Source organism: Marinomonas algarum, assembly GCF_020532605.1.
Lineage (GTDB): Bacteria > Pseudomonadota > Gammaproteobacteria > Pseudomonadales > Marinomonadaceae > Marinomonas > Marinomonas algarum.
Map to the genome: position 1 here is coordinate 1 of NZ_JAJATW010000018.1, position 57,671 is coordinate 57,671.

Sequence of the window (57,671 nt, forward strand, 5' to 3'; positions counted from 1 at the left end):
GGGAACGTGCGATTAAGTCAGCTAGTTAGTACGAAATCACTACTGACTTGATTTGCTTTTCAATTTGCTCAAAACCTCAGTTTTTAGTGTGTCTTATCCTCTAGTTGAAGCCTTTAAAGCTCCAACTACCGTCATCCAGACGGATTAACTCCGTGCAGATCTTATCATCTGATCCACTCGCAGTATGTTTCCCAGTGCAAATAACACGGCGAGCTTATTGTCATTTTTTGATAAGCCTTTATAGACTACTTTGCGGAAGCCAAACTGGCACTTAAGTATTCGAAACGGGTGCTCTACTTTTGCTCTGATGCTCGCTTTTATGTACTCAGTGTTAATGGGCTTTTTATTAATACGGGGATGCTTCTTCCATTCCCGAACCTTGCTTGGCATCTCCGCAATTAACCAGTCCAACTTCTTATCTTTGGTTTCCTCACGTTTTTCCACGCCACGGTAGCCTGAGTCGGCAGAGACAAACGTCTCATCGCCATGAATGAGTTCAGTGATTTGGTTTAGGTCATGTTCATTGGCGGAAGTGGTGGTGAAACTGTGCACCAAGCCACGTTTAGCATCGACTCCAATATGTGCCTTCAACCCAAAGAACCATTGGTTTCCCTTCTTAGTTTGATGCATTTCGGGATCGCGTGCTTTCGCTTTATTTTTGGTCGAGCTAGCGGCTTCAATAATAGTCGCGTCAACGATGGTGCCTTCTTTAAAGTAAATCCCCGAATCTGATAGCCATTTGTGGACTTCTTTAAAGAGCTTACGTCCAAGCTTATGCTTTTCCAGTAAATGCCTAAAATTCATAATAGTGGTGTGATCAGGTATTGCGCCTTCTAAAGATAACCCAGCAAACAGCCGCATAGAGGTAATCTCGTAAAGTGCGTCCTCCATGGCTGGATCCCCCATGCTGTACCAGTTCTGCATAAAGTGAATACGCAACATGGTAGACAAAGGATAGGGACGACGGCCGTTACCTGCTTTTGGATAGAAGGGTTCAATTTGGTCTTCAAGCTGTTGCCAGGGAATCAACTCATCCATTCGACTGAGGAAGAGTTCTTTGCGAGTTTTGCGGCGTTTGCTGGTAAATTCGGTGTCGGCGAAAGAGAGTTGGTTCATGATCGGCTGGAGTCGTAGTCAGATTAAGTCGGCAAGATTGTCTCATATTACCGACTTAATCGCATGTTCCCTAGAGAAAGTGTCACTACAGGATATTGCGCAAATTCCAGTGTCACATCAGCACATTGTTGTTGAAAAAATTGAAAGCCTGCAGGATGAGTTGAAGCAGCTAATGGTGAATCAAACAGGGGTGATACACTGATGGGTGCACTGATCAGGCCAATGAAGCTAATACTCTGTATTTCCCAGCATGGATGCGGCTTCGTCTTTTGACACGTAATTTTCTACGATCTCTTGGAAGCGCCCGTCTAAGCGAATTTGTTCAATAATACGGAGCCAGTTTGTACTTTGTGAACTGGAAAACCTGTGTTTTGCGAGCATAAAAGAAACAGTCACCGGCTTTGTTGGAGAAACATCTGTAATGCGAATCGAAGAGGGTTCCTCGCCTTGTGTAAAGAAAGAACGATAAACTTGCGGCAAACTCAAGGTAGCATCGACTTCGTCATTCAGGAGAGCCGCGACGCTTGCTTCATAATCAGGGTAAAGTTTAATCATGCCAAGGGACGCCATCTCTGACAGGTAATAGTTAAAATAATACCCGTAACCACCGCCTTGCGCCCTTGCGACAGTAACATTTTTTAGACTCTTTAGTTGTTGCAAGCTGGTGATGACAGGTAACCGGTCTGTATTGGCCAATAATAAGAATCGAATGTCGTAATATGGAATAAACCAAGCAAACAATTCTCTACTTGGTTCACGGCCTACACTGGGCACCCAGTCAATTTTCCCTTGTTCTAATAAATCGAATGCTTCATTACGCATAATAGGTGTCAAAGTGAATTGACAGCCTGTTATATCACTCAGTAAATTAAGTAAGTCTGGGTCAATGCCTTGCCCCTTGTTATACATCACTCCCGAGTTGGTTATACCAACAGAGATCGCGCTGTTGCCACACCCAAAGGCATCTGGTTTAGAGGCGGCGGCCTGTGAAACAGAAAGTAACAGTGTGATAAAGGTGGCAAAGATTGGGCGCATGATAAGTCTCCGCTCTGGTGGGAAAAAGAGCCAAATTGACAAAAATATTTAGTAGATAAAGATCAAATAAACCTCTACTTTTTTGTCTATATTAAGTGAGAAACTGCTTTAATACTGTAAGTTAAGTAAAGAACTTGCAAAAACCATACTGGGTGCAATAGATCAAGGAACTGACGGCTTATGCCACATCGAAAACCCAAAAAACGGCTTATCTCTGTCCAATCATTGCTTATTATTTCCAGTGTGACACTGGCGCTTATTGTCGCAGGCACCATGCTGACATTAGGGCAGCATGGTGTGAATAATGCCTTAAAAGCCGCATTAGAGGAGCAGTTTAATACCATCGGTATGATGGTTCGTGAGCGGGCTCGACGCTTAACGGAGCCGGTTCAGTCGCAGTTAAGTATCCTTATCCATGACCAAATTACAACGGCGCCAGACTTGAGTACGCGCTTGTCTCGGCTTCCGGTATTTTCAGAAGTCTTAAAAAGTAACTCAACGATCCGTAATGTCTATGTCGGCTATCCCAATGGTGAATTCTTTCTTATTCGGAAAACAGATACCGATTTAATTCGTTCTAGTTTCGATTTAAAGCGTACTACTGCTTACCTGGTGCAGACCATTACACAGGATGTCGATGGCAGTAAAGTGGGTGAGTATCGCCTGTATGATGCCGATCTTCATTTACAAGAAGTGCGTCAAAAACCAGATTATATTTATGACCCTCGTGAGCGTCCTTGGTACAAAGCCAGTGAAAAAACCGCACGATCAGTGACCAGCTCGCCATACACGTTTTTCACGTCTCAAAAAGTGGGTGTCACCATTTCTCAGCGTTCAATAAGTGCTTCTTCGATTGTGGGCTTTGATGCCACCATTGAGCAGCTGACTTCTGAAGTGAAAAGTCTGCAGATGATACCGGGCTCTGAGATTGCCATTACAGAGATGGATGGAACGCTGGTGGCGTATTCAGACCTTTCTGAACTGCTGACGAGAAACGCAGAAGGGGAATTAGTCCGTCAAAATATATTGAGTCTGCCTTCTCCTATTCTTAGCACCGCAGCTCGTAAAATGGGGATGTCCAGCGACTACCAACATGATGTTATTGACGTTATGGGAGAAGAGTGGGTTGTGTCCAGCCGACCTTTAGAGTTTGGCACAGTAACCGGTGCACGACTTTTACTGGCCGTCCCAGCAGATAAGTTGTTTGCTTCCACACGCAAAATTATTCGCGATCAAAGTATTGTGATCATTGTCATCTTAGCTCTCTTTATTCCCTTTGGCATTTTAGTGATTCGTCAAATTACTAAGCCATTGAGATTGCTCTCAAAAGATGTGCAAAAGCTGGCTTCGTTTGACTTTAATCATCCTATTTCTGTGTCATCGAGGGTGAGAGAAGCCTCAGAGTTAGCAGACACGGTTGAGCGCTTGCGTATCACTATTTTTCGCTTTTTAGAAATCAACCGCACCATCGCGGCTGAAGAAGATTTTAATACGCTACTGGTAAAAACCCTTGATGAGATCATTGCCACAACCGAGACACAAGCGGGTGTGTTGTATTTAACCGACAACGAAGGCAAGGCATTGGTTCCTTTTGCATCACGTGTTCAAAATGGCCATCCTATGGAGATGGATATTCCATCTGTGCCATTAAGTCAGCAGGACTCACTGCTTGTGCGTGCCATTACTAAGAAAGGCGCCGAAAATGTGAGTGCGTCGTGGCAAGAACTTGAGCAAATGGGGCTAGAAAACGTAAAAGAAGCCTTAGATGAGCCCGCTTCACATATATTAGCCACGCCCCTGTTTAACCGGAGCAATGACCTGGTTGGCATCATATTATTGTTTGAAACAGAAAGCATTGATCCAACCTTGATGCGGTTTGCGGAAGCGCTGTCAGGGTCTGCAGCCGTATCGGTCGAAGCCCGTCGACTTATCGCTGCGCAGCGTGAACTATTTGAAAGCTTTATTCAACTGATCGCAGGGGCTATCGATGCGAAAAGCCCCTATACTGGTGGCCATTGTGCGAGGGTACCAGAACTAACCAAGTTACTGGCAAAAGCCGCTGCAGAAGCGGAAAGTGGTCCTTTCGAAGACTTTAGTTTGTCTCGAGATGATTGGGAATCCATTCATGTTGCTTCTTGGTTGCATGACTGCGGGAAAATCACTACGCCGGAGTTTGTTATTGATAAGGCGACTAAGCTGGAAACCATTTATGACCGAATACACGAAATACGAATGCGCGTAGAAGTGATGAAGCGTGAAGCGGAAATTTGTAGCTTGCGCAATGTACTTAAAAAAGAAGATATCGCATTTGATGAAACGACGCTTCAAGCAGAGCTGGCTCAGCTAGACGAAGATTTTGCTTTTATTGCTCGTTTCAATCAGGGAGGTGAATATTTAGACGAGTCCAAACAAGACCGTATGAATGCCATTGCCCAAAAAACATGGACACGAACTCTGGATGATCGTCTTGGCATTTCTCACGAAGAATGGCACCGAAAAAATCGAACGGCTCCCGCTGTGCTGCCGGTGACTGAGCCGCTATTGGCTGATAAGCCAGAACACCTTTTTGAGCGACCAGAGTCGGAGGCATTACCGGAAGGCAACCCTTGGGGGTTCAAGATGGAAGTGCCTGAATACCTTTATCATCGTGGTGAGATGCATAATCTCTCCATACAGCGAGGGACCTTGACGCCAGAAGATCGCTATAAAATCAATGAGCATATTGTACAGACAATAAAAATGCTCGATAAGTTACCCTTCCCTAAACATTTACGAAATGTGCCAGAGCTAGCAGGTGGGCATCATGAAAAAATGGATGGTACGGGTTATCCAAAACGTCTGACACAACATGAAATGTCCCCCGTCGCCCGTATGATGGCGGTGGCTGACATTTTTGAAGCGTTGACTGCGGTCGATCGACCTTATAAGAAAGGTAAGATGTTATCCGAAGCAATAAAAATCATGTCTTTTATGGTGGAAAATCAACATATAGATCCTGATGTCTTCCGGCTTTTCTTAGAGTCTAAGGCTTATCTAATATATGCCCATGAATATATGAATCCGGATCAAATAGACACAGTGCACATAGCGGATTTCTTGTCCTCTAGAAACAGCGAAATTAGATAGCGGGCAGCAATAGGTGTTTCTTTTGGAATAGAATGTTAAGTACATTTACTTAGGCGTACTCATTGTTCATTGAGCGGGGTCATACAAAGCCTGTAAAAAATTGCGCGAATCAGATACATAAATGTTATTCTGATAAAACCCTTTTGAAGGACATAACGAGGATTTATGCCAGCTCAAGAATTGCTGTCGGATTTGTTTGTTGAAACATTAGAACAAGCCATGGATGGTGTCGTAGTGATCGACGCTAACAATCTCGTTGTGTTCTACAATCGCGCCGCAGAGGCTCTCTGGGGACACGCAAAGTCAGATGTTATCGGGCAGAATGTAAAAGTTCTTGTCCCCGATCAGCTCAAACCCCATCATGATCAATATGTGAATGCTAATCGAGTCACAGGCGAAGACAAAATAGTTGGCACACACCGTGAAGTAGAAATTGTCTGCAAAGATGGCACGACTAAATGGGGATCGATGTCGATCTCTAAAGTGTGTGTGGACGGCGAAAATTTATATACGGCGTTTGTCAAAGATGTAACAGACGCCGTCAAAGAACGCCAACGCATTGAAATGTTGTCTTTGGTGACAGACAAAACCAATAACGCTATTTTTATTACCGATGCTTCTTGGAACGTTGTGTATATTAATGAGGGTTTTACCTCGATTTTAGGCTACTGCGACGAGGATATTTTAGGGCGCACGCCCATTTCAGTCATTGCACCTAACTTTAGTAAAATAGAGCTCACCAAAGCACGCAGAACCTTTATCAGTGGTATCCCCGTTAAAGTGGATGAGTTGTTACAGGCAAAAAGCGGTCAGAAGTTGTGGTGTTCCGTTATGAGCAACCCCGTTTTTAATGATGCGGGTGAGTTGACTCATGTAGTAACCATCTTGTCTGAAATTACCAAGACAAAACTTCATGAAGTCTTGCATTCAAGAATGTTAGGCGCCATTGCACGAGATCAACCCTTGTCCATCATCATGGAGTCGGCTTGCCATGAAATCATCCGCATCATGACCGATGTAACGCCTGCGATTATGCAAGTTGATGATCATAATCGGTTACAACTGCTCTCTGCTCCACAATTACCCAGTCGATTTCGTAAAACGTTGAATAATGTGCCGATAGGGGCCTCTGTGGCGTCTGCCGGTACGGCGGCGCACCGACGTAAACCGGTACTCGTCACAGACATTTCTACCGACCCTTTATGGCAAGACTATCGTGAAGCCATTATGCCGTTTGGTTATAAAGGCTCTTGGGCAACACCGGTTCTAGGGAACCAAGGGGAGACGATCGGCGTCATCGTCTTCTATCGAAAAGACCACCACGTGCCTTCTCTATTGGAGCACCAGTTGGTCAACGCATTGGCGCCTTTGTGTGCCCTTGCCATTGAACGAGAAGAACAGCGTAAAAATATTCGTCACCTTGCTTACTACGACAGCCTGACAAAATTGCCGAATAGAAGCATGTTGCATGCGAAGGCTGAACAAGCGTTAAGAGAAGTACAACAGATAAAAAATGATTTGGCGGTGCTCTATGTGGATTTAGACCGTTTTAAGCAAATCAATGAAAGTTATGGCCAAGCAGTGGGTGACAAGCTGCTGATTGAAATCGCTGAGCGTTTGAAGCGTAAATGCCTACACCTGGATATTTGTGGGCGATTGTCAGGCGATGAGTTTCTGCTGGTCGTCACAGGTAAGAGAGCCAAAGCACTGAATTATTTTATTGAAGAGTTACGCCTGTCGATTGCCTGCCCGCTTGAGATTGATGGTGATATCCTGACGCCCTCGGCCAGCATCGGGATCAGTATTTTTCCGGAAGACGGCAATGATATTGGCACCTTGATGCACCGTGCTGATATGGCGATGTATCAGGCTAAAACAGCGGGTAAAGGACGCTTCGCTTTCTTTAGTCATGAGCTAAATCAGCTTGCGCTTGAGCGACAAGAGATGGAAGTTGAACTGCAAAAATCCATCGTAAACAACGAACTAGCGCTTCATTATCAGCCTCAAATGTGTATGAAAACGGGTCGTTTGTATGGTCTTGAAGCCTTAGCTAGGTGGTCGCACCCTAAATTTGGAGCGGTTTCTCCGGGGCGTTTTATCCCTCTGGCAGAAGAGTGTGGTTTGATTGGTGACCTAAGTCGCTGGGCCTTGAAGGCAGCGTGTCAGCAAATGGCAATATGGCGCAATAAAGGCATTGATATCCCCGCTGTATCAGTCAATTTATCACCGTTAAACTTTCATGATACCGACTTATGTCGCTTGATAAAGGCGCAATTGGAAGAGAATAACTTGCAACCTTCTGATATCACGTTGGAGCTGACAGAGAGTGTGCTGCTAGATGCGACACCAAGCACGATGCAAACTCTTCATGACATACACAGCATGGGAGTGCGTTTTTCCATTGACGATTTTGGAACCGGTTATTCTAGCCTAAGTTACCTGCGAAAAATTCCAATCAAAGAGCTTAAATTAGACAGCAGTTTTGTTTTTGAGTTAGAGCACGATGGTACCAGTCAATCATTGAGCAAAGCGGTATTACAAATTGGCGAAAGCCTGAATTTAGATGTTGTGGCTGAAGGTATTGAGCGTCAAGAGCAATATGCCATTCTTAAAAAGCAAGGTTATCATGTTGCGCAAGGTTACTTATTCTCGAAGCCATTGAATGCAGTGGAAATTGAGAGGTGGGTCATTGATGCGCAAACCAAAATGGTGCCGTCTTCTACTTGATGGACATAACAGGAACAAATAATCGTGGGGTGAAGCATCTACCGGAAAAAGAGCTGATTGCCCTATGTGCTTTGATGATGTCTCTGACGGCATTGAGTATGGACGCCATGTTGCCGGCGTTCTCTCAAATCGCAGAAGCGCTTTCTATTGTGGATTACCAGCAAACCCAGTGGTTCGTATCCGCTATGATTTTGGGTATGGTGTTTGGTGAGCTGTTTTTTGGCCCTTTATCGGATGCTATTGGTCGTAAAAAAAGCATTTTATCTGGTATTGGTGTCTACTTAATCGGTTCCATCATTGCTGTTTCAGCCTCTTCAATTGAAGCCTTCTTGCTCGGTCGAATGATTCAAGGGTTTGGTGTAGCGGGTCCAAAAATTGCCACCCGAGCGCTTATTCGAGACCTCTACAAGGGCGCAGCAATGGCGCGCATCATGTCTTTTGTCATGATGGTGTTTCTCTTAGTGCCTATGTTGGCGCCTTCTCTTGGTCAGCTTGTTATGAAAATAGCAGACTGGCGTTGGATTTTTACTTTGCTTATTGTGCAAGCGGCTCTGGCAGGAAGCTGGCTACTGATCCGTCAACCAGAGACGCTGGCAAAAGAGAATCGTATACCCTTGAGCCGAAAGCGTTTAACGGCAGATGTAAAAATGGTATTACAACATAGGGATGTGGTGGCCTTCACTGTCTTACTTGGGTGCATTTTTGGTGCCTTGATGATGTACATCAGTACCGCTCAGTCCTTGTTTCAGGATGTTTATCAAACGGGCGATCGTTTCCCACTGTATTTTGCTGTGATGGCCATTGGCTCGTCTTTCATCAATTTTTTCAATGCGAAAATCGTTCAGCGTGTGGGAATGCAGCGTTGTGTTATGGCGGCGTTGAGTGTTTTGTTAGCGGCGTCTTTCGTTTTATTGTCGTTAACTCTGGCATTTGATGGTGTTCCACCTTTCAGTGTCTTTATGGGATTGGGGCTGATCATGTTCTCTTGTTTTGGCATGATCTTTGGCAATGTTAACGCCATGGCGATGGAGCCATTAGGCAAGGTGGCGGGTCTTGCTTCGTCTTTAATTTCTTCTTTTTCCAGTCTGTTGGCCATTGTATTGGCGACAATCGTTGGGCAGTTCTATTACGCCAGCGTGACGCCACTGGCGAGTGGTTTTGTACTCTTCTCTCTTTTAGCGCTACTGATGCTGATATACGGTAATCGAATGCGAATAAGGTAGAATACTCACCTAATTTATTTTGTGAGTGTGTTTATGCCTTCTACCACCGCTTCTTCCTCTTTAGGTAAGCAGCTTTTTTCCATGACTTGGCCCATGTTGTTTGGGGTCTTATCCCTGATGAGTTTTCAACTGGTCGACAGCGCTTTTATTGGTCAGTTAGGTGTTTTGCCTCTGGCGGTACAGGGTTTTACGTTGCCTATGCAAATGCTTGTAATCGGTTTGCAAGTTGGCTTAGGAATAGCGACCACCGCGTTGATTTCACGTGCTTTGGGTGCAGGTCAGAGTATTTATGCAAAGCAGTTAGGAGGCCTTGTTTTGACAATAGGCAGCTTAGGCGTCGCTGCGTTTTGTGTTCTGCTTTGGTGTTTTCGTCATCCTATTTTATGGCTGTTAGGTGCACCTGACACTGTCCCTCCCATCATTGATGAGTATTGGCCTCATTGGCTTTTGAGCGCATGGGTGGGTGCGTTTGTGTATTTCTACTACAGTATTTGTCGAGCCAATGGCAATACCTTGCTGCCCGGTATCATGATGGTGGTGACCAGTGTGCTGAACGTGGTGTTGGATGCATTGTTTATTTTTACATTTGAATGGGGGCTCAATGGCGCGGCGATGGCAACGACACTCTCTTTTGTCTTGGGAGCGGTGGTTCTTGTGCCGCGGGTTGCTCGTCAGCATTGGCTGACTTTTCACTGGCATGATTTGGACTTTAGCAAAAGTATGGCATCTATCGGCCATATTATGGGGCCGGCGATGGTCAGTCAGCTCTTACCCCCAGTATCTTCTATATTAGCTACCAAGCTGATAGCCGGGTTTGGTACCGCTGCGGTTGCTTCTTGGGCGTTAGGATCACGGTTTGAGTTCTTTGCCATTGTGGCTGCATTGGCGATGACGATGTCTTTGCCCCCGATGATAGGGCGTCTGTTAGGAGCGAAAAAAGTGGACGATATTCGCTATCTTGTCTCTTTAGCGTGCCGCTTTGTTATCGGGTTTCAGTTACTGGTGGCTGTGATGACATTTTTTGCCTCCGACTTTTTAGCCAGTTTAATGGCCAGTGATCAAAGTGTGTCGACGATACTCAACTGGCATCTTATGACAGTGCCTTTTAGCCTTGGCTCATTGGGCGTGTGTATGATCATGGTGTCGGTGTCGAATGCATTAGGTAAGTCCTATGTTGGCCTTACGATTTCTGCCTTACGTTTGTTTGTTTTCTTTTTACCTTGTTTGTGGATTGGCGCTGAGTTAGCAGGGTTAAAAGGCGTTTTCGTGGGCGTGCTCATCGGTAATTTGCTGGCTGGCTGGTGTGCCTGGCGCTTGTATGTGAAAACCTTGGGCAAAGTCGCCCAAGCTGTGGGCTTAGAGAAGTAAAAAACACCATGTATAAGCGTCATCTATAGTTACAGTTGTCCTAATTAAGAAAATCATAGGTTGAAAATTTAAGTGAGAATGAATACTATTCATGAATTATTACACTCATTGGAGAACTATTGTGAATGCGCAAGTACAACAGAAAATAATCGACTTCTTAGAAGTTGGCGGGCCAGTGGTATGGATACTCATGGGTTTTTCTGTCGTGGCGCTGACCATTGTATTGCTTAAATTATGGCAATTGGCTGTACTGCGTGCAGAAAGCCTAAAAACCGCTAACCTCGCTTTAGGTCAATGGCGTGCCGGTGCCGGTGAGAAGTCATTGGGCTTATTAAACGAAAAGCGCCCTATTGATGATCTAGTGGCTTACACGATACGTGCCCTTCTTAAAGTGAACGCCAATGCAGACGTTATTCGTGAAGAAGTGGAACGACGCGCCATGAACCGTTTGAGCCAGCTGCGTGCTTACTTACGACCGTTAGAAATCATTGCGACACTCAGCCCACTGCTTGGTCTGTTGGGTACGGTATTAGGGATGATTACAGCGTTTCAGCAAATGGAAGGAGCCGGCAATCAAGTGGACCCCTCCGTATTATCAGGGGGTATTTGGCAAGCATTACTCACCACCGCAGTTGGTTTGGCGGTAGCGATTCCAGTGGTTACCTTGCACAGCTGGCTAGAGCGTAAAGTTGAGCGTATTGCTCACAACATGAACGACGCAGTGACGCAGGTATTTACGAGCAAGGCGGCGAATGTTTCGGCTAACCCAACGACCGAAGCGGTAACCTCTGAGCAAGAGTCTGGACAAGAAAAGGACAGTACAGAAAAGGACAATACAAACAAGGACAACGCTTTGCATGTCGCTTAATCTTTCTCAAACCAAACGTAAGAACGCCATTAGTTTAACGCCACTTATCGATGTGGTGTTTATTTTACTGCTGTTTTTTATGCTAACTTCCAGCTTTGTCCCTTGGCGTATCGTTGATACGCCTTTGTCTGTACCAACAGAAGCGGAAGCGACGCCAGAAGAAAGTGAAAATATCATACTCACGCTTAAGGCAAACGATGAGCAGGTTTGGATTGAAGAGCAGGTCGTGCGTTTTTCCGATCAGGCCGCTTTTGAAGCCTTGGTGACTGAAAATAATGCGGGTGTGTTCATTATTCAAGCGGAAGACGGTGTGACCTTGCAAACTCTGATGAGTTTAGCGGATCGCTTAAAACTCAATGGCGCAAAAACCGTATCCATTGCGAATGCCTTTGCAATGCCGGAGGCGAAATGAAAATAGGACAAAACTACGCGGCAAGGAAGGCGAACGACGATGACAACATGGTGCCATTGATTAATGTCGTCTTTCTAATGTTGGTGTTTTTCATGGTAGCAGGCCAAATTCGTAAAGCAGACCCTGTCCCCGTGATCCCTCCACAGTCGATTAACGACACTCGCGCAGCGACAGACCCAAGCATTGAGATTGTATTAGGCGCAGACAACAGTCTGTATGTGGATGATGTTCTATTTGTCATTGATGATGTTCAAGGGTATTTGGCAGATCAGTTTGCTGCCGCCATCGATAAAGACGGATTCTGGGTGCAAATTAAAGCGGATGGCGATTTATCCCTTGATGTACTGCGCCCTGTTTTTAATCAGGTACGTTTGGCGGGTCTGACAAAGGTAAGTTTAGCAACACAGTTAGAACGAGGTCAGGATGATCTTTAAACGACATTGGCTTATTGCAGGCGGTTTTGCGATATCAGTGCATGCCTTAGCATTTTATGCGGCTTTTAATTCACCGGCACCTGGCAGTCAAGCTCCGGGTTCCCAGGGTATAGAATTTGATCTTGGCATGGTTGGGGATTTAGGCGCCGCAGCGGAAACAACCTTAGCTCAAGCAGACGTTGAAATGGTAGAAGAGCCAGTCGAAGAGGTTGAGGAAGTTATTGAAGAGGTCGTCGAAGAGGAAATCGTCGAAGAAGAGATCATTGAAGAAGAAATCGTTGAGCCTGAACCTATTGTAGAACCAGAACCAGAACCAGAACCAGAACCAGAACCAGAACCAGAACCAGAACCAGAACCAGAGCCAGAACCAGAACCAGAACCAGAACCAGAACCAGAACCAGAACCTGTTGATGTAAAACAGGAGTCACCTATTGAGGTTGTGAAAGAGGAGCCAAAGCCTGAGCCTAAAGTGGCGCCTAAACCCGTTCCTAAAAAAGAGCCAAAGGTCGAGCCGGAAGAGAAACCTAAACCAAAACCTGTTCCTAAAAAAGAGCCCAAGCCGGAACCCAAAGTAGCGCCTAAAAAAGTCGTTGAAAAGGTGGCACCACCTTCTGCTGCGAACCAAAAAGCAACAACGGGTCGCTCAAATTCAGCCAGTAACGGGGGTAACCCAGGGGCTAAAGCGGATTATTTTTCTCAATTAACGGCTATATTAGCGCAAAACAAGCGTTACCCAAGGGCGTCTCGTCGCCGTAATGAAGAGGGAGTAGTGACTCTATCCTTTATTGCACATGCGGACGGTTCGGTGTCTGATGTAACCATCACGAAAAGCTCAGGGCATCGTCGTTTAGACAAGGCCGTATTGGATATGATTCAGCGTTCTGTTCCTTTGCCGCGTTTTACCAAAGGCATGGTAGAGAAACAATTGAAAGTGAATTTACCCGTCTCCTTTAAACTGAGTGACTATCGCTAGTGGCTCAGTGTAAAGGAGATATTGTTACCCAGGTAAAGCCGTTTTAATCTCACTGTGTTTTATTGTGCAATGAGCTTGGTAGACGTTGAGTGCCTGGGTAAGAGTAGCCAAACCTTACCGAAATGCTTAAGTTGTCCTGCATTTTTATGCGCTTCCTCACCGATACCCTGATACCAGTCAATATGCCCTGGTCCTTTTATTGCGCCTCCTTTATCTTGCGCCAGGAGAAGTCTAAATTCATGTCCCATTAGATTACCGTAAGCATCCAGTTTTGGTACTTGCGCTAATAAAACAGCGCCTAATGGGATGACACTAGGGTCAACCGCTGCAGAATACAGTGGTGTTAAGGGCACATTCGCCGCTCCGACAGGTTTTTCTGGTCCCTCACTGAAGAACAAATAACTAGGATTAGTCGATAATATTTCTTGTTGGCGCTCAGGGTGATCTCTTAGCCACTGTTTAATGCTTTGCGCTGAGATATCTGCTCGATCTATTTCCCCCCGCTCAATTAATTCCTTCCCTACGCTTCGATAAGCGTGACCATTCACGCCTCCCCAGGACAATAACTTACGCTCACCATTTTCATATTCAACCACGCCAGAGCCTTGTACGTGTAAAAAAAAGTTATCAACTAAACTGGATGTATAGGCAATTTCTAAGTTTTGGCCGTTGAGTGCGCCTTCAAAATCAATGGCTTCCCGTGAAGGAAAACGATCTTCTGCATTACGCAGTGAGGGCTTGCGGTATAACGGGTAGCGATACATGTCATCCGGTGTGTGGCGAACGGGTAAAATCGGTACGTAATACCCTGTGATCTGTACATTCCCTCGTTGATCTTGCCCCGACAGTTGATGAGCGACCAGTTCAGGCTGGTGGGTGGGGTCCTTCAACCATTGACTAATTTCTTGAGTGACCTGCTTCAAATCTGCCACACTGGTTTGGGTATTATCCAGTAGGTAGTCTTTCTCCTGTATTCGATTCAAATAAGAGATTTGTTGGGCTAATCCGTTTTGGAAACTGGAGTCGGGCATAGGTAAGCCTGGCGGTAAACTTTCTTGCCAGTATAAGGTGTCGCGTTTAGGCGAGGTTATGTCTCGACCATTGTTTTCAAAATCATTAGACTGGTCAATCTCAGTCAGGGTGCAACCCGCTAAGGCAAGACAGGAAACGAAACTGAGTAGGCGTGTCACAGTATTTTTTGTGGTGTTGTGTATTAAAGTGTTCAACGTCATAAGTCTTACCAATGAAACAGAGTGAGATGAAAAAATAGACAAGCAAGAAGAATGTGACCGCATCTTATAGGGGAGGTTCCGGATTAGTAAGTAAGGAGCTCATAGGCTTGGCGCAATCCGATAAAGTGTTCTTGGTTGCCGCCACGGTCAGGGTGATGTTTTTGGGCTAGCTTACGATATTGTTGTTTTATTTCTGTTTTACTAGGGTGCGAAGACGTGATCTGCAGTGTTTTGAGTGCTGCGTCCCGATCTCCTGAGAGATTGATGCCCGTATAAAAACGGTTAAGCAGATCAGAGACATCATCGGCCTCTGTTTTTTCGTATTCACTCCAGTCTAAATAATAAGCGGCTAGCTTTGCATCCACACCATCGTCAACTGCAGTGCTGCCAGTCGGTACAGCAATATTGGTCGATTCCCTTAGGTAGATACGTATTGCACTAATACTCAGTAAAAGGTTTTCCTCTTGCCAGAGGCGGCGTTGTAACTGATATAGAGCATTCATAATTAAGAAGTGCTGGCGAAAAAGTGCCAAATTAGCATCCTCTGCTAGGGCATTAAAAGCGGGCAACTGTTCTTTTAATGCTTTTAGAATATCAAACTCACTAATGCCATTTGGGTGCGTTTTTAATAAAGTGAGAATAGGGCCAACTAAGGGGTTATTCATACAAAGCTCTTTCACGTTCATGTTGTTATCAGTGTAGGCGATGAAGGGGAAGAGGGTCAAAGTGCTCCCTCAGTTTTCAATGATGAAAAGTACGACAAAGCACCATAAGAAGAGGCAGGAAGAGACACATTATGTTGTGGATTATCGTGATTATTGTCGTTTTAGCGCTGATTGTAGGGCCAAGCGCCTGGGTCAAATTTACTCTAAAGCGTTATGCAACAGACCGTAAAGATTTGCCAGGAACCGGAGGGGAATTAGCAAGTCATCTGGTAAAACGTTTTGAGTTGGATAAGGTGAAAATTGAAGCTGCACAAGAGGGTCAAGATCACTTTGATTTTGGTCAACATGTAGTACGGCTGAGTCCAAGTGTTTTAAAGGGCCGATCATTAACCGCCGTGGCGGTAGCCGCCCATGAAGTTGGTCATGCTATTGCCCATGAAAAAAAGCAGAAAATCTCTCGTTTAAGTACGCGTTATTTACCTGTGGCGCATTTTGCTCGACGTATTACGGCAGGTTTATTGCTAGGGTGGCCCGTTATCTCAGCGCTATTACATTTGCCTTATGCGGTACCGCTTCATGCCGCGGTGGTCGGTTTGTCGGGCTTACTGGCGGTTGTGGTGCAGCTGGCGATTTTACCAGAAGAATGGGATGCGAGTTTTAACAAGGCCTTGCCTATCCTTAAAGAAGGCCATTATATTTCGCAAGAAGACCTTCCCAAAGTGAAAAAAATTCTCACTGCGTGTGCGATGACTTACGTGGCGGCGGCTTTGATCCGAGTGCTTTTTGTATGGCGTTGGTTTAAACGCTAGGTTGTTTGCTTTTACAAATGTAAAACGCTGTTTGCATCTGGGCCGATTGGACTAGGAGTATGGTCATCAGCCATTTCATCATTGCACCATTCTTCACCGTCGATTAAGTAGCGGAACTGGTAGCTGGTTTGGACATCAAGATTTAATGTCGACGCGAAAAAGCCAGAGCGTTGTTTTTTCATCAAATTAGCTTGTTTGTCCCATTGATTAAAGTCCCCCACCACAGCGATGCTTTTTGCGTTTTTATACTCACTAGCGGGCAACATAAACTTCACTTTGCATTGGGGTTTTGTTTTTAAATAGGTCTTCTCAATCATGGGGACACTCCGTTTGTAAGTAGTAGGCAGTAACAGCCAATAATAGACACAAGCAAGGCTCACGCCATGATGACTAACTGATTCATTTTGCATTAAAAAAGCAAACAGCGTTTAAAGCATTGGGTACATAATGACGCGTTTTTGTTTGATTGAAGAGAAAACTGCGCTTTTATGGCACTGACAAAAATAAACACATTGTATTGGCAGAAACAGAGAAGGTGTCCTACACTGAATATCTACCATGAACCAAGACACTAATAATAAAAATGAGGTGTTTGTTATGGATATTGAAACCATTGTTTTATTAATACTTAGCACCATGTTGCTGGTAAAAGTTGTGTATCTGACCTTTTTTAAACCCTCTTCGGGGAGACATAAGTCTTCTCAAGTCGCGTATTCACGACAACGTCACGATTAACCCATATTGCAGCATTAGACCAAAGCGCCTTGCCCTCGGTAGCGTTTATTCTTAGCTTCTTTGATGGTGTTCAGGTCGACAAGGACCAAGCCATCAACACAGTACCCAAAGTCAGCATCGACACCAAAATCCAAGAAGCGAACGCCGCCGGGTTGGCATAATTCGCTGTATTGTTTAAATAGGGTAGGGACACTGGCACCAAAATGATTGAGCTGTTCTTTGAGTATTTTAAAGTCAGCATCATAGTCTTGACCGCTGAATAGTGCCTCGATAAGGTCTTTGTGCTCTTTATTGACTTGGTAAGGGGTTAAAGAGCGGGCAAGGTGTTCATGATCTGCAAAATACAGTTGATAAAAGGACACAATGAAATCTTTTGCAACTTGATGATAGCGGTTGCTTAAGCTGACAGGGCCAAATAAGTAGCGAATATCTGGGTGGCGATTTAGATAAGCACCAATACCATACCAAAGATAATCGAGGCTGCGTTTTCCCCAATATTTAGGCTGGATAAAGCTACGCCCTAGCTCGATGCCTTGTTCAAAATAGGGTGTCATATCACAGGAATAGCGGAACAGTTCTGCGCTGTAGATACGATGAGACAGATTTTCTTTTAGATAGCGTGCAACTTCACCAATCCGGTAGGCTCCGACGATTTCCAATGCTTCTTCATCCCATAAAATAAGGTGACGATAATATTGATCAAATTTGTCTAGGTCAGAGCGTTCCCCCGTTCCTTCGCCTACTTTACGAAAGGCAATTTCTCTCAGGCGACCGATTTCTTTCATGGTGATTGACACAGGGTCATAATCTACAAGGTAAATTTGTTTTCCATCTTTGGTACTACCGAGGTGTTCGGCGCGCTTTAACTCTTGTTTAATATGCTGACGATTTTGTGGGTGCTCAACGGTTTTTTCTGTTTTCAGCAGAGGTTTTTTGCCCTTGGCGATACGGTATAAGTGGCGCTTAATCAGTTTGTTTTTCTCTTTATTACTGAGTGGTAAAGTTGCTAATTCTTGAATAGGAATGGCTTGGCCTACTTGCATAGGAATTTTACAGTTGCGTTGACGAAACATTTCGTGGGCCAGTTGCAAGGTGGATAAGGGGCGGTAAAGAAGCGAGCTGGTGTAAAACAATAGGGAATTTCGTCCACCAATATGCACGGGTAACAGAGGGCTGTTGGTTTTCTGTGCCAGTTTTAGATAATTCTGGTTCCACTTTTGGTCTTTTACGCCACTTGGGGATAAGCGAGATACTTCGCCCGCGGGAAAAATGATCACGGCTTCTTCATTATGGAGGCAATTCATAATGGCTTTCAGCTGCTGGCGACCCGTTTTTCCACCCATGTTGTCTACCGGTAAGACCAGCTGTTTAAGTCCATCAAACCCCATTAACAGGTCGTTGGCGACAATTTTGACATCAGAGCGAATTTCACCAATTAAACGCAGTAATGCCAAACCGTCTAATGCCCCAAGGGGATGGTTTGCAATGATCATGGTGCGACCGCTGGCTGGAATGTTACGCCGATCTACTTGGCTTACTTGATAACTAAAGTTGAAGTGATCCAGTACGCGATCAATAAATTCGAAGCCGACACAGCCGTCGTTGGTTTCCAAGAATAGATTCACTTCATTTTCGTGGAATAAGCGTTTTAATACACTTAACGTTGGGCGAGTGATGATCGGGCTTTGATCGAAAAATCGAGGTGATTTACTGGCAATCATCTTTTCGACTTGTATCACAGTATGGCTCCACATAATTCTCAGGTAAAAGTGCTTACCAATCAGAGTAGAAGGTGAGTGTGACAAGAAAGTGACGATTAGATGGCGGAAAAGTGACGAAGAAAAAGAAAGTGACTAATAGCTTACCGCTGTTGCTTAGTCGTGGGGAGCGTCGGTGTCTGTGGCGTTCTGCTCAAAGGCATAGAAAAAATGCCACAAGCAATACAAGGTGATGCCCGCTGCGACCATTGCCCAAATAGGCTCGTTAGAGACCCACTCTAGTGCTGTCCAGCCAACACAAAACAGCGTCGCTGCGACTCGACGCCATTTAGGTCGAAAAAATCGGCGATCAGAATCCGTCAACATAAGGGGGAACCATAACAGTATAGTAAAGAATTGTTCCGCCAACCCAGATAAGGTTGGCGTACAAACAAACGTATAACGCTTACTGCGCCTTTGTTTTGCTATTTCCTAAAGAAATATGGCGCGATCCAGTGAGCTGAGATTGTCCGCTGACACCTGAATCGATTTTATCTATCTGTCCACCTTTCGCAAGAAACTCCTGCATTTGCTTTTCAATTGACTCTGATGTTTCCGAAGCGGCTGGCTGTTTTTTCTTAGTGGCCATGATAAATAGTCCTTGTTTTTAATTTGAGCAAGGACTATACCAGATTTTCACTATTTTTGCTGATTAATGACGATGGGATTGAAATGAATGCCTGTTTTCTATTGCGAAAACAGGCATTTTGGTGTTCACAACCCAGAATGAGGGTGATGGCGACGCAGGATGGGGTTCAGTAAACGTGTGAACCATCCCGTAAATTCAACGGGTGCATCCAGTACGGTTAAGCAGATACATTCAGCGTCTTTTGTCACAATAGGCTGGTGCTTGTGACTTGAATCGCGGCTAATAAAGTCTCCTTGGCGATAGACGCCGCTTTCGTCTGAGAAAGCACCCTCTAATACCAGGGTAAGCTCATCACCCGTGTGCGTATGCGTCGGCATATGTGAACCGGCTTTAATACGGGTAAGCGCGATTTGAGCACCGCCTTCTTCATTGCACAAGGTCGCCATCTTAAAAGAAGGAGAAATGCGTGACCATTTTAGATCGTCGTAACCTTTTGGAATAAATTGGCGTAGACTTTTGGGAACCTTATAGGCATCCCAATCTAGCGCTTTGCTTTCATTCGTTTGGTCTAACATTTGGCGCTTTTCTTCTTTGGCCTGTTCGGCCAAGGTAGCTGAGTGCGACTCTGTTTCCAAATGTGCAAAAAAGCTGTCTTTTAAACTGTTAAGCTGTCGATCTTCAGATTTGGTGTCTTCAAAAAATTCAGACCCCAGCATTTCCAGTTTTCGAACTTGTTGTTGGCACTCTGAGCAAAGTTCGAGGTGTGTGGAAATACACAACGAATGAGCAAGTGGCAAAGAACCGGCGGCATAGTCGGTTAATGTTTCAATCGATGGGTGGTAGTGGGTCATCGAAACTACCTCTTTATGTAAATGGTGAGTTTGTGCAGAGCAAGACGAACTCGTGACTTAATAGTCCCTAACGGCAAAGAAAGCTCTTCAGCGGCTTCTTTGTGAGTCTTACCTTCTAGATACACTTTCGCCAGTACTTGTTTTTGATCTTGTGGCAATTTCTCTAGGGCATCTTTGATGCGTTCTTGATCGCGTTTTTGTTGTGCATCCTTAAATGGATCAGCGTTTTCATCGACGACATTTTGCCAGAGATACTCTGGGTCAATATCGGACTGATGACGGCTATTTTTGCGTAAATAATCAATTCGTGCGTTTCTGGCTAGGGTGAAAACCCAAGTATTCAAAGACGCAGTATCCGGTTTGTAGGTATGCGCTTTATTCCAGATTCGGATCATGACTTCTTGTGCAATGTCGTCTGCCATTAAATTTGCACCCGGTTGGGCGGCAAGACAAAACGATCTTACTTTTGGCACATAATGATCAAACAAACGGCCTAAAGCGGCTTGGTCTCTGTGTTCAGCAATAGCGGTCATATCCGCTAATCTCTGTTCATCAGGTTGAAGTTTTGTTGCGCATTCCATGTATTGCTCCAAAAAAGGACAGCTGTCTTAAAAATCAATACGCTGGATTGCGTGAGATGGATCATTTTTGATCAAGCAGATGTTAAATAATATGGGTTAAATGCTATTTTTGATGCGTTCTGGCACCAAAAAGCAGGCTTACTTGGCATCTTGTCGGTCACGCTATCCCTTTAATATAGTGATCTGAGCAGGGTTTTGATACGTTTATTTACCTTAGTCAGCGCTGTTTCTAATGTATGCGACAGCCTATAGCAATTTATTGAAAGGGTACCACCAAGGTAAGTGATGAGTATGGCGAACGCTAAGACCGATCCAAGCTCTCTACTAGTAGAGCGTTTTAAAGCATTTTACCAAGATGTTAAGCGGCCACAATTGGACAAAATTAATGAAGTGTACGCAGAAGATGTGCTTTTCAAAGACCCTGTTCATGAATTGCGTGGTGCAGAAAAGCTACACGCCTATTTGTCTGAGATGTGTATCAATGTACACAGTGGTCGTTTTGAGTTCCTCGATCAAATCACATCGGAGAATACGGCTTACATCAAATGGAATATGCACTTCAAACACCCAAAATTGGGTAATAAGACCATTACTGTCAGGGGAATGAGTCAGGTGCAGTTCCATGATCGTATTTATTTTCATGAAGATATCTACGACCTCGGACAAATGTTATATGAACATGTGCCTTTGCTGGGGGTTGCGGTCAAAGGATTGAAAAAGCGTTTGGCAAATTAACCGTGAGGAGAAAGTGATGGAACAAGTCAAAGAGCAAAAAATTGTGTGGATTACAGGTGCTAGCTCAGGTATTGGTCTGTCGCTGACAAAACGCTATTTGGCCGCGGGTTGGCGTGTTTTCGCTAGTGCAAGAAGCCAAGGCGAGCTAACGCCTTTGTTAATTGAACATACCGATTTAACGTTTTTACCTTTTGATGTGTCTAAGCCATTGCAAGTTGAAGCATTACGAGAAACGTTGCTAGAACATACGGACCATATTGATTGCGCTGTATTAAATGCCGGTAATTGCGAGTATCTTGATATGACGGAAGATTCTCCTGACTGGAATATGATGGATCGCATTATGTCGGTAAATTTCTTTGGCTTGGTAAACAGCGTTGACGTATGTTTGCCTTTATTAAAGCGCTCTTCTCACCCCCATCTTGTTGGCGTGAGTTCACAAGCGGTGCAAGCAGCGTTTACACAAGCAGAAGCCTATGGTGCCAGCAAGGCGGCTGCACGTTATTTTTTATCATCGTTACGAGTTGATTTAAAACCTTTTAATATTGACGTAACCTGCCTATTACCAGGCTTTGTCGACACGCCACTCACCCAGAAAAATACCTTTCCAATGCCTTTTTTGATGTCTGCAGACGAAGCCGCGAAAAGAATGTTTGCGGCCATAGAGTCGCGTCCATTCGAATACGCTTTTCCTAAGCGCTTGTCCGCTGTGCTGTGGGTAGGCCGACATTTCCCTAAATTATGGCTGCGACTGATGACGCCAAAGTCAGAATAAAAAGACAACATCGATACAAGAAATACGCATAAACAATAGATCTGCATGGCGGGTTGATAACAATAGACGTTTTAAGGAGACAAATAAGTGAAAATAGCCATTATAGGGTCAGGAATTTCAGGATTAACCAGTGCGTACCTTTTACAACGTGAGCACGACGTCACTGTGTTTGAGTCGGCTGCACGTATTGGGGGGCACACGGCGACCATTGAAGTACCTGAAGGTAATGGAGCACGCAATATAGACACAGGTTTTATTGTCTTCAATGATTGGACTTACCCGAATTTCATTCGTTTAATGGACGAACTTGGGGTGAAATCCACCGCGACTGAAATGAGCTTTAGCGTCAGCTGTCAGCGAACGGGTCTGGAGTACGGTGGCAATAACCTGAACACCTTATTTGCCCAACGTCGTAATCTATTTAATTTTCCCTTTATCGGTATGTTGAAAGACATTCTGCGTTTCAATAAAGAAGCCATTCAAGACCTTGAAGGCGGCCAACTCAAAGAAGGCGTTACCTTAGGTGAATACCTTAAAGATAAGGGCTACGGTGCGCGTTTTGCTAGCCATTACCTCATTCCTATGGGCAGTGCGATTTGGTCCTCGACACTGGATGAAATGATGGCGTTTCCTCTGGTGTTTTTTGTGCGTTTTTTCAAAAATCATGGTTTATTGAGCGTGAATGATCGTCCGCAGTGGCGCGTTATCCAAGGTGGGTCGTCGGCGTATTTGCAACCTCTTGTGGCTCAGTTTGAAGATAAAATTAAACTGGATACTCATATTGCGTCGGTGGTGCGCCATGATAATCAGGTAGTACTGACGTTCGTGGATGGCTCAGAGCAAACGTTTGATCAGGTTGTATTTGCCTGTCACAGCGATGAAGCCTTGGCTTTACTGGGTGATGCATCAAACGATGAAAAAACCATATTAACAGCGATTCCCTATCGTAATAATGATGTGGTGCTGCACACAGATACGAGTATGTTACCGAAGAAAAAGCTGGCTTGGTCAAGCTGGAACTACCACCTTGGTGAAGACCGAAATAAGCCGGCGACACTGAGTTACAACATGAACATTCTTCAGCATTTTGTCAGTGATACCACCTATGTGGTGACGTTGAATCAAACCGATCTCATTGACGAGAAAAAAATTCTAGGGCGTTTTCAATATTCCCATCCGACCTTTACTCTTGCAGGAATCAAAGCACAAGATCGTTGGCAAGAGATCAATGGCGTGAATCGAACGTGGTTTTGTGGTGCGTACTGGCGTAATGGTTTTCATGAAGACGGCTGCTGGAGTGGTGTTCGTGTTGCAAACGGGCTGGGTGTGACATGGTAAAATTCGCTCCTAAGCACAGTGCCATTTATCAAGGAATGGTTCGGCATCGTCGCTTTTCACCACGTACTCACGACTTTCGTTATAACGTTTTTATGATGTACTTTGACTTGGACGAACTGGAGAGCGTCCTAGAGATGAGCCCTTGGTGGTCAACAAACACTTGGTCGCTGGCGCGCTTTGCACGCAAAGATTATTTTGGCGATAACGCGCTACCGATCAAGGAAGCCGTTTTGCAAGAGGTCAATCAACGACTTGGACTGACTCTTTCAGGCTCGGTGCGAATGTTAACGAACTGTCGGTATTTTGGTTTTATCATTAATCCGATCACCGTGTATTACTGTTTTGATGAGGAAGAGCAACTGCAAGCCATGTTGCTCGAAGTGACCAACACGCCTTGGAATGAAAAGATTGCCTATGTATTGCGCTGTGATCCAAGCCAAAAAAAGCAGCGTATTATTTTTGACAAGGACATGCACGTATCACCGTTCCATCCCATGGAGCATTTTTATGATTGGCGTAGCAATGCACCCGATGAGAAATTGGCGGTGCACATGGAAAATAAAGAATTAACAGGTGAGCAATGTGTGTTTGATGCTACCTTAACGCTGTCTCGGACACCGCTCACATCGCATTCTATGGCGAAGGTATTGTTTAACTACCCTGTGATGACGATGAAGGTGGCGTGGGGAATCTACTGGCAAGCACTCAAACTCTGGCTTAAAAAAGTCCCTTTTTATTCTCACCCCGATCAATCGTCTACTACGTCTGATAAGTAGTACACAGTAACCGTTAAGGAGACCAAGAATGATGAACTCCGCGAGTATAGGCAATCTGAAAGTGACAAAGAAACGCACAACAACATGGTTTGACAATATAGCCCGCAAAATGGTGTTCACAATGCTTGGTCGCCTGGAAATTGGCCACCTCACACTGGAAGAGAATGGGGTAACTCATACTTTTGGTGAGCCAGAAGACACAGCAAGTTACTGTGCTCATATTCATATACATGACATTCATGCATATCGAGATATTTTTTCTAACAGCAGTATTGGCGCTGGCGAAGCTTACATGAAAGGCAGTTGGTCTTCTCCTGATATTGTGGCGGTGATTCGCCTGATGACAGCTAACTTAAATGTCATTAACAAAATGGACGCAAAACGTCCTATTTGGAGTCGAGTAGGCGCTAAGCTTGTTCACAAGTTTAATGCCAATACGAAGCAGGGTTCGAAAGAAAACATTTCCGCGCATTATGATTTAGGCAATGATTTCTTCTCCTTGTTTTTAGATCCAACCATGATGTATTCCTCTGCGATTTATCCACATAAAGAAGCGTCATTAGAAGAAGCGTCTGTGCATAAGTTGGATCGCATTTGTCAAAAATTACAACTCAGTTCTGCAGACCATTTGATTGAAATTGGCACGGGTTGGGGCGGTATGGCCATTCATGCGGCGAAACATTATGGCTGTAAGGTCACTACCACAACCATTTCGCAAGAGCAGTACGACTTTGCAAAGGCCCGTGTAGAAGCGGAGGGTCTAGAAGATAAAATTACATTGCTGTTAGAAGATTACCGAGATTTAACCGGGCAGTACGACAAGCTTGTGTCGGTTGAAATGATCGAAGCAGTAGGGCATGAATATTATGATAGCTACTTCTCTAAATGCAGTAGCTTGTTGAAGCCTCATGGCGTCATGGTGATCCAAGCGATTACCATTGCGGATCAACGTTATGACTATGCTCGTCGTTCCGTAGATTTTATCCAACGTTATATTTTTCCTGGTGGTTGCTTGCCTTCGAACCAAGTCATCGCTCACAAAATCGCTGAAAAAACCGACATGCAAATCGTTGGGTTAGAAGACATTACTGAGCACTATGCAAAGACTTTGGCCGACTGGCGCGAGCGTTTTCATGCAGCACGTCATGATGTAGCTGAAATGGGCTTTGATGGTGTGTTCTGTCGAATGTGGGATTTCTATCTTGCTTATTGTGAAGGTGGCTTCAAGGAGCGTGCGATCAGTACCAGCCAGTTTATCTTTGCTAAGCCAGATCATCGTTTGTCTATTTAGTTTAGTATTTGTTTTTTTGACGTCCATGTCATTTTGCCCGTTGACCAATAAAGTTTCAGGGTAACCGTTTTAAATCACCGCTCTCGGTTAAAGCCAACAGAGCCAATGAAGGAGCCAATGGTATGATGCGCCTCGCTAATGCCATCTTGTTTCAGCTAGTCTGGTTTATCTGTTTGCTGTTCGGCAGTGCTTGGGCACTGGCGGCCACAGCGGTGTATTTATTTCTCCATGATAGATATTTTATGCGTACTCGGCGAGAGTGGCGTTTAGTGTGCGTGTTTCTCTGTCTAGGATTCATTATTGATGGTGTTTTTTTCCAGCTAGGTTTGTTTTCGATTGCCAACGCTGATCCAGATGCATTCAAGCTGCCACCCATTTGGTTGTTGTGTCTTTGGGTAAGTGTTGCCACGATGTTTGCCCACAGTTTGGACTTTTTACGTTCACGCTATGTCTTGGGTGCTGTAATGGGCATGATCGGACCACCAATGAGTTATTTTGCTGGGGCGAAACTCGCGGGCATTACCTTGGCTGAACCGACTATTTTGTCTTTGTTCGCGGTTGGGGCAATGTGGATGCTTGTCTTACCTATTGGTATTAGATTGAGTGAGAAATGGGCTTTATTTTCACTACAAGGAGCAAAGTAATGGCATCTTTTGATACTAAGTGGCTACCTGTGCAATTTAGTACTTTGGCGCTGTGTGCCGCCTTAATAAGTACCCCCCTTCATGCTGCTGAGGCGTCATTTTCTAACATTGTGGGTACGGCTTACAGCGTGAAAACAGGGGCATTACTTTACCGTGAAACTCACCAGCCCCTGACCAATGACAGATACAATGTGGAATATTCTGAGCCAGATGGCCAGATCTTTGGTCAAAAACGATTGGATTTTTCAACGTCTAAAGTCACGCCAAGCTTTACGCAGCGTAACGATCGAAATGGCGAATTTATTGAGATCAGTCAGCGTGTAGGCAACATCAATGTGGTCTACCAAGAAAACAGCGAGGCAGGGCAAGATAAGAAGGCGCTCAAACGTGAAGAGGGTATGGTCATTGATGCCGGTTTTGATGGTTTCGTAAAGCAGTATTGGGCACCGTTAACGTCTGGTAAAAAACTCGATGTGGCCTATTTAGTACCGAGTAAGCAAGCGACGTTTGATTTTCGTGTGAGTCAAGCGGATTGCGTCGATTCGACAGCAGAAGGCGCTCAGTGTTTTTCTTTAACGCCTGTGTCTTGGCTAGTAAAAATGGCCGTTGATCCCATTATTGTGGCCTATGATCCTACGAATAAGCGACTTTTGCGTTTCACCGGTCGTGCCAATATCTGTGATGCGAACGGTAAATATGAAAATGTGGACATCCAGTATCGTTATTTTTAATTGTAATTAAGGAGAATCACTGTGCGGACTTTATGGCAAAACACAATCGTAAAAATAGCGGCATTGTTGTGCGTAGTATTACTAACGGCGTGCTCGACACCTGATGTGTCTTTATACGAAAAAAATGAACCTGAGTTTAATTTGGAAACATTCTTTTCGGGTGAGCTAACGGCCCATGGTATTCTGAAAAACCGCAGTGGTGAAGTGATTCGCTATTTTAATGCCACCCTTGATGGTAGCTGGGAAGATGGTGTTGGCACATTAGCGGAAGTGTTTGTATTTGACGATGGTGAAGTACAAAATCGTACTTGGACAATGACGCCTAATGACCAAGGCACTTATACGGCAACGGCCAATGATGTTGTAGGATCAGGTGAAGTTCGATCAGCGGGTAATGCCTTGTTTATGAAGTATGTGCTGCAGGTTCCATACAATGGCGATATTTTAGAAGTCACCGTAGACGATCGCATGTACATGGTGAAAGACGGTGTTGTCATGAACGAATCTGTGATGACAAAATTTGGTTTTGAAGTGGGTTATCTGTCTATTGTGATTCAGCAGGTTAAACCCTAATACAAAACTTCGTTAACGGTTTTATTGATAGAAGGTCACTTAATTGTGGCCTTCTTCGTTTTGCGGTGCGATAAGATTGTGTTCTGCTTCGGCTTCTCTTACTCTGTGTCGCTTCTTATTTTAGGTTCAGGTTGTAGTGCAATTATGGCGACATTGGTTTTTCGGCTGAAATACGTTCCGGACGAAGAGGCGGATGATATTCGTCAATTGCTGACAGACAACGACATTGCTTTCTATGAGACCAGTGCCGGACGTTGGCAAGTATCCATGGCGGGTTTGTGGGTAAAAGACAAAGAGCAAGCCATCAAAGCGCGCGTTTTGATTCATGAGGATCAAAGGGTACGCGCTCAAACCATGCGTCCTATTTCTTTAGGGCAATGGATTTTAGGCTACCTACAACACGCCAAAGAGAACCCCGCTGAAGCGTTTTTTACGTTTATCGCGGTGACTCTTATCCTCGGCCTATCGATTTTACCTTTTACCTTATGGTTATGACGGCCCAGTTTAATAGTCTGCTCATTAAGAATTCCGTTATACTTTGAGTTTCATTTTAACAATGGCATGAACGTGGTTTTAAAAAGCAAGAATATCAAGGGCAAACGCTCAAACAAGTTGGAACTGCATCCGCGCAACCCTCATCGTGCGCGTTACGACTTTGGTTTATTGGCTGACTCTTGTCCTGAGTTATCCCAAGTTATTCAGCTTAACCAGTATGGTCACGAATCGGTCGACTTCGCTGATCCTAATGCGGTAAAAATACTCAATCGTGCGCTATTAAGTCACTTTTACGGTGTGGCGTTTTGGGATATCCCTGAAGGTTATTTGTGCCCACCTATCCCCGGGCGTGCCGACTACCTACATTACCTGGCGGATCTATTGGCCGACAGTAATAATGGAAATATTCCTCGTGGCAAGGGCGTTAAGGTTTTAGACATTGGCGTGGGCGCGAATTGCGTTTATCCCATTATTGGTCATCAGGAATATGGCTGGCAGTTTGTGGGTTCTGATGTGAACCCTGTTGCTGTGGCGACGTGTGACACCATTGTGAAGTCCAATGCCTGTTTAAAAGGAGCGATTTCAGTTCGACTGCAAACCCAAGCGTCTCAGCTGTTTGCAGGGATTTGGAAAGACCAAGAGCGTTTTGACGTTACCTTGTGTAATCCGCCTTTTCACGCCAATGAATCTACCATGGCGAGTGAATCACAACGTAAATGGCGTGGCGTCAAAGGTAAGAGTATCAATATGGCGAAGCCGCGCCTTAACTTTGGTGGAACCGCAGCCGAACTCTGGTGTGAGGGCGGTGAAGTCGGCTTTATTACACGTATGGTCAAAGAGAGCGTACATTACGCCGATCGTTGCTTTTGGTTTACGTCGCTGGTGGCGCGACAAGAGAATTTAGACGCGATTTATCGTGTGTTAAAAACAGTCGGTGCTCGACAAGTAAAAACCATTAACATGGCACAAGGCCAAAAGATGAGCCGATTTGTGGCATGGAGTTTTCTTGCAGAGGATCAAGCGGATTATTGGCAAGACCACTACTGGTCTATTTAAACACATTACTGGTCTATTTAAACAATAGTGTCGGCATCAAATACTAAGGAGTAATCTACAATATGTTGTTGTTAATACGAATGGTGCTGCTCGCCGCTTTGATTGTCGTTGTGACGCTGCTGGGTATTGTGTTTTGTTTATTGACCTTGGGGTCTAAAAACCGCGTTTATCATCTTGCTCATGTGCTTTCTAGCTTGGCACCAGTATTTGGTTTACGTGTTGAGACGCGACAGTCTGAGGCAGCGAATAAGGTTCCTCAAGCCGTCTATGTGGGCAATCACCAGAATAATTATGACTTGTTTACCTTAGCGGCGATGGTGCCGAAAGGCGTGGTGACGGTAGGCAAAAAAAGTTTGCGATGGATTCCCTTTTTTGGCGTTTTATATTGGGTCAGTGGCAATATTTTAATCAATCGAGATAACCGTAAACAAGCAATAGCGACCATTGACCAGGTGGTGGTGAGTATGCAAAAGACGGGGTTGTCTATTCTGATGTTTCCAGAAGGAACACGCAGTCGAGGTCGAGGTTGGTTACCCTTCAAGCGCGGAGCATTTTACGCGGCCATTCAAGCCGGCGTGCCGATCGTGCCGATTGTGTGCAGTGACACGCATCGTCAAGTGCATTTAAATCGCTGGAATAATGGACGAGTGATTGTCGAAACCCTCGATCCAATTGACACAGCAGGTGTTGATGCCGAAGACGTCGGCACATTATTGGCCTTATGTGAAAGCCGTATGCACGAAGCGAAACAGCGTTTAGATGCCGAATTAGCCGGCTCATCATCAGTTGTCTAATAACGTAATCAGCTCTTCTTTTAAATCGTATTTGACAGGGTGATCATCGGGCAAAGGGTCGTTTGCCCAATCCGGATGTTGTTGCGCCTGTTTCCAAAACGGCTTTATTTTTTCAATCAGTATTTTTTCCATCTGTGCTGTGTCCGTGCCTTGATCAGACAACTGAAAGGCGTGTTGCGTGGCGTGTCCCCGTTGGTGTAAATGTTGTATGGCACTTAAGCCACGTAGGCATAATAAAGTCAGTGTGGCTTGATCAAGGCAAAGGTAATAGCGCTTAGTCAGCTTACTTTTTAAGGTGTCTTTGTAATGCTGTCCTGTTTTCCAAGTGGCACCCAATAAAGCGCCAAGGGTGGTGGCCGTGCCTAAAGTGAGCCCCGCTGACATAACGTCAATACCGGCACCAATGGCCGCGCCTTTTAGGGCACTGGTACCGGTACTGATGCCCCATTCTTTCAGTGTCTCGGTGTCAAAAATGTCTTGTTCCCAGCGGTTATTTTGAATGGCCAAAGGCGTCGCCAATATGTCGTCTTGTTGAAAGTCGTAAAGACGCAATAAGTGGGTCATATAGCGCTGCTCTAAACGGCGAATAGTGTCTTCAAAAGCGTTTGACTCTGATGGATTCGGAGGGTAAACGCGACATTCTGTTCGAGTACTGGCGGCACTTAACAGTAAATCAGCCAATTGATTACCCGCTATAGTGCGTCTTAGTTTTGCTTCTTGTTGCCGTGATTCGATCAGCGTTTCTATGGTTTGGTAGTGGTCGGACATTAGGCTTTGAATACTTTGATAGAGGCGTTTTTCATCTTCAAAGTAAAAGGCAATGGTGTCGTATTTAATAACAGCGTGTAGATGTCGCTCAGCTAAAACCGTGCGCCATGCGTCCAAATGCGCACTTGGGGTCGCGCTGAAATTCAGTACGGGAATAATCGGTTTGTTGACACTGGCAAGTAATGCCAGTTCATCCAAGTATTTTCCAAGGGGGGCTTGTCGCATATCGATCACGTACAAGATCACATCCGTTTGCGTCAATTGCTTTAATATCTTTGCTTCTTGTTCAAACGCTTCGTGGGCAAAATGGCTATCACAGAAAGGCATTAGCCAGTCGGCGCCTTGGTATCCTGCAAAGTCAGTGCTATGACGAATTTCCCATAACCCAATAGAGTCTTCGAACCCCGGAGTGTCAGTGAGTGTGATGATGGCCTTGTCGTTAAGTTGAATCTCAACGCGTTCAATATGACGTGTGGTACCGGCGCGATTGTTGACCTCGCCGAAGTCATGACGGCGTAATAGGGTACGAATAAGGGACGTTTTCCCTGTGTTCGCATGGCCAACAACGAGAAGAGAAATCGACATCGTTACTCCCAGTGTGCAAGAGGGGTTGAAGAAAGCTGTAAGTCAGCGGCCAAGTGTCGCCAATCGTCGGTAAAAGGCGCGGTCTTTTCTCCAGCGATCACCAGTGTCAACGAGGGGTATGACTTGCTGGCCTCGGTAAAAAAGCGTCGCGTACCGCGATCCGGGCTTTGTGCACCATTTACCACAACATACACAGGCGCTGCATCGGCCGACGTCAGGAATTGTGCTTGTTGATCACGGCTGTTGAGAAGCGTAATGGAGGCCGCTTGAGCTAACAATTCGGGTGTGGCATCGCTCCATTCGAATAGCGCCCAATGACCGGATAAGGCGGCTGGCGAGAGTGCGCCTTGGTCGTCTGTTACAGTGGTCGCTGAATTTGATGGGGAAGACATTGGCGCATCGACAATGTGTTTGATCTGCGTTTCTTTGTGTTGATAGCGATTTTGAATGATTTCTTCCGTGCTAGAGAGTGGCAAGCGAGCCCGTTGCCATTGATAAAGCCCCCAGCAGAGCCCAGCTAAGAGCAGTCGAGGTAACACACCATACAGCATGATGCTGGCCAGTAAAAAATTGGCCCAATGCTGACGTGTACTGGCGGTTTGTGACACCAAGTCCACACGACTTGCCAAGATATCCAAATGATTAGGCAGCGCCAAACCAAACCATTGAGGAATACTACTTAACGATTGGGTCAGCGAGAGAAAAGCTTGATCGCTGAGTAAGGTGGTTTCCCAGACAAAGTCCACTTGATTGGTTAATAACAACAGTAAGGTCATCAACCACCCCGCGAATAGATAGCTTGCCCATGCGCCATGAGAGACGCCGCTGACTAGCCAGACATTGGCACGAGGAGGGCATTGCCAATGAAGAAACGCCTGACTGACATGGGGATCTACCTGAGTGAATTGACCGATTTTTCTGTTCAAGAACAGCAAAACGCTGAGTAACGCCCCTTTGTGCCCCATGGTTTTTTTTCGACTTGAGAGTACGGTTATGCTCCAAATCAGCAGATTGAGCCCATGAAAGCCTAATAGAACGAGCAACAACCAAAAGATATTGATTTGACTGGACTGATGAGTGGCGAACGCCGAGGGTACCGCCAGAAATCCCAATATAAAAGACACAACAAAGACCGCCATCAGCGTGCGTATAAAGTAACGTTTTAGTCGCCAAAACTGTTCGCTGTAGCTAATCGCTGCCGGGTAATTGTTGAGTGCATTGAGGGCGCTCGGTAAATCTTTGGCGTCGGTTGGCAGTCGAAAATCAGTGTGCGTTTCTAGCCAAGCGGCAAGGGCGAGTTTTGCCCTCGGCATCAAAGAGGTCATGATGTTGTGTTACCCTTAGTCATATTGTGATGATCGTTGTTGTGCATATACGTTACCAAGCTAGGTAAAAATGTAGGAAATTGTTAATTCAGATTGCGCTGATCGAGAAATTCACTCTACCATTATTTTTTGTCGTCAGACGATGCCTTCTATCGGGGAATAAGTCCATGCGTTTACAGTCTATTCGAGTCAAAAGTTCGTTGCCCGTTATGGTCATGGGCATCACTTTTATTGTTGCACTTGTTTCTATGGGTTACATCATTAAACAGTTAGGTGATGGACTCAATAACCAAGCAGATATCTACAGTAGAGCGTCGTCGGTAATTCTAAATGCGGATCGAGATTTGTACCAAGCCAAGTTGGCTGAGCAACGTCTGATTGTCGGTATTGGTAACCTAGACGAAGAAGAAAAAGATCGTCTTGAAAATGCCGATCAGGTCAAAGAGCGCATTCAATTGTTTCGTCAGTATTTGGCGATGGAACCCGATGTACAAAAATCATTAGGGGATATTGATGCTGCCTTTTCAACTTGGCTGAGCGCATCGGATCGCGTCGTCACACTTGACGCGCAAGCGCCTTCTTTTGCAAATGCTGAGCAACAAGCTAATGCCACCTTCCAAGCGTTAAGAGCCCGTTTAGACCAAGCCGGTGAGGCGGTCAATAAGCATGCCGCGTCCACTAAGAATACCTTGATTGAGCAAGAAGAAGCGTTCTTAAAATTTGCTGTTGCTATCGTTTCACTGGGGTTAATTATTGCGATTTGGTTTAGCTACAAAACACCCAAAACATTAACGGATCAAGTACGTTATTTAGCCCAACGTATTCGAGAAATTTCTGAAGGGGATGGCGATTTAACCCAGAAAATAGATTTTACCACGAAGGATGAACTCGGCGATTTGGCGAGTGAATTCAATGGTTTTATGGATCATTTGCGTGGCATCATCACCAGTATCCATAGGCAGTCGGATGAACTGGGTGAAATGACAGGCCAACTCACCAAGGTGTCCAGAAAGACCTCAGACATTACAACGGCCTTGTCTAATGCATCGGCCTCTATTGTTAGCGCCGGTCATGAGATGGATATGTCGAATCAGCAGATGGCAACCGTTGCGCAAGATACAGCGACTGAGGCAACCAACTCCAACCGTTTGACCCAAGGTGGTATGGCCGCTGTGAATAATTCGCAACGCGCTATTACGCAACTGGTGTCGGACATCGAAAGTGCATTGGAGCGTTCGGCAGAATTGCAGCGAAGCTCAGAAAGCATTACGTCTGTTTTAGAAGTGATTGGCAATATTGCAGAACAAACCAATCTATTGGCGCTCAATGCCGCGATTGAAGCGGCTCGTGCCGGTGAGCAAGGGCGTGGTTTTGCGGTGGTGGCCGATGAAGTACGTACTTTAGCGACGCGTACGCAGGACAGTACAAACGAAATTGAAGCCATGATTGAGAAGCTGAAACTCAATGTGGCGGAATCGTCTAAAGTGATCCAGAGTAGTCGCGATAACGCACAATCTACGGTGAGTAACTTTGGTGAAGTGATTGAGGTATTTGATCGCTTACAAGTGTCCTTTGGTAAGGTCCAAGAAATGGCCGCACAAACCGCACAGGCAACGCAGGAGCAATCCATTGTTGCCAATGAAATCAATCAAAATATGGTGTCATTGAAAGACCAAACCGACTCGGTACAATCGGTTTCTGATGTGCTGCAACAACAATCTGAAGATATTACTAGGCTGTTTAAAGCCCTGGATCAGCAGGTGGGCAGCTTTAAAGTATAGTCATCGACGCCATCTACTTTTCGCCTGGCAAAAGTGGTGGAAGAAGTGTTTTTGTCGTAGCTGTACACAAAGTATCTCGTTATCATACGCCGCTATTGAAGCGGCGTTTTTTGTTGCTTCCCCTTATCAAGCGAATACGCTTAGGATTGTCATGAAAAAGAACTTTGTTCTCTCCCACCCTAAAATGTCTTACCAGCGCATTATCGAAACGGCCAAAAATGAGGTAAAACAATACATCAAAAAAGAGCGTACTAAGGCTCTGCCTGAAGGCGCTGATTTTTGGGGGTTTAACTGTAAGTTTGGGCAAGTTGCCGATAAAGCGCATTCTATCCATGAAGGGGATATCAACGCCAATATCAGTGCGGCACAAAAGCAGCATTGGAAATCCTTTTATTTAGAAGTCGTGCCAACACCAAAAACGCGGGCAAAACGTTCAGCAGACTGAGCATTGGGTTTACTCTGACATCTGGCAATGAATACGGTATCCTTTTGGTTTGTTTTTCTCGCACTGTGTCATCTTGATACAGTGTGTCATTTTGATATTTCGTCAAGCTGACCCTAAAAGGACGATTCGTTGAAGGAATTTGAGTTAATTCAGCACATATTTCAAGCGTCTATCATGGCAGACACCCGTGGTCGCGACGATATCTTGTTAGGTATTGGTGATGATTGTGCGCAGATTGCGGTGCCGTCAGACCAAAGTTTGGTGTTCTCAATGGACACCTTGGTGGAAGGGCGACACTTTCCTTTCGACGCCGATCCGGTTGATATCGGCTATCGTGCGGTGGCGTCCTGTGTCAGTGACTTGGCTGCCATGGGCGCCAAGCCAGCGTTTTTTACTTTGGGCTTAACCTTGCCAGATTCCGATCCTCAATGGTTAGCGGGTTTGGCACAAGGCATGGCGGAACTGGCAGAACCCATTGGCTTGGCCTTGGTCGGTGGTGACACCACAAAAGGGCCTTTGACCATCACGTTACAAGTGCATGGCTATGTTGAAAAAACGCTCGCGGTGAAGCGCAGCACGGCGCAATTGGGTGATGATATTTATGTTACTGGGCTGCTTGGTGATGCGGCGGCCGCAGTGCCAATTGTGACGGGCGAGTGGCAGGTATCGAGTGAGCGTTTTGACTATTTTTACGAACGTTACTGGCGACCCCAGCATCGACTGATTTTTGCCATGGCGATGAAACGCGTTGCTCACGCCATGATGGATATTTCTGACGGCTTGGCGCAAGACGTACAGCATATTCTGAAGGCGTCTCATAAAGGTGCGGTTTTGCAGGCCAGTGCCTTGCCGATATCCGTGCCGTTACGAGAATGGCAACCCGACTCCGCCGTTGCGTTGGCGCTGACAGGAGGCGATGATTACGAATTGTGTTTTACCGCAGCAAAAACGCAAGCCGACGAGGTGGCGTTAATTGCTCAGACCCTTGGTTTGGAATGCACCAAAGTGGGCGAAGTGGTTGAAACAGGCTTTGTCGTACAAGGCTATGAGGGGGAACTCTCTGGCTGGCAGCACTTCTAATCATGTTTATTATGGCACCCTGTTTTTTTCATCATGCACACATTTATTAATAGATAGGTAATTATTCATGGCGAACTCTGCCCCTGCGTCTGTATGGCGTAATCCCATTCATTTTCTGGCATTTGGCTTAGGCTCTGGCGCAGCACCTAAAGCACCGGGCACCTTTGGAACATTAGCGGCGGTACCGATTTTTATCTGGTTGCTGCAAGGTTTAAGCACGACCGAGTATCTCGTTATGCTGGTGGCCACCTCACTGGTGGGGATTTATTTATGTGGCAAAACCTCGAAAGACATGGGCGTACATGACCATTCTGGCATCGTCTGGGATGAATTTGTCGGCTATTGGATTACCATGTTTCTTGCGCCCGCGGGTTGGGTCTACATTGTCTTAGGTTTTGTTTTATTTCGTTTATTCGATATTTTAAAACCTTGGCCTATTTCTTGGGTCGACAAACACGTACACGGTGGATTCGGTATCATGTTTGACGACATCTTGGCGGGTTTAATGTCATTCGTGGTGCTGCAAGCATTAGTGCATTTTGTTTTTTAGCCCGAAGCCCTAATAAACCAAAGCCCCTATCAATAGAATGGCAAGGTTCTCTCACTGATTTTACAACACAGCCTCTAGCCCTTTTTTATCAATAAGATAAAGTAAGCGCGCTGCTGCACCGTTGGGTTGAGATTTGCCTTGCTCCCATTTTTGTATGCTTTCAGTGCTCATTGCTAATACACTGGCGAGAACACCTTGGCTGATATGTTCCTTGTGCCTGATCGCTTTGATTCGTGTCGCCGTCATTTTCTCTTGTTTATCATTTAACGCTAGGGCGTCTATTTTTCGCATAGTAATCTGGCTGATGGCATCTTCTTGATGAAACCGTTTTGCCATTTTTTGTATACGTTCAATGCGTGTATCATTCATAAGCCACCTCTTTGAGTAAGCCAATCTCGACCATTTTCGTCAGTTTCTGATCTGGTATGTTAAGCAAATCTTCAGCGAACAGTTTGTAAGCCTCAAGCAGTTTATTTGGAATCTCTTTCCCTTTCTTAGGCACATCCGCCTTACGCCAACCTGCAATGAAGAACATTCTCTTAGGCAGCAGTTCACCATCATGCAAACCAAGAGAGAGCTCTTTAGCGACTTCTGCTATTTTAGAATCGACTATATTGACCGTTTGCATAAAATCTAAAAAGTCATCCGTAACATACACTTTCATTTTTCTGCTTCCATGCTAAAACTATAGTAATTATTACTATAGTTTTGAATCATGTCAAATTAGAATGATTGCTCTATTTTATCCAAAGGCAGGAAAAGGAAGAAGACTGTCACCAGCATGGTATATTAAAATGCGTTTAACAATGCAGGGGCATCATGAGTCTGTTTTAGGGTCGTAACCATTGATTTTCACGGAGGCTAGGGGTTGGATATTTTTCTCTATACGGTAACAGGTTTGCTTGTTACCACGACGTTATTACCCATATTGCGTCATTCACATTGGTTAGTGCGAGGCATGGATTTTCCAAGAATGCAGCTCGCTGGTATGGCCACTTTCGTGATGATGCTGCAGTTATTCGTGCTCAATCTCACGGAGCCTCTAACATGGGCTCTTATCGCCGTAACAGCGCTGTGTTTGGCCTGGCAACTCTGGTGGATTTTACCTTACACCAGGCTGTGGAAAACAGAAGTTCGAAGCAGTACCGACACTGACACCCGCCGACAAATCCGTATTTTAACCGCCAATGTGCTCACATCGAATCGAGACGTCCACAAATTGATTGCCCTGGTAAAAGAGTATCAGCCGGATGTGCTTGTCACCCTTGAGTCAGATCAGTGGTGGGAAGATCAGTTAAAGCCACTTGAAAAAGACATGCCTGAAACGATCAAATGCCCGTTGGACAATTTGTATGGTATGCATGTTTACTCGCGTTTGCCGTTGTATGAAAAAGAGATTTCTTTCTTGGTTGAAGAAGGCGTTCCGTCTATGCACGCATTGTTAGAGTTGGCGACGGGTGATCAAATACGAATGCATTTTGTTCATCCTGCGCCACCCAGCCCAACGGAAAATACGGAATCTATAGAGCGCGATGCAGAACTTGTGATCGTGGCAAAAAGTGTGGCGGGCAGTGCTCAACCCATCATAGTCACGGGAGACTTAAACGATGTGGCTTGGTCTCGAACAACGCGTTTATTTCGTAAATTGAGTGGCTTACTTGACCCTAGGGTGGGTCGTGGCATGTTCAACACTTTTCATGTGGATTATCCATTACTACGTTGGCCACTGGATCACCTTTTCCACAGCGACCACTTTACCCTACAAAACATTCAACGATTACCGTCTATCGGGTCGGATCATTTTCCGTTGCTGTCTTGCTTATCCTTTACGCCCATTAAAGGCAAAGGCCAGGACGGGTTGGATGCAGACCAAGATGACAAGGACTTTGCGGATTCTATTGCTCGATCACAAAATGTGAGTAAACAAGAAGTACCTGAGCCTGGAGAATAGATTGCTTGCAAGGATTATTCCCCTAATGATGATCATTGCGCCTTAGGTGTGCTTCGAAGGCGCGAATCAATAAAGACAGGCTTAAGGTTAATACCAAGTACATAAAAGCGACGACGTTGTAGGTTTCAAAGAATTGAAAAGTAGAGGAACTGTAGACTTTGCCAAGTTGGGTGATGTCTTGTACACCAAGAGCAGACACTAACGCTGAGTCTTTGATCATGGCGACGAGGTCGTTACCCAGTGGCGGTAGGATTTTGCGCATGGCTTGCGGCAAAACAATCAGTCGGAAGCGTAGCCAGTTGGATAATCCGAGGGCTTTGGCGGCTTCGACTTGCCCTTTACTGACTTCCTGAATACCTGCCCGAAATACTTCAGCGATAAAGGCGCTGTAGCTGATGGCGAGGGCGATAATAGCACGCCATAACAAGGTGAAATCTCGGGTACGTGCTTTGTCAATCCAGCCCGCTTCGATAGGCATCTGCAGCGCCCAGTTGTAGAGTTTGACCATTTCTGGCGCACCGACAAAAGCGATGTAAAACAGCAATACTAAAACAGGCACACCACGAAACACTTCCACATAAAAGCGTGCAAATTCACGAAGAACGCGATGACGAGAAAACCCTGCTAGTGCGATTAATAGACCTAACAAACTGGCGATAGCAAAGGCGGCAAATGTCACCCCTATTGTTGTCAGCAAGCCCGCACTTAACGCACTGGCTATGCGTTGGTAGCTTTGCTCGGCGACCATGTTCCACAACAAAACAAGCGCGATAATAATGAGGGTAACGAACCACCAAGGCGTACGTTCTAGGTTTTTTTTAAAAGGCATCGTGGCACTTCAATATCGTCTATTGGTTGTAGTCAAAAAACCACTTTTTATTGAGTGCATCCATGGTACCGTCCGCTTTCATACTTCTAATGGCCGCGTTTATCGGTGCCACTAAATCGGAATCTGGCGTTAAGATAAAACCAAAATCTTCAGACCCTAACGGGCCACCCACGAGCTTAAAAGCGCCTGGATTCGCACCAATGTAACCACGTGCAGAGGCGGCATCCATTAATACGCTGTCCACATCGCCAGATTTTAGTGCCTGAACAGACGCCCCGAATGTATCCAGTAGCGTAATACGAGCGTTGTTTTCATCCCCATCTAGAACGTCATAAACCGCGACATAGAAGTTGGTTGTACCCGCCTGAGCACCGAAGTAGAGGTCATCATTTGCAGCAAACGAGGCGGCATCTGAAAAACGGTCTTCGTCTGCGCGTACCAACATAAACTGTTGAGAGGTCATATAAGGAATCGTGAAATCAATTTGTTGCGCACGTTCTTCGTTGATGCTGATGCCATCCATACCCACGTCATATTGGCCTTGTTTGACCGCTTGGATCATGGTGTCCCAGCTGCTCAGGTGCCATTCAATATTGGCATTGAGGCGTTTGCCGATTTCATTCATGGCGTCGTATTCCCAGCCGATGCCTTCTCCGGTTGCAGGGTCGACAAAGTTCAGTGGCGTGTAGGCGTTTTCGGTGACGGCTAAAATAGTGCGACCTTTTAAATCAGGCAAATCCGCAGCCAAACTGACACTGCTAATAAACAGTGCGGCGACCGCTACCAATAATCGGGGAAACGCAGAAACACGTGAAAACAACGAAGTCATGGCTTGGCTACCTTATATGGGAAGTTAAGAGTTTAAATACAAAACGTGAGCAAAAAAACAGGCTGAATTTATTCAATTGGCAGGATTATACAGAGTCACGAAAGACTAGACCATGCCCTCATGTGTCTAGAATATGGCATGTCGAGCCATAAACAAGTATATTCTTCAGCTGAATACACTTCGTCGATTCATGAGAGTTAAGACGCAAAAAAGGCCACTATGTCCCAAGCATTCTCCCGAGAGCTTCCTCCCCATCAGGCATTTCAAACCCATTGCTTAGGGCAAATGGGCGTGGTGTCTTGGTTGTCGCTAAAAGAGGGAGACGCCTCGTTTAATCATGTATCTGGCACGGTTGTTATGCCTTCTCAACCGTGGCCGATGGCAGATCATACTCACAACACCAACAATGCGCGCCATGACAGCAGCCCAAGTGGTTTTAATGCCCTTGTAGCCACGTCGCCAACAGAGGCAAAAAGACCGACAGACACGTCTATTGCGCCAGAAACTATCGCGCCAGAAATGAAAGCGCCTCTGACTCACCACTTGCGAGAGCAGTTAAATGCTGGGCCAGAGATTATTGTGGAGGATTTGCAGCCGATTGAAGAATTGGCGGTAGACCTTGATATCGTGCCAGAAGTGTCTGCGGATCGTCATGTAGTACAGCTTAATATTCGTGCTTATGCGCTCGCAAACACCTTATTAATTCTTAGTGATGTACCTCAGGTGTTTTCTCAGGCAGACGAAGTGGAACGACTGGCCTTAAAAATGGGACAAGCCTTACTAAAACAACCGATTCAAGAGTGGCAGGGCAGTACCTTTTCATGGCCGGGTGAATTAAAGAACCCACACTTTTGGCAACGTACCGATTGGTTATTTGGCGCCATTGAAAGCTATGTTGGCCGCTTGATAAAAGGCTTTCCTCATGCGCCTTTACTGGTACTTGCAGGGGATAATATTGCACAATTAATAGAAAACCTACCTGCAAACAGCCCCTTAAAACAGTACCCAACCGCGCGTATTGTCAGTTTGTCTGAATTGCATCGTATTCCTGAACTGCGCAAAGAAGCTTGGCAGATAATGCAAGCCGCGTTCTTTTCGTAAGTGTGTTTTTTATTTGCATGGTATGAGCTCTATGGTGACTTCCTTTTCTCTGCGACGGGCCACCGTGTCCGATATGCCCTTTGTTATTAAACTAGACACAGAGTCGAACCCCTATCCTTGGGGAGAAAAACTCATCGAAGACGCGTTTCAGAGTCGCCACAATTGGGTGGTTGAAGCCCTTGTCGACCATAAGAAAACACCGGTTGGCTGGTTGGTCGCAAGCCTAATACTTGATCAGTCTGAATTAGAATTAATTGTGATAGATTCTGGCGTCCGTAGACAAGGCTTGGCTCGAAGGTTGATGATAACCTGGATGACGGATGTTGCTGAACAAGGGGCAAAAGAGTATCTACTAGAAGTGCGTGAATCGAATCTAGGCGCTATCGCACTGTATAAGTCGCTCGGATTTGACCTGGTAGGGCGTCGAAAAAATTATTATGAAGTAAAACAAAACGATCAAACGGAGCAAGGTCGCGAGGCGGCCTGCTTATTTACGCGACACACACCATACGAAGCGTGTTTGCGTTAGACATTATGACTGTAGAGGTGAAAGATGAGCAAGGTATTGGTTCCTGTTGCGAATGGCAATGAAGACATTGAAACGATCACCATTATTGATGTATTGCGTCGTGGCGGTGTTGACGTCACGGTAGCGAGTATCCACGAAACTAAACAAATCACCATGGCGAACGGCACAAAAGTCGAAAGTGATGTCCTATTGACGGATGTGGCTGAGCAATTGTTTGACGCTGTGGTGTTACCTGGCGGCATGCCAGGGGCAGAGCATTTGCGTGATTGTAAGTTGCTTATTGAGATGTTGGAAAAACACGATGTGCAAGACGCCTTATTGGCTGCAATTTGTGCATCGCCGGCGGTGGTGTTCGGGACTCACGGCTTTGTCATGGACAAACAAGCGACCTGTTATCCAGGGTTTGAGTCTGGTTTAACCGGTGCTGAATACATGGCCAATGAACCTGTCGTGATGGACGACAACATCCTAACGGGCAAAGGCCCAGCGACGGCGATGATTTTTGCTTTAACCGTATTAGGCAATTTAAAAGGTTATGAAACCACGCAAAGCGTAGCAGACGGTTTGCTTTGTTAGATCTCGTCACCTTCAAACTGTTATCTGGTTCGATTAATTATTCCTGACTAATAAGTCAAGAAAAAATGCAGGCAAACCTTGCATTTTTACCTGTTTTCGCGGCAATTCGGTGGACGCAAAACTGGGATAAGAGTAGAATTAGGCAGATTTTTTGAACGCGAGATTCATTGGTTACTGATCATTGAATAAACGGCAAAAACGCAATTTCCTAAAAGCGAGATGAGCCGCCGGTTTATCTCGCTTTTTTGCAACCTGAAAGGCTCTAAATGGGAGGTTCCTTTGGCAACATCAGCGATTCTGGCTCTGGAAGACGGCACAATTTTTAAAGGGGTGTCGATCGGAGCGGATGGCTCCTCAACAGCCGAGGTAGTGTTTAATACCTCGATGACTGGTTATCAAGAAATTCTTACTGATCCTTCCTATGCTCGACAAATGGTCACCTTGACCTATCCCCACATCGGGAACACCGGCGTCAATTCTGAAGATGAAGAATCCAACCAAGTATGGTGTGAAGGCCTGATCATCCGCGATCTTCCTTTGACCGCAAGCAGCTGGCGTTCAGAAGAATCGTTAGATGCTTACTTGAAGCGCAAAGGCGTGGTTGGCATTGCGGATATCGACACTCGCAAACTAACGCGTATTTTACGTGAAAAAGGTGCGCAAGCAGGCTGCATCATGGCGGGTGATAATATCGACGAAGCAGCGGCTATTGCGGCGGCGAAAGGTTTTCCAGGTTTAAAAGGCATGGATTTAGCCAAAGAAGTGACCGTGAAAACCGCTTATGAATGGACGGAATCCACTTGGGATCTTGTGAAAGGCCATACAACGCCTGAATCTTTTGATTTCCATGTCGTTGCTTACGACTTTGGGGTAAAGAGCAATATCTTGCGCATGCTGGTTGAGCGCGGTTGCCGTTTAACAGTTGTACCGGCACAAACGCCAGCAAAAGACGTGCTAGCAATGAACCCAGATGGTGTTTTCCTTTCAAATGGTCCAGGCGATCCAGAGCCTTGTGATTACGCGATCCAAGCCATTAAAGAAATTCTAGAAACAGACACGCCTGTGTTTGGTATCTGTCTCGGTCATCAATTGTTGGCATTGGCATCGGGCGCGAAAACTAAGAAGATGAAATTTGGTCATCATGGCGCTAACCATCCTGTTCAAGCGATTGAAAAAGGCACCGTGATGATTACCAGTCAGAACCACGGTTTTGCGGTAGACGAAGATACCTTGCCAGCGAATCTTGCGATGACGCACAAATCTTTATTTGATGGTTCATTACAAGGGATCAGTCGTACCGATAAGAGTGCGTTCAGCTTCCAAGGTCACCCAGAAGCGAGCCCGGGTCCACACGATGTTGCCCCTCTGTTTGACCAGTTCATTGAAAACATCAAAGCATCCAAAGCCTAAACGAGAGAAGCGGAGCAAAATACTATGCCAAAGCGTACTGACATAAAAAGCGTCTTGATTTTAGGTGCTGGCCCGATCGTCATTGGTCAGGCTTGTGAATTTGATTATTCTGGCGCGCAAGCGTGTAAAGCCCTTCGTGAAGAAGGTTTCCGTGTGATCCTGGTGAACTCTAACCCAGCGACCATCATGACCGACCCCGTCATGGCCGACGCGACTTACATCGAGCCAATCGAATGGCAAACCGTTGAGAAAATCATCGAGAAAGAACGCCCTGATGCGGTTCTACCGACAATGGGCGGACAAACGGCGTTGAATTGTGCTCTTGACCTTGAGCGTCACGGCGTACTTGAAAAATACAATGTTGAAATGATCGGTGCGACCGCCGATGCCATCGACAAAGCGGAAGACCGTAACCGTTTTGATCAAGCGATGAAGGCCATTGGTCTTGAGTGTCCTCGTGCTGGCATCGCGCACAGCATGGAAGAAGCGTTGAAAGTACAATCGGAACTGGGTTTCCCTTGTATCATTCGTCCTTCTTTCACCATGGGCGGCACCGGTGGCGGTATCGCATACAACATGGAAGAGTTTGAAGAAATCTGTACGCGTGGTTTGGACCTGTCTCCTACCAACGAATTGCTGATCGATGAGTCGTTAATCGGTTGGAAAGAGTACGAGATGGAAGTTGTCCGCGACAAAAAAGACAACTGCATCATCGTTTGTGCGATTGAAAACTTCGACGCCATGGGCGTTCACACCGGTGACTCCATCACAGTGGCACCGGCACAAACTCTGACAGACAAAGAATATCAGATCATGCGTAACGCCTCTTTGGCGGTATTGCGTGAGATTGGCGTTGAAACAGGCGGTTCGAACGTTCAGTTTGGTATGGACCCGAAAACAGGTCGTCTTGTGGTCATCGAGATGAACCCTCGCGTGTCTCGTTCTTCTGCTTTGGCGTCGAAAGCGACCGGTTTCCCGATTGCAAAAATCGCCGCGAAATTGGCCATCGGTTACACACTGGACGAATTGCAAAATGACATCACAGGTGGCCAAACGCCAGCGAGCTTCGAGCCAGCAATCGACTACGTGGTAACGAAAATCCCTCGTTTCACCTTTGAAAAATTCCCGACCGCCAACGATCGTTTGACCACGCAGATGAAATCTGTAGGCGAAGTGATGGCGATCGGCCGTACTTTCCAAGAGTCTTTGCAAAAAGCCTTACGCGGTTTGGAAGTCGGCGCCGACGGTTTCAATCCTCAGTTGGACTTCTCGGAAGAAAACAGCAAAGAGAAATTGGCTTACGAACTGCAAACACCAGGTTCTGATCGTATTTGGTACATTGGTGATGCCTTCCGTTCTGGTATGACAGTCGACGAATTATATGCGGCTACCGGTGTTGATCATTGGTTCTTGGTACAAATTGAAGATTTGATCAAAGAAGAGTTGGCGTTGGCAGACAAAGGCCTTGTTGACTTAACCTACGATGTCATTCGTCGTCTAAAACGCAAAGGCTTCTCTGACTCACGTCTTGCAAGCTTGTTGAGTGTGACAGAAAAGTCCATGCGCGAGCGTCGTTATTTGATGAATGTGCATCCAGTCTACAAGCGTGTTGATACTTGTGCGGCGGAATTTGCCACTAACACGGCGTACATGTATTCCACTTATGAAGAAGAGTGTGAAGCTGCGCCAACAGATCGTGAAAAAGTCATCATTCTTGGTGGTGGCCCGAACCGCATCGGTCAAGGTATCGAGTTTGATTACTGCTGTGTACACGCGGCCTTGGGTCTTCGTGAAGACGGCTATGAAACCATCATGGTGAACTGTAACCCTGAGACAGTGTCTACCGATTACGATACGTCGGATCGTTTGTACTTCGAGCCAGTAACGCTGGAAGACGTGCTTGAAATCGTTCGTAAAGAAAAACCAACCGGTGTCATTGTGCAGTTTGGTGGTCAAACGCCACTGAAAATTGCTCGTGCCCTACAAAACGAAGGTGTGCCTATCATTGGTACCACACCTGAGTCGATTGACCGTGCTGAAGACCGTGAGCGTTTCCAAAGCATGATCCAGCGTTTGGGTTACAAGCAGCCACATAATGCGACGGTTCGTAGCGTTGAACAAGCCGCTGCGAAAGCCGCTGTTATTGGTTACCCGTTAGTGGTTCGTCCATCCTATGTACTGGGTGGCCGCGCAATGGAAATTGTTTATAACGAAAAAGAACTGATGCGTTACATGACGACTGCGGTAAAAGTGTCGAATGACAGCCCTGTGTTGTTGGATCACTTCCTAAATGCGGCAATTGAGATCGACATCGACTGTGTCAGCGATGGCCATCAAGTGGTGATCGGCGGCATTATGCAGCACATCGAACAAGCGGGTGTTCACTCCGGTGACTCGGCGTGTTCTTTGCCTCCTTATTCTCTGTCGCAAGAAGTGCAAGACGATATTCGTGAGATGATCAAAAACATGGCGCTGGAATTGGGCGTTATCGGTTTGATGAATACACAACTTGCGGTACAAGACGGTGAAATCTACGTGATTGAGGTTAACCCTCGTGCGTCGCGTACTGTGCCATTTGTGTCTAAGTGTATCGGTCGTTCTTTGGCGCAAATTGCAGCCTTGGTGATGGCGGGTAAAACACTGGAAGAGCTCGGTTTCACGAAAGAAATCATTCCTTCTTACTACAGTGTGAAAGAAGCGGTTTTCCCATTCAATAAGTTCCAAGGCGTCGATCCGATTCTTGGGCCTGAAATGAAATCTACCGGTGAGGTCATGGGTGTCGGCGATACGTTCGCAGAAGCCTTTGGTAAAGCGATGTTGGGTGGCGGTACTGTTTTGCCAACGTCTGGTTGTGCCTTTATCAGTGTTCGTGATATGGACAAAGAAGGTGCGGTAGGAGTAGCGAGTCGTTTGGCTGAGTTGGGCTTTGCGATTGTGGCGACAGAAGGTACGGCCAAATACTTGTCTGAGCGCGGTGTCGAAGTGCGTAAGGTCAATAAAGTAAACGAAGGCCGTCCACACATCGTTGATATGATGAAAAATGGTGAAATTGACTACATCATTAACACCACATCGGGCACACAGGCCATCACAGATTCTTCTTTGATCCGTCGTACAGCTTTACAGCGTAAGGTTTGTTACACTACGACATTGGCTGGTGCTGAAGCAACGAGTATGGCGATTAGCCTAACAGGTGAAACCAAAGTTAGAAGACTGCAAGATTTGCACTTGGGGAAATAATGAAAAAAGTACCAATGACAGTAGAAGGTGAAGCGCGTCTTAGAGAAGAGCTAAATCACTTGAAAACTGTTGTCCGTCCTCGCGTGATTGCCGACATTGCAACCGCGCGCGAGCATGGCGACTTAAAAGAAAACGCAGAGTATCACGCCGCCCGTGAAGAGCAGGGGTTTGCTGAAGGTCGTATTAAAGAGATCGAAGGCAAACTAGCGGATTCACAAGTGATCGACGTCAAAGCTTTACCGGCAACCGGTAAGGTGATCTTTGGTACCACAGTGACCTTGTACAATGTGGATACAGAAGAGACGGTGACTTATCGCATCGTTGGTGATGATGAAGCGGATGTGAAAGCGAAGAAAATCTCCTACGCATCGCCTATCGCTAAAGCGATTATTGGTAAAGAAGAAGGCGATGAAGTCGCTATTCAAGTACCAAGTGGTGAAGTGGTTTACGAGATCGAAAAAGTCGAATATCTCTAATACACAACGTTAGAAAGCTTTGGCATTTTAAGAGCCACGATGTAAATGCATTGTGGCTTTTTTGTTTTTGCGGCACCCTGTTGTGAAATGTGTATAAATACAGATGTTATCAACATGAATATTTAACGTAATTTAAAAAGGATGTTTTATGGTTAGCCGAATTTTGTTATCAGACTCTTATGACCCTTATTTTAATCTTGCGGTGGAAGATTGTATTTTTCGTTCTATGTCACCCAATCAGCGGGTACTTTTTTTATGGCGTAATCAAGATACTGTGGTCATCGGTCGTTCACAGAATCCATGGAAAGAATGCAATATAGCGAAGATGGAGCAGGAGAACATTTCCTTGGCTCGCCGACAAAGTGGCGGTGGTGCGGTATTCCACGATCTCGGTAATACCAACTTTACCTTTATGGCAGGCAAGCCCGGTTACAGTAAGGAAGTGTCGACAGATATTGTGCTGCAAGGCCTTAAAAGCCTAGGGATTGACGGTTATGCCAACGGTCGTAATGACTTGGTCGTCGGAGAAGGTGATAGCATGCGCAAGTTTTCAGGCTCCGCTTATAAAGAAACCAAAGATCGAGGTTTTCATCATGGCACCTTGTTGTTAAGTGCCGATTTAAGTCGCTTAGCAAACTACCTCAATCCTGACCCCAAAAAATTGCAATCAAAAGGCATCAGTTCAGTGCGCTCAAGAGTGATGAATCTGGAAGAGGTCTCTTCTGATATCGACCACGATACTGTGTGTGAAGCTATTATTGATGCATTTTGTGATTACTATGGTCAAACACCCACTATAGAAACTATCTCGCCAGAAGCGTTACCAGATTTACCGGGTTTTGTGGATAAGTTCTCTGAACAGAGCAGTTGGGAATGGAACTATGGTAAATCCCCTCAGTTTACCCATACTCTGGATGAGCGTTTTAAGTGGGGGGGCGTTGAGGTGCATTTGGATCTGAAAAATGCTCAGATCATCGCCGCAAAAACCTTCACTGACAGCTTATATCCCGACCCAATTGAACAACTTGCCGAGCGTTTGGTTGGCGTCGCTTATCGTTCTGATGCCATCAGTGAATGTCTCGACGCTTTAATAAACGACTTTCCTGAACAGACAACGGAACTGCAAGAGCTCAAGTACTGGTTGGTGAAAGCGGTTTCTTAGTCGTCATAACGAATTAAAAAGCGTTTGAGCCGAATAAACGACTTAATCGGCTTATACTCACATAATAAATGAAAACTTTGTTTTCAACGGCAGATTACGGTCGTTCCTCCCTCATCGTGCCCTACTATTTTTGGTAGAAGAGTGAGTAGAGACAAACAAAAACACCAGCCGAGGCTGGTGTTTTTAGTTCAATGTAAGGAAGTTAGTTGTTTAAGACTGTGCTTTCTTGAACGCGTCGATTAGGGCTTGGGTTGAAGCATCCAATGCGCTGTTATCGCTGTCGCTAACAAGGCGATTGAAGATGTCGGTTCCCAGTACTTTACCCAATTCCACACCCCATTGATCAAATGAATTGATGCCCCAGATGGTACCTTGTACAAAAGTACGATGCTCGTATAGAGCAATTAAGGCGCCAACGGTGGCTGGTGTCATTTTGTCGGTCAGCAAGGTGTTGCTCGGGCGATTGCCCTTGATGACTTTGTGAGGGGCAATTTTGGCAACTTGTTCATCGGTAGCACCCGCATCACGTAACTCTTTCTCCGCTTGTTCTAGTGTTTTGCCGACCATTAAAGCTTGTGACTGGCTTAAGCAGTTGGCGAACAATTGAGCATGGTGGTCACCAATCGGATTGTGAGATGCTAGAGGTGCAATAAAATCTACCGGAACAAGGCGTGTGCCCTGATGCAATAACTGATGGTAAGCATGTTGGCCATTTGTACCAGCGCCACCCCAGATAATGGGGCCCGTATCGGTTTCGACGCCGTCGCCATTCAACAGATTCGCTTTGCCGTTACTTTCCATGTCGAGCTGCTGAATGTGAGCAGGCATGGCACGTAGGTAATGGTCATAAGGAATCAAGGCGTGAGTTTGCGCGTTGTGGAAGTTAATGTACCACACGCCCAATGCACCCATGATGACAGGCAAATTTTCTTCAAAGGGTGCCGAACGGAAGTGCTCGTCCATTTGATGTGCACCATCCAATAAAGCGTAGAAATTGTCCATGCCCACGGCAATGGCGACGGGCAAACCAATGGCAGACCAAAGAGAATAGCGTCCGCCTACCCAGTCCCACATCGGGAAGATGTTTTCTTCTGCCATACCGAAATCAACGGCTTTTTTAACGTTTGAGCTGACAGCGGCAAAGTGTTGACGAATACCCGATTCTGAGCCACCGTTACGAAGAAACCAATCTCGTGCGGCGTTTGCGTTGGATAAGGTTTCTAAGGTACCAAAGGTTTTGGAAGAGACGATAAACAGGGTCGTTTCAGCATTCAGTTGTTTCAGCTTACCCGTGATGTCAGAGCCATCGATGTTGGCAACGAGGTGAACCTTAATGTCGTCATTTTTATAAGGCGTTAAGGCTTCTGCAACGACTTTTGGTCCAAGGTAAGAGCCACCGATACCAATTGATACCACATCGGTAATGGTTTTCCCGGTATGGCCTTTCCAATCACCGTTATGTAATTGCGCAACAAACTGTTCCATTTGTTTTAGCGTCGAGCGAACTTCCGCTAACACGTTCACACCGTCTACTATTAAGGTGTCCTGTGCATGGCTTGCACGTAGGGCAACGTGTAATACAGAACGATCTTCTGTGTTGTTAATGTGTGCACCACTGAACATACCCTCAATGGCGTTTTCTAATCCTGATGCTTTTGCAAGTTCAGTGAGTAGCGAGAAGGTTTTTTCATTAGCGCGGTTTTTAGAATAATCTAATGTCCAACCGGCGGCATTTACGCTGTATTTTTGTGCGCGCTGAGCGTCTTCTTTAAACAAAGATGCCATCTTAACCGCTGACATATCTTTTTGGTGTTGTGTCAATGCTTGCCAGGCGTTCAATGTGGTAGGTGAGTGCATTACAATATCCTTGAGTCTAAAAGTGAATTAGGCCCGTTCAATGCGAATGTTGTCGATTAAACGGGCGTTGCCTAGGTAAGCCGCAGCCAAAACCACTAGGCTTTTTTCTTCTTCTGACGGTGTTTGTAAGTTGTCTTGTGCGCGTATTTCAAAATAATCACGACGGAAGCCCACCGCTTCAAGCTTCTGTTGAGCTTGTTCACGAATGTCCTCATGACTCGCACGACCTGTTAAAAGCGCCTCTTTCGCCCATAACAGAGTTTGATACATTGCGGGAGCAATGCGTCTTTCTTCTTCGGTTAAGTAACCATTACGTGAACTCATAGCAAGACCGTCGTCGTTGCGTGCCGTATCGATACCGATAATACGTACGTTAGAACTGAGGTCACGAACCATGTCTTCAATAACTTTCAATTGCTGGAAATCTTTGTTGCCAAAGATGGCACAGTCTGGCTGAACAATGTTAAACAATTTTGTCACGACGGTTGCAACGCCAACAAAATGACCGGGGCGCGAAGCACCACACAAGATGTCAGACAAGCCGACGACTTCAATTTGTGTTTGGCTACGCTTGCCATTCGGGTACATTTCCAATGCATCAGGAGCAAACAGGTAATGGCAACCATTGGCCTCTAACAGTCGTTGATCTTCTGCTAGGGTTTTTGGATAGCGCTCTAAATCTTCGTTCGCTGAAAACTGCATTGGGTTCACAAAAATAGAAGAAACAACCACATCGCCTTCTTCCACCGCACGGCGAATGAGGGACATGTGGCCATCATGTAGGTTTCCCATTGTGGGAACGAAAACAATGCTTTTGTCTTTTAGGCGTTCAATTTTTAACGCAGTACGAAGTTCGGCAACCGTGTGAAAAGTGTTCATTATTTGAATCCGTGCTCTGGTCCAGGAAAGGTTGTTGCTTTAACGTCTGCGACATAGGCTTCAAACGCTTGCGTCACGTTGCGACCATCGGTCAAAAAGTTTTTTACAAATTTAGGTGTATGGCCGAGGTTAATACCGAGCATATCGTGCATCACTAAGACTTGCCCATCCGTATGATGGCCAGCACCAATACCAATCGTCGGAACAGGTACCGCGTCGGTCAAGGTCTTGCCTAATTCTGTTGGGATGCACTCATACAGTAAAATGTCTGCACCGGCCGCAACGAGATCAAGAGACTCTTGCAGCAACAAGTCAGCGGCGTCTTGGCCTTTGCCTTGAACCTTATAGCCACCAAGCTTATGCACAGACTGTGGGGTTAACCCGAGATGTGCACAAACAGGAATGCCACGTTGACTCAGCAGTTTGACGGTGTCTGCAAGCCAGCTGCCCCCTTCTAGTTTGACCATGTTGGCACCGGCTTGCATCAGCTTCGCGGCATTGTCGAGGGCTTGTTCTGGTTTGCTGTAACTCATAAACGACATATCCGCTAAGATAAATGCGTTGGTATTGCCACGCTTTACTGCCGCAGTGTGATAGCACATATCCTCAATCGTAACAGGCAGTGTGCTGTCCTGACCTTGAATTACCATGCCAAGCGAATCACCGACGAGTATTGTGTCTACCCCAGCGACATTCATTACATGGGTGAAAGAGGCATCGTAGCTGGTTAAGCAGGTGATTTTCTCTTTATCCAATTTCATTTGATTGAGTGTGGAAAGAGTAACGGGTTTAGTGCGTTTTTTTTGTGAGCTATCTGAATACATAATTTATTCTTCTTTGATAAAGACCAAATCACTGGTGTCAAGTTGCTGTAATTGCTCGTGGACCTTGTTGCCATTGGCAAGACATAAATTGGGCGCTAGGTCGTGTAAGGGTTTTATCACAAAACCACGCTCTAGCATAAAGGCATGGGGTACGACGAGCCTCGGTAACTGTAGAGTTTCTTGTCCGTACAATAACAGATCTAAATCCAGTGTGCGTGGCCCCCAATGGCGTTCTCTTACTCGACGTTGTGCTTGTTCGATACTTTGTAGTAAATCGAGGAGATCCAATGGGGCAAGAGAGGTTTCAAATGATGCCACGGCATTGACATAATCCGGCTGGTCCTGAGGGCCAACCGGTTTGCTGCCATAAATAGAGGAAACACGAACATGATGGAGGTCTTCGTGCTGTCGCAGTGTGTCAATAGCGCGATCAAGTTGCTCGATAGGATTGTTAAGGTTACTACCAAGGCCAATATAAGCGTGTACCACAGCGCATCCTCTTATTCGTTAGATGTGTCTCTTGTTGAAGTGTCCTGAGCGGTTTGTGACCCTTTGCCATTGCTTTTTCGACGACGACGCGGACGACGTTTCTTAGGGCCTTCTTTTTCGCTCGTACGATTGTCTATGCTTTTGATAAGATCTCTTTGTTCGTTTTCTGTGGCATGCTGGAACGTTTCCCACCAAGCGCCAAGGTCGTCCAGCTTGGTACCACTGAGTTCGCGAATCAATAAGAAATCAAACCCAGCACGGAAGCGCGGGTGTTCAAGTAGTAAGAAAGCGCGTTTGCCATAGCGTTTTGGCAAGCGATATTGCATGTCCCAAATTTCCCGCATTGGTGTAGAAAAGCGACGAGGAATGGCAGTGGAAGCCACTTGATTATCCAATACCATGTTCGCGGCCTGATGCAAGGCAGGTGTAGAAGGCATGCTTTGATTCTGGAACTCTTCTTGACGTAAACACACACTTGGCCAAAGCAATATGGCGTATAAAAAATAAGGAGCAGTGGTTTTACCACTCTGAATGCGGTCGTCTGTATTTTTTAACCCCTGCAGAATAAATGCTTCAGGGTCGATGTCATCGCGTTTCCAACCGCTTTGCAATAGGGCTTCGGTATCAGGAAATAAGTAGCGAAACAAACCGTATTGACGCAGCAAGGCAAAGGTGGCGATACCGTTACCACTGCCAAGTAACTTAAGCACTTCGTCAAACAATCTTGCTGGTGGAATATGGTCTAACAGGTGCGCCATTTCTTTGATAGGGGCGGCGGTGTCTGCTTCTAATTCAAACCCCAGTTTGCCGGCAAAGCGAATAGCACGCAGCATACGGACAGGGTCTTCTTGATAGCGCTGACGGGCATCGCCAATCATGCGGATCTGTTTATTTTCGATGTCTTTTAGACCACCACAGTAGTCATGAATACTAAAGTCCTGCACATTGTAATAAAGTGCATTAAAGGTAAAGTCTCGACGCTCGGCGTCTTCTTCAATGTTGCCGTATACGTTGTCACGTAAAACGATACCATGGGCTGAGCGTGCGGAATCTTTGCCTTTTAATGAGGTATTGTGTGATGCTGCTTTTTCGTCTTGCGCGCTGTTGGCTCGAAATGTCGAAACCTCAATAATTTCTCGGCCAAAAGTAACGTGTACTAATTTGAAACGACGTCCAATGAGTCGAGAATTAGAGAAAATGCTGTGGACTTCTTCCGGCGTAGCGTTTGTCACCACATCAAAATCTTTGGGTTCCATGCCGATCAAGTGATCACGAACACAGCCACCGACTAAGAAGGCGTCATAGCCTGCACTGTTAAGGCGATAAAGAACTTTAACGGCATTAGGGCTTAAATTTTGACGAGATAAGCTGTGCTCGCTGCGAGGGATAATAATAGGGTAAGTCTGAGCCTTGGGTGAGGCGAGCAGAGAGGTAGCTTTACGTACCAAAGATTTTAATCCTGTAAGCATTAGACAACAAATTTTAAAGTTAACAAAGATGACATTCTACACGTGATAAATAGAATTTACACGGGTAAAGAGATAGTGCAATTAGGTGTGGGTTTCAAGAAGCTGTTTTGTACTAGAGCACAAAAGAAGAGTATAAAATATAAAGCGATTATTTATGACGTTGGAAATAAAATAATCGCTTTGGATACGTGAAGATATAAGTTCCGAAAACAAAGTGGGTGCTGCTTCTGCAGTTCTACTCAGGTTTTATTTTTATTATTGCATTGTTTTCATTGCCCGAAGGCTTAGATATCTAAAAAAATCAACTATCCAAAGCGATTTTCCATCCATGGCCTCAAATTTTTATTTTTATTTGAAGAGGCCACGGTGTTCTTAGTTATTATTTTTGTTTTTAAGAACCTACATACGACGATTAACTTATTTTTATTCTTGGTCAATCTTCTTATCGTTGTGATTTATATAAGGCATTTGTTGTGCCAAAAATCATAAGTTGCTGTTTTACTAGGTTTTTTGTCAAATTGCATACACTTTTCTTGCGAAATGCTTCTCTGTTTTTGGGTATTTTGGTATCAAGTGTTACTTTTTATTTGTTACTTTTTTGCTATCTCTAGTTTTTGTCGCCTTTCCCATAAACTTTTTCTCGATATGCCCAAAGATTGTGCAAGCTGTGTTTCCGTCATGGTGCTTTGGTGCGTTTGTACGAAGTATTTTAGGTAATCATCTAGCGTGGTGCCTGTAAATGTCTTGCCCTGTTGCGTTAAGGTTGCTGTGCCTTGTTGTGTTGAACTTTGGTGGCTGGCAAGTTTGAGGTTGGCGGCTTCAACACGCTCTGGTGGGCTTAAAATGACGGCACGTTCTATGGCGTTTTCCAGTTCCCGCACATTCCCCGGCCAGTGGTGAGAACGAATGGCTTTGTCAAAAGCTCGGTTGTAGTGATAAATAGGACGTTTGTGTTTCTGGCAGGCTTTTTCAAGCAACATTTGAGAAAGCACTGAAATGTCATCTCCTCGATCGCGAAGCGGCGGTAAGAGGAGTTCCATAACGTATAAACGATAATATAAATCTTCTCGAAATAAGCCTTGTCTCACCATGGCGATGAGGTCTCTGTGGGTGGCGGTCACAAGGCGAATGTTGACTTTGGTCGACTGGGTAGCGCCCACTTTGCGTATCTCGCCTTCTTGTAAAACCCGCAACAGTCTTGCTTGTGCCTCAAGAGGCAGTTCACCGATTTCGTCTAGGAATAACGTGCCTTTATCCGCGGCGTAGATGAGGCCGTCATGAGATGTGCTGGCGCCTGTGAAGGCCCCCTTTTCATGGCCGAATAATTCAGATTCAATCAAATTGTCTGGGATAGCGGCACAGTTCACGCTGATGATGGGTTGATTATGGCGGTGGCTTAAATTGTGTAATGCTTTAGCAACCAGTTCTTTACCGGTGCCCGATTCGCCACGGATGAGTACGGTAACATCTGTACCAGCAATTTTTCGCATGTCACTGAACAAGGCTTGCATCGGAGCGCATTGTCCAATAATGCCGCTGCTAGCCGTACCTAAGGTAAACGCATCCTCATCTGATTGCTGAGAGGGCGTTGCTTCATCCGTTTGAGGTGTGTCGTCATGCTGTTCGAGTGCGTTAACGACGTGTTTCAGAACCGTCTCTGAGTCAGTTGGCAACGGCAGGTAATAAATAGCACCTTGCGCCATGCTGTCCACACCGGTGCTGAGGCTAGGCCTTGCATCTAGAACAATACGACGCAAATGACTGGGAAGCAGGCTGCTGGCATTTTCTAAAGACGCGATGCTGTCTTGATCGATGAGTAATAAATGAAACTCAGACCATTCGTAATAGCGATTCGCTTGTTCAATGGTTGCGCTGGTATTGACGTGAAAACCGTATCGAGACAACCACTTTTCGGATTCTTTGAGCGGTGATTGATCTGGGCAAATGATCATGATGTTGTGCATTAAGTGTCACCTCTTGTAACTAGTGTAACGATTATACACAAGTCATTCACGTGGTCGAGTTGGAGAACACTCTGCTACAAAAGGTGTTGGTCTTGCTCTTCGAGCGGGATGGTTAGCGTGCCTTTGAGAGATTCAGGTGACCATTGTTGAACGGCGAATGTTAAAGCGCTTTTGATAGAGTCGGGCGTTTTATCAAACCGGATATGTAAATAGTGTAGAGCGCGAATCAGCGTTGGAAGGTGGCCGTTTTGAATGGCTTTGGCGTGATTTTGTTTGCTGATTTTATTACCGTCCCTATCGACGATCAAAGGAATATGACAAAGGTAAGGTGCCGTCCAACCAAACAAAGCATACAGGTGCAGTTGTTGCGCGGTGGTGTCAATCAGGTCAGCGCCGCGTACCAGATGTGTAATGCCTTGCAAGTGATCATCCACTACGACAGCCAGCTGGTAGGAAAAATAACCGTCTTTACGTTTTAAGACGGGGCTGTTTTCTGCTAAAGCATGACAAAAAGAGAGGGTGCCTTGAACGGCATCTTGGCAACGGTAATGGTGTGAGCTGGTTTGCAATCGCCACGAATGCGGTTGCTCGATTGTGCTATTGCATTGGTGAGGGTGTTGGCCCTGATAGTCAGCAAGCGATTGGCGAGTGCAATTACAGGGAAAAAGAACGCCTTGGCTTCTGAGTGTGTGTAAAAAATTTTCGTAGTCGTTGGTGTGCTGACTCTGGATGCGGACAGGGCTATCTGAGACAAGCTCATAACTGTGCAGCGTGGCAAGGATTTGCTCGGCGTATTGGGCTTTACAGCGCGTGCCATCGACATCTTCAAGGCGAACGATCCATTCGCCTTGGTATTTTTTCGCATCCAAATAACTTGCCAGAGCACTGACAAGCGAGCCAAAATGAAGTGGGCCGGTCGGCGAAGGTGCGAAACGGCCACGATAAGCGACTAAGCGGTTGTTTGTATGGTTTGCAACCAAGCCTAACCGCCGATTTGTTTCTCTTTGATTTCAGCAAGTGTTTTGCAGTCAATACACATGGTCGCAGTCGGGCGCGCCTCTAAGCGACGAATGCCGATCTCAATACCGCACTCTTCACAGAAACCGTAGTCGTCTGCTTCAATCAGCTCGATGGTTTGAGAGATTTTTTTAACCAGCTTGCGTTCACGATCACGAGCGCGCAACTCCAAGCTAAATTCTTCTTCTTGGCTTGCTCTGTCGTTTGGGTCTGCGTAGTTAACGGCTTCTTCTTTTAAGTGATTGACCGTGCGATCAACCTCTTCCATAAGGTTTTGCTTCCAGTTGAGAAGGATGCTTTTAAAGTGCGCCAACTGGTTCTCGTTCATGTATTCTTCACCGTCCTTCGCAACGTAAGGGGTAAAGTCTTTCATTAATGATTCAGGATTCATTTTTGGCATTAGCATTGCCTCACTTCGCAGGTTTCCGCTGTGGTAACCTGTAACCGATAAATAGGGTGGGTTAATTTTCGGGCGGAAACTTATCAGATAACGTCACGCTTAACCACTTTTTTGTACAAATTGTCGCTATATTTTTAAAACAGCAGAGAAAAGGCAGAGAAAACGCAATGGAAAAGCATCAGTTAGCAACACGTGTCGATCATATCGCACCTTTTCAAGTCATGGTGGTATTAACCCGAGCAAAAGAGCTGGCGTCACAGGGTGAGGATGTCATTCATTTAGAGGTAGGAGAGCCGGATTTTGTCGCCGTTGACGCGGTGGCTAATGCGGGTGTTGCCGCGATTCAAGCGGGTCATACAGGTTATACGGCCGCAACTGGCTTGCCCGAATTAAAGCAAGCGATCAGTCACGACTATCAAACACGAT

The 57,671-nt window shown here is 45.7% G+C and carries 58 protein-coding genes (1 of these 58 running past the window's edge); 34 read left to right on the plus strand and 24 right to left on the minus strand.

What is annotated here, in order from left to right:
- Positions 1 to 144 precede the first annotated feature (144 nt).
- Complete coding sequence (locus LG368_RS11530; RefSeq protein ID WP_226754938.1) at positions 145 to 1,119, minus strand: IS5 family transposase; 975 nt, start codon at positions 1,117 to 1,119, stop codon at positions 145 to 147.
- Between LG368_RS11530 and LG368_RS11535 the strand changes: the two genes are divergently transcribed.
- Positions 1,115 to 1,318, plus strand: coding sequence for a hypothetical protein (locus LG368_RS11535; RefSeq protein ID WP_226754876.1), 204 nt, complete (start codon positions 1,115 to 1,117; stop codon positions 1,316 to 1,318). The two genes, LG368_RS11530 and LG368_RS11535, sit on opposite strands and share 5 nt — an antisense overlap.
- 26 nt (positions 1,319 to 1,344) lie before the next feature.
- Here LG368_RS11535 and LG368_RS11540 read toward each other — a convergent pair whose 3' ends face one another.
- On the minus strand, positions 1,345 to 2,151 hold the full coding sequence (locus tag LG368_RS11540; protein WP_226754877.1) for a substrate-binding periplasmic protein: 807 nt from the start codon (positions 2,149 to 2,151) through the stop codon (positions 1,345 to 1,347).
- Between the two features lie 180 nt (positions 2,152 to 2,331).
- On the opposite strand from LG368_RS11540, the gene LG368_RS11545 reads away from it, so the two are divergent.
- The 8 genes from LG368_RS11545 (at position 2,332) to LG368_RS11580 (ending at position 13,282) form a co-directional block, all read left to right on the plus strand.
- On the plus strand, positions 2,332 to 5,277 hold the full coding sequence (locus tag LG368_RS11545; RefSeq protein WP_226754878.1) for an HD domain-containing phosphohydrolase: 2,946 nt from the start codon (positions 2,332 to 2,334) through the stop codon (positions 5,275 to 5,277).
- A 165-nt stretch (positions 5,278 to 5,442) separates the two neighbouring features.
- Positions 5,443 to 8,004 (plus strand): EAL domain-containing protein, encoded by a 2,562-nt coding sequence (locus LG368_RS11550; RefSeq protein ID WP_226754879.1) that lies wholly within the window; start codon positions 5,443 to 5,445, stop codon positions 8,002 to 8,004.
- Positions 8,004 to 9,227, plus strand: a complete 1,224-nt coding sequence (locus LG368_RS11555) for a multidrug effflux MFS transporter (protein WP_226754939.1) — start codon at positions 8,004 to 8,006, stop codon at positions 9,225 to 9,227. Before LG368_RS11550 ends, LG368_RS11555 begins: the two co-directional genes overlap by 1 nt.
- Positions 9,228 to 9,260: 33 nt before the next feature.
- Entirely contained in the window at positions 9,261 to 10,595 is a 1,335-nt protein-coding gene (locus LG368_RS11560; protein ID WP_226754880.1) for an MATE family efflux transporter, read from the plus strand.
- Positions 10,596 to 10,716: 121 nt separating this feature from the next.
- On the plus strand, positions 10,717 to 11,463 hold the full coding sequence (locus tag LG368_RS11565; RefSeq protein ID WP_226754881.1) for a MotA/TolQ/ExbB proton channel family protein: 747 nt from the start codon (positions 10,717 to 10,719) through the stop codon (positions 11,461 to 11,463).
- On the plus strand, positions 11,453 to 11,875 hold the full coding sequence (locus LG368_RS11570; RefSeq protein ID WP_226754882.1) for an ExbD/TolR family protein: 423 nt from the start codon (positions 11,453 to 11,455) through the stop codon (positions 11,873 to 11,875). The genes LG368_RS11565 and LG368_RS11570 overlap by 11 nt, the downstream gene beginning before the upstream one ends.
- Positions 11,872 to 12,309, plus strand: coding sequence for an ExbD/TolR family protein (locus LG368_RS11575; protein ID WP_226754883.1), 438 nt, complete (start codon positions 11,872 to 11,874; stop codon positions 12,307 to 12,309). Before LG368_RS11570 ends, LG368_RS11575 begins: the two co-directional genes overlap by 4 nt.
- Positions 12,299 to 13,282 (plus strand): energy transducer TonB, encoded by a 984-nt coding sequence (locus tag LG368_RS11580; RefSeq protein ID WP_226754884.1) that lies wholly within the window; start codon positions 12,299 to 12,301, stop codon positions 13,280 to 13,282. Before LG368_RS11575 ends, LG368_RS11580 begins: the two co-directional genes overlap by 11 nt.
- A gap of 59 nt (positions 13,283 to 13,341) precedes the next feature.
- Here the strand turns inward: LG368_RS11580 and mltA are convergent, their stop codons facing one another.
- A complete protein-coding gene (mltA, locus tag LG368_RS11585; RefSeq protein ID WP_226754885.1) occupies positions 13,342 to 14,514 on the minus strand; it encodes a murein transglycosylase A in 1,173 nt (390 codons plus the stop codon).
- Between the two features lie 83 nt (positions 14,515 to 14,597).
- Positions 14,598 to 15,179 (minus strand): DNA-J related domain-containing protein, encoded by a 582-nt coding sequence (locus LG368_RS11590; RefSeq protein WP_226754886.1) that lies wholly within the window; start codon positions 15,177 to 15,179, stop codon positions 14,598 to 14,600.
- Positions 15,180 to 15,310: 131 nt separating this feature from the next.
- On the opposite strand from LG368_RS11590, the gene LG368_RS11595 reads away from it, so the two are divergent.
- Positions 15,311 to 15,988, plus strand: a complete 678-nt coding sequence (locus tag LG368_RS11595) for a zinc metallopeptidase (protein ID WP_226754887.1) — start codon at positions 15,311 to 15,313, stop codon at positions 15,986 to 15,988.
- Between the two features lie 11 nt (positions 15,989 to 15,999).
- Here LG368_RS11595 and LG368_RS11600 read toward each other — a convergent pair whose 3' ends face one another.
- From LG368_RS11600 to LG368_RS11625, 6 genes are all read right to left on the minus strand, one after another.
- Positions 16,000 to 16,305 carry an isoamylase early set domain-containing protein gene (locus LG368_RS11600; protein WP_226754888.1) on the minus strand — a complete coding sequence of 102 codons (306 nt, stop codon included), beginning with the start codon at positions 16,303 to 16,305 and terminating at the stop codon, positions 16,000 to 16,002.
- 432 nt (positions 16,306 to 16,737) lie between these two features.
- Entirely contained in the window at positions 16,738 to 18,462 is a 1,725-nt protein-coding gene (olsF, locus tag LG368_RS11605) for a bifunctional ornithine lipid synthase OlsF (protein ID WP_226754889.1), read from the minus strand.
- A 135-nt stretch (positions 18,463 to 18,597) separates the two neighbouring features.
- Positions 18,598 to 18,807, minus strand: a complete 210-nt coding sequence (locus LG368_RS11610) for a hypothetical protein (RefSeq protein WP_226754890.1) — start codon at positions 18,805 to 18,807, stop codon at positions 18,598 to 18,600.
- A 79-nt stretch (positions 18,808 to 18,886) separates the two neighbouring features.
- The gene (locus tag LG368_RS11615; RefSeq protein ID WP_211536213.1) at positions 18,887 to 19,069 is read right to left on the minus strand and encodes a hypothetical protein; all 183 of its coding nucleotides are present in this window, start codon (positions 19,067 to 19,069) and stop codon (positions 18,887 to 18,889) included.
- 125 nt (positions 19,070 to 19,194) lie between these two features.
- Complete coding sequence (locus tag LG368_RS11620; RefSeq protein ID WP_226754891.1) at positions 19,195 to 19,920, minus strand: ChrR family anti-sigma-E factor; 726 nt, start codon at positions 19,918 to 19,920, stop codon at positions 19,195 to 19,197.
- Positions 19,921 to 19,925: 5 nt separating this feature from the next.
- The gene (locus LG368_RS11625) at positions 19,926 to 20,501 is read right to left on the minus strand and encodes a sigma-70 family RNA polymerase sigma factor (protein ID WP_226754892.1); all 576 of its coding nucleotides are present in this window, start codon (positions 20,499 to 20,501) and stop codon (positions 19,926 to 19,928) included.
- Positions 20,502 to 20,792: 291 nt separating this feature from the next.
- On the opposite strand from LG368_RS11625, the gene LG368_RS11630 reads away from it, so the two are divergent.
- From LG368_RS11630 to LG368_RS11680, 11 genes are all read left to right on the plus strand, one after another.
- Positions 20,793 to 21,236: a nuclear transport factor 2 family protein gene (locus LG368_RS11630; RefSeq protein ID WP_226754893.1), complete on the plus strand. Its 444-nt coding sequence runs from the start codon at positions 20,793 to 20,795 to the stop codon at positions 21,234 to 21,236.
- Between the two features lie 16 nt (positions 21,237 to 21,252).
- The gene (locus tag LG368_RS11635; protein WP_226754894.1) at positions 21,253 to 22,011 is read left to right on the plus strand and encodes an SDR family NAD(P)-dependent oxidoreductase; all 759 of its coding nucleotides are present in this window, start codon (positions 21,253 to 21,255) and stop codon (positions 22,009 to 22,011) included.
- Between the two features lie 87 nt (positions 22,012 to 22,098).
- A complete protein-coding gene (locus LG368_RS11640; protein WP_226754895.1) occupies positions 22,099 to 23,349 on the plus strand; it encodes an NAD(P)/FAD-dependent oxidoreductase in 1,251 nt (416 codons plus the stop codon).
- The gene (locus LG368_RS11645; protein ID WP_226754896.1) at positions 23,343 to 24,125 is read left to right on the plus strand and encodes a DUF1365 domain-containing protein; all 783 of its coding nucleotides are present in this window, start codon (positions 23,343 to 23,345) and stop codon (positions 24,123 to 24,125) included. The genes LG368_RS11640 and LG368_RS11645 overlap by 7 nt, the downstream gene beginning before the upstream one ends.
- A gap of 31 nt (positions 24,126 to 24,156) precedes the next feature.
- On the plus strand, positions 24,157 to 25,416 hold the full coding sequence (locus LG368_RS11650; protein WP_226754940.1) for a class I SAM-dependent methyltransferase: 1,260 nt from the start codon (positions 24,157 to 24,159) through the stop codon (positions 25,414 to 25,416).
- Between the two features lie 122 nt (positions 25,417 to 25,538).
- Entirely contained in the window at positions 25,539 to 26,060 is a 522-nt protein-coding gene (locus tag LG368_RS11655) for a DUF2878 domain-containing protein (RefSeq protein ID WP_226754897.1), read from the plus strand.
- On the plus strand, positions 26,060 to 26,791 hold the full coding sequence (locus tag LG368_RS11660) for a hypothetical protein (RefSeq protein WP_226754898.1): 732 nt from the start codon (positions 26,060 to 26,062) through the stop codon (positions 26,789 to 26,791). Before LG368_RS11655 ends, LG368_RS11660 begins: the two co-directional genes overlap by 1 nt.
- A 21-nt stretch (positions 26,792 to 26,812) precedes the next feature.
- Complete coding sequence (locus LG368_RS11665) at positions 26,813 to 27,364, plus strand: DUF3833 domain-containing protein (protein ID WP_226754899.1); 552 nt, start codon at positions 26,813 to 26,815, stop codon at positions 27,362 to 27,364.
- A gap of 144 nt (positions 27,365 to 27,508) precedes the next feature.
- Positions 27,509 to 27,859, plus strand: coding sequence for a DUF6164 family protein (locus LG368_RS11670; protein WP_226754900.1), 351 nt, complete (start codon positions 27,509 to 27,511; stop codon positions 27,857 to 27,859).
- 72 nt (positions 27,860 to 27,931) lie between these two features.
- Positions 27,932 to 28,915 carry a 23S rRNA (adenine(1618)-N(6))-methyltransferase RlmF gene (rlmF, locus tag LG368_RS11675; protein ID WP_226754901.1) on the plus strand — a complete coding sequence of 328 codons (984 nt, stop codon included), beginning with the start codon at positions 27,932 to 27,934 and terminating at the stop codon, positions 28,913 to 28,915.
- Positions 28,916 to 28,977: 62 nt separating this feature from the next.
- Complete coding sequence (locus tag LG368_RS11680; RefSeq protein WP_226754902.1) at positions 28,978 to 29,709, plus strand: 1-acylglycerol-3-phosphate O-acyltransferase; 732 nt, start codon at positions 28,978 to 28,980, stop codon at positions 29,707 to 29,709.
- On the opposite strand, the gene LG368_RS11685 is transcribed toward LG368_RS11680, so the two are convergent.
- Positions 29,698 to 31,062 (minus strand): DUF3482 domain-containing protein, encoded by a 1,365-nt coding sequence (locus LG368_RS11685; RefSeq protein WP_226754903.1) that lies wholly within the window; start codon positions 31,060 to 31,062, stop codon positions 29,698 to 29,700. The two genes, LG368_RS11680 and LG368_RS11685, sit on opposite strands and share 12 nt — an antisense overlap.
- A gap of 2 nt (positions 31,063 to 31,064) precedes the next feature.
- Positions 31,065 to 32,387: a DUF2868 domain-containing protein gene (locus LG368_RS11690; RefSeq protein ID WP_226754904.1), complete on the minus strand. Its 1,323-nt coding sequence runs from the start codon at positions 32,385 to 32,387 to the stop codon at positions 31,065 to 31,067.
- Positions 32,388 to 32,554: 167 nt separating this feature from the next.
- Here LG368_RS11690 and LG368_RS11695 point away from each other — a divergent pair, with 167 nt between their 5' ends.
- The 4 genes from LG368_RS11695 (at position 32,555) to LG368_RS11710 (ending at position 36,243) form a co-directional block, all read left to right on the plus strand.
- On the plus strand, positions 32,555 to 34,168 hold the full coding sequence (locus LG368_RS11695; protein WP_226754905.1) for a methyl-accepting chemotaxis protein: 1,614 nt from the start codon (positions 32,555 to 32,557) through the stop codon (positions 34,166 to 34,168).
- Positions 34,169 to 34,319: 151 nt separating this feature from the next.
- Positions 34,320 to 34,613: a DUF6172 family protein gene (locus LG368_RS11700; RefSeq protein WP_226754906.1), complete on the plus strand. Its 294-nt coding sequence runs from the start codon at positions 34,320 to 34,322 to the stop codon at positions 34,611 to 34,613.
- Positions 34,614 to 34,742: 129 nt separating this feature from the next.
- The gene (gene thiL / locus LG368_RS11705) at positions 34,743 to 35,693 is read left to right on the plus strand and encodes a thiamine-phosphate kinase (RefSeq protein ID WP_226754907.1); all 951 of its coding nucleotides are present in this window, start codon (positions 34,743 to 34,745) and stop codon (positions 35,691 to 35,693) included.
- A 67-nt stretch (positions 35,694 to 35,760) separates the two neighbouring features.
- Positions 35,761 to 36,243, plus strand: a complete 483-nt coding sequence (locus LG368_RS11710) for a phosphatidylglycerophosphatase A family protein (protein WP_226754908.1) — start codon at positions 35,761 to 35,763, stop codon at positions 36,241 to 36,243.
- 60 nt (positions 36,244 to 36,303) lie between these two features.
- On the opposite strand, the gene LG368_RS11715 is transcribed toward LG368_RS11710, so the two are convergent.
- Together LG368_RS11715 and LG368_RS11720 are read right to left on the minus strand one after the other, a co-directional pair.
- Complete coding sequence (locus LG368_RS11715) at positions 36,304 to 36,612, minus strand: helix-turn-helix domain-containing protein (protein WP_226754909.1); 309 nt, start codon at positions 36,610 to 36,612, stop codon at positions 36,304 to 36,306.
- Positions 36,605 to 36,907, minus strand: a complete 303-nt coding sequence (locus LG368_RS11720; RefSeq protein ID WP_226754910.1) for a hypothetical protein — start codon at positions 36,905 to 36,907, stop codon at positions 36,605 to 36,607. The genes LG368_RS11715 and LG368_RS11720 overlap by 8 nt, the downstream gene beginning before the upstream one ends.
- Before the next feature lie 204 nt (positions 36,908 to 37,111).
- Between LG368_RS11720 and LG368_RS11725 the strand changes: the two genes are divergently transcribed.
- On the plus strand, positions 37,112 to 38,194 hold the full coding sequence (locus LG368_RS11725; protein WP_226754911.1) for an endonuclease/exonuclease/phosphatase family protein: 1,083 nt from the start codon (positions 37,112 to 37,114) through the stop codon (positions 38,192 to 38,194).
- 22 nt (positions 38,195 to 38,216) lie between these two features.
- On the opposite strand, the gene LG368_RS11730 is transcribed toward LG368_RS11725, so the two are convergent.
- Together LG368_RS11730 and LG368_RS11735 are read right to left on the minus strand one after the other, a co-directional pair.
- On the minus strand, positions 38,217 to 39,023 hold the full coding sequence (locus LG368_RS11730) for an amino acid ABC transporter permease (RefSeq protein ID WP_226754912.1): 807 nt from the start codon (positions 39,021 to 39,023) through the stop codon (positions 38,217 to 38,219).
- Between the two features lie 19 nt (positions 39,024 to 39,042).
- Complete coding sequence (locus tag LG368_RS11735) at positions 39,043 to 39,852, minus strand: transporter substrate-binding domain-containing protein (RefSeq protein WP_226754913.1); 810 nt, start codon at positions 39,850 to 39,852, stop codon at positions 39,043 to 39,045.
- A 219-nt stretch (positions 39,853 to 40,071) separates the two neighbouring features.
- On the opposite strand from LG368_RS11735, the gene LG368_RS11740 reads away from it, so the two are divergent.
- From LG368_RS11740 to LG368_RS11770, 7 genes are all read left to right on the plus strand, one after another.
- A complete protein-coding gene (locus tag LG368_RS11740; protein WP_226754914.1) occupies positions 40,072 to 40,953 on the plus strand; it encodes a hypothetical protein in 882 nt (293 codons plus the stop codon).
- A gap of 73 nt (positions 40,954 to 41,026) precedes the next feature.
- A complete protein-coding gene (gene rimI, locus LG368_RS11745; protein ID WP_226754941.1) occupies positions 41,027 to 41,482 on the plus strand; it encodes a ribosomal protein S18-alanine N-acetyltransferase in 456 nt (151 codons plus the stop codon).
- A 24-nt stretch (positions 41,483 to 41,506) separates the two neighbouring features.
- Positions 41,507 to 42,058: a DJ-1 family glyoxalase III gene (locus LG368_RS11750; protein ID WP_226754915.1), complete on the plus strand. Its 552-nt coding sequence runs from the start codon at positions 41,507 to 41,509 to the stop codon at positions 42,056 to 42,058.
- Positions 42,059 to 42,337: 279 nt separating this feature from the next.
- Positions 42,338 to 43,468, plus strand: coding sequence for a glutamine-hydrolyzing carbamoyl-phosphate synthase small subunit (gene carA / locus LG368_RS11755; RefSeq protein ID WP_226754916.1), 1,131 nt, complete (start codon positions 42,338 to 42,340; stop codon positions 43,466 to 43,468).
- Between the two features lie 24 nt (positions 43,469 to 43,492).
- Positions 43,493 to 46,708, plus strand: coding sequence for a carbamoyl-phosphate synthase large subunit (carB, locus tag LG368_RS11760; protein WP_226754917.1), 3,216 nt, complete (start codon positions 43,493 to 43,495; stop codon positions 46,706 to 46,708).
- Positions 46,708 to 47,184 (plus strand): transcription elongation factor GreA, encoded by a 477-nt coding sequence (gene greA, locus LG368_RS11765; RefSeq protein ID WP_226754918.1) that lies wholly within the window; start codon positions 46,708 to 46,710, stop codon positions 47,182 to 47,184. The genes carB and greA overlap by 1 nt, the downstream gene beginning before the upstream one ends.
- A 148-nt stretch (positions 47,185 to 47,332) precedes the next feature.
- Complete coding sequence (locus LG368_RS11770) at positions 47,333 to 48,346, plus strand: lipoate--protein ligase (protein WP_226754919.1); 1,014 nt, start codon at positions 47,333 to 47,335, stop codon at positions 48,344 to 48,346.
- A gap of 210 nt (positions 48,347 to 48,556) precedes the next feature.
- Here LG368_RS11770 and pgi read toward each other — a convergent pair whose 3' ends face one another.
- The 8 genes from pgi to dksA all read right to left on the minus strand — a co-directional run bounded on the left by pgi (position 48,557) and on the right by dksA (position 57,245).
- The gene (pgi, locus tag LG368_RS11775; RefSeq protein ID WP_226754920.1) at positions 48,557 to 50,203 is read right to left on the minus strand and encodes a glucose-6-phosphate isomerase; all 1,647 of its coding nucleotides are present in this window, start codon (positions 50,201 to 50,203) and stop codon (positions 48,557 to 48,559) included.
- Positions 50,204 to 50,230: 27 nt separating this feature from the next.
- Positions 50,231 to 51,082 (minus strand): pantoate--beta-alanine ligase, encoded by an 852-nt coding sequence (panC, locus tag LG368_RS11780; protein ID WP_226754921.1) that lies wholly within the window; start codon positions 51,080 to 51,082, stop codon positions 50,231 to 50,233.
- On the minus strand, positions 51,082 to 51,906 hold the full coding sequence (gene panB / locus LG368_RS11785) for a 3-methyl-2-oxobutanoate hydroxymethyltransferase (protein WP_226754922.1): 825 nt from the start codon (positions 51,904 to 51,906) through the stop codon (positions 51,082 to 51,084). The genes panC and panB overlap by 1 nt, the downstream gene beginning before the upstream one ends.
- 3 nt (positions 51,907 to 51,909) lie before the next feature.
- Positions 51,910 to 52,395 (minus strand): 2-amino-4-hydroxy-6-hydroxymethyldihydropteridine diphosphokinase, encoded by a 486-nt coding sequence (folK, locus tag LG368_RS11790; RefSeq protein WP_226754923.1) that lies wholly within the window; start codon positions 52,393 to 52,395, stop codon positions 51,910 to 51,912.
- Between the two features lie 11 nt (positions 52,396 to 52,406).
- Entirely contained in the window at positions 52,407 to 53,864 is a 1,458-nt protein-coding gene (gene pcnB, locus LG368_RS11795; RefSeq protein WP_226754924.1) for a polynucleotide adenylyltransferase PcnB, read from the minus strand.
- A 590-nt stretch (positions 53,865 to 54,454) separates the two neighbouring features.
- A complete protein-coding gene (locus tag LG368_RS11800; protein WP_226754925.1) occupies positions 54,455 to 55,828 on the minus strand; it encodes a sigma-54-dependent transcriptional regulator in 1,374 nt (457 codons plus the stop codon).
- A 74-nt stretch (positions 55,829 to 55,902) separates the two neighbouring features.
- Complete coding sequence (gluQRS, locus tag LG368_RS11805; protein WP_226754926.1) at positions 55,903 to 56,808, minus strand: tRNA glutamyl-Q(34) synthetase GluQRS; 906 nt, start codon at positions 56,806 to 56,808, stop codon at positions 55,903 to 55,905.
- Positions 56,809 to 56,810: 2 nt separating this feature from the next.
- On the minus strand, positions 56,811 to 57,245 hold the full coding sequence (gene dksA, locus LG368_RS11810; RefSeq protein ID WP_420827967.1) for an RNA polymerase-binding protein DksA: 435 nt from the start codon (positions 57,243 to 57,245) through the stop codon (positions 56,811 to 56,813).
- Positions 57,246 to 57,412: 167 nt separating this feature from the next.
- On the opposite strand from dksA, the gene LG368_RS11815 reads away from it, so the two are divergent.
- Positions 57,413 to 57,671, plus strand: partial view of an aminotransferase class I/II-fold pyridoxal phosphate-dependent enzyme gene (locus tag LG368_RS11815; protein ID WP_226754928.1) — the 5' portion only. Its footprint extends 914 nt past the window's final position; only the first 259 of its 1,173 coding nucleotides appear in the window; the start codon lies at positions 57,413 to 57,415; its stop codon lies off the right edge, out of view.

Coding starts and splice junctions, on each gene's coding strand:
- LG368_RS11535 (WP_226754876.1), top strand. CDS start 1,115: ATGATCGGCTGGAGTCGTAGTCAGATTAAGTCGGCAAGATTGTCTCAT.
- LG368_RS11540 (WP_226754877.1), bottom strand. CDS start 2,151: ATGCGCCCAATCTTTGCCACCTTTATCACACTGTTACTTTCTGTTTCA.
- LG368_RS11545 (WP_226754878.1), top strand. CDS start 2,332: ATGCCACATCGAAAACCCAAAAAACGGCTTATCTCTGTCCAATCATTG.
- LG368_RS11550 (WP_226754879.1), top strand. CDS start 5,443: ATGCCAGCTCAAGAATTGCTGTCGGATTTGTTTGTTGAAACATTAGAA.
- LG368_RS11555 (WP_226754939.1), top strand. CDS start 8,004: ATGGACATAACAGGAACAAATAATCGTGGGGTGAAGCATCTACCGGAA.
- LG368_RS11560 (WP_226754880.1), top strand. CDS start 9,261: ATGCCTTCTACCACCGCTTCTTCCTCTTTAGGTAAGCAGCTTTTTTCC.
- LG368_RS11570 (WP_226754882.1), top strand. CDS start 11,453: ATGTCGCTTAATCTTTCTCAAACCAAACGTAAGAACGCCATTAGTTTA.
- LG368_RS11575 (WP_226754883.1), top strand. CDS start 11,872: ATGAAAATAGGACAAAACTACGCGGCAAGGAAGGCGAACGACGATGAC.
- LG368_RS11580 (WP_226754884.1), top strand. CDS start 12,299: ATGATCTTTAAACGACATTGGCTTATTGCAGGCGGTTTTGCGATATCA.
- mltA (WP_226754885.1), bottom strand. CDS start 14,514: ATGACGTTGAACACTTTAATACACAACACCACAAAAAATACTGTGACA.
- LG368_RS11590 (WP_226754886.1), bottom strand. CDS start 15,179: ATGAATAACCCCTTAGTTGGCCCTATTCTCACTTTATTAAAAACGCAC.
- LG368_RS11595 (WP_226754887.1), top strand. CDS start 15,311: ATGTTGTGGATTATCGTGATTATTGTCGTTTTAGCGCTGATTGTAGGG.
- LG368_RS11600 (WP_226754888.1), bottom strand. CDS start 16,305: ATGATTGAGAAGACCTATTTAAAAACAAAACCCCAATGCAAAGTGAAG.
- LG368_RS11610 (WP_226754890.1), bottom strand. CDS start 18,807: ATGTTGACGGATTCTGATCGCCGATTTTTTCGACCTAAATGGCGTCGA.
- LG368_RS11615 (WP_211536213.1), bottom strand. CDS start 19,069: ATGGCCACTAAGAAAAAACAGCCAGCCGCTTCGGAAACATCAGAGTCA.
- LG368_RS11620 (WP_226754891.1), bottom strand. CDS start 19,920: ATGACCCACTACCACCCATCGATTGAAACATTAACCGACTATGCCGCC.
- LG368_RS11625 (WP_226754892.1), bottom strand. CDS start 20,501: ATGGAATGCGCAACAAAACTTCAACCTGATGAACAGAGATTAGCGGAT.
- LG368_RS11630 (WP_226754893.1), top strand. CDS start 20,793: ATGGCGAACGCTAAGACCGATCCAAGCTCTCTACTAGTAGAGCGTTTT.
- LG368_RS11635 (WP_226754894.1), top strand. CDS start 21,253: ATGGAACAAGTCAAAGAGCAAAAAATTGTGTGGATTACAGGTGCTAGC.
- LG368_RS11645 (WP_226754896.1), top strand. CDS start 23,343: ATGGTAAAATTCGCTCCTAAGCACAGTGCCATTTATCAAGGAATGGTT.
- LG368_RS11650 (WP_226754940.1), top strand. CDS start 24,157: ATGAACTCCGCGAGTATAGGCAATCTGAAAGTGACAAAGAAACGCACA.
- LG368_RS11655 (WP_226754897.1), top strand. CDS start 25,539: ATGATGCGCCTCGCTAATGCCATCTTGTTTCAGCTAGTCTGGTTTATC.
- LG368_RS11660 (WP_226754898.1), top strand. CDS start 26,060: ATGGCATCTTTTGATACTAAGTGGCTACCTGTGCAATTTAGTACTTTG.
- LG368_RS11670 (WP_226754900.1), top strand. CDS start 27,509: ATGGCGACATTGGTTTTTCGGCTGAAATACGTTCCGGACGAAGAGGCG.
- LG368_RS11680 (WP_226754902.1), top strand. CDS start 28,978: ATGTTGTTGTTAATACGAATGGTGCTGCTCGCCGCTTTGATTGTCGTT.
- LG368_RS11685 (WP_226754903.1), bottom strand. CDS start 31,062: ATGTCGATTTCTCTTCTCGTTGTTGGCCATGCGAACACAGGGAAAACG.
- LG368_RS11690 (WP_226754904.1), bottom strand. CDS start 32,387: ATGACCTCTTTGATGCCGAGGGCAAAACTCGCCCTTGCCGCTTGGCTA.
- LG368_RS11695 (WP_226754905.1), top strand. CDS start 32,555: ATGCGTTTACAGTCTATTCGAGTCAAAAGTTCGTTGCCCGTTATGGTC.
- LG368_RS11700 (WP_226754906.1), top strand. CDS start 34,320: ATGAAAAAGAACTTTGTTCTCTCCCACCCTAAAATGTCTTACCAGCGC.
- LG368_RS11710 (WP_226754908.1), top strand. CDS start 35,761: ATGGCGAACTCTGCCCCTGCGTCTGTATGGCGTAATCCCATTCATTTT.
- LG368_RS11715 (WP_226754909.1), bottom strand. CDS start 36,612: ATGAATGATACACGCATTGAACGTATACAAAAAATGGCAAAACGGTTT.
- LG368_RS11720 (WP_226754910.1), bottom strand. CDS start 36,907: ATGAAAGTGTATGTTACGGATGACTTTTTAGATTTTATGCAAACGGTC.
- LG368_RS11730 (WP_226754912.1), bottom strand. CDS start 39,023: ATGCCTTTTAAAAAAAACCTAGAACGTACGCCTTGGTGGTTCGTTACC.
- LG368_RS11735 (WP_226754913.1), bottom strand. CDS start 39,852: ATGACTTCGTTGTTTTCACGTGTTTCTGCGTTTCCCCGATTATTGGTA.
- LG368_RS11740 (WP_226754914.1), top strand. CDS start 40,072: ATGTCCCAAGCATTCTCCCGAGAGCTTCCTCCCCATCAGGCATTTCAA.
- rimI (WP_226754941.1), top strand. CDS start 41,027: ATGCCCTTTGTTATTAAACTAGACACAGAGTCGAACCCCTATCCTTGG.
- LG368_RS11750 (WP_226754915.1), top strand. CDS start 41,507: ATGAGCAAGGTATTGGTTCCTGTTGCGAATGGCAATGAAGACATTGAA.
- carB (WP_226754917.1), top strand. CDS start 43,493: ATGCCAAAGCGTACTGACATAAAAAGCGTCTTGATTTTAGGTGCTGGC.
- greA (WP_226754918.1), top strand. CDS start 46,708: ATGAAAAAAGTACCAATGACAGTAGAAGGTGAAGCGCGTCTTAGAGAA.
- LG368_RS11770 (WP_226754919.1), top strand. CDS start 47,333: ATGGTTAGCCGAATTTTGTTATCAGACTCTTATGACCCTTATTTTAAT.
- pgi (WP_226754920.1), bottom strand. CDS start 50,203: ATGCACTCACCTACCACATTGAACGCCTGGCAAGCATTGACACAACAC.
- panC (WP_226754921.1), bottom strand. CDS start 51,082: ATGAACACTTTTCACACGGTTGCCGAACTTCGTACTGCGTTAAAAATT.
- panB (WP_226754922.1), bottom strand. CDS start 51,906: ATGTATTCAGATAGCTCACAAAAAAAACGCACTAAACCCGTTACTCTT.
- pcnB (WP_226754924.1), bottom strand. CDS start 53,864: ATGCTTACAGGATTAAAATCTTTGGTACGTAAAGCTACCTCTCTGCTC.
- LG368_RS11800 (WP_226754925.1), bottom strand. CDS start 55,828: ATGCACAACATCATGATCATTTGCCCAGATCAATCACCGCTCAAAGAA.
- dksA (WP_420827967.1), bottom strand. CDS start 57,245: ATGCCAAAAATGAATCCTGAATCATTAATGAAAGACTTTACCCCTTAC.